Source organism: Hydrogenophaga aromaticivorans (genome assembly GCF_013387465.1).
Lineage (GTDB): Bacteria > Pseudomonadota > Gammaproteobacteria > Burkholderiales > Burkholderiaceae_C > Hydrogenophaga > Hydrogenophaga aromaticivorans.
Genome location: NZ_VYGV01000016.1, coordinates 540446 through 598116, shown reverse-complemented (window position 1 = coordinate 598116; position 57671 = coordinate 540446). Strand labels below are relative to the sequence as shown.

The window sequence follows — 57671 nt, the reverse complement described above, 5'->3', positions numbered from 1 at the left end:
TGACCGACTGGCGGCTGGCCACGGTGGGCAGCACGACAGGCGCCCTGCTCAGTTGGCTGGTCTTCAACGCACTGCGCGCACCCGTCGAAGCATCAGCCAGTTTCTCCATTGAGAACCTGGTGGTGATCGGCTTTGCCTGGGGCACCGCTTTTGTGCTGGGCTTCTCGAGCGCCAACCTGCGCCGCACCCGTCTGATCAACACCCTGAGCACCATGGCCGTGATGGCGCACGAGCTGCGCACGCCCTTGGCCACGGTGGACCTGCTGGGCGACGTGCTGCGCAACCAGGCCCAGCACGAGATGCCCGAACAAAAGCAGAAGAAGATCGAAGACCTCGCGACCCGTCTGCAAAACCTGGTGCGCAGCATGAACCGGCAGATCGACACCCAGATCTCCAACGCCCAGTTGCTGCGCCTGCCCAACGAGAAGTCCCCCGTCCATGCGGCGGAACTGGTGCGGGATGTGGTGGCCAACTACCCCTACCGTTCCTCGCATGAACGGGATTGTGTGGAGGTGTTTGTTCAGCAGGACTTCTGCTTCATGGGTTCGCGGGCCCTGTTTTCACAGCTGCTGAGCAACCTGATCAAGAACGCCCTGTATTCGCTGGCGGCGTCCAGCCACGCGTCACATCCCGGTGACCTGCGCATCACGGTGGGCGTGTACCACGGCAAGGGCCGGCTGGCGGTGGCCGACAAAGGCCTGGGCATTCCCCATGAACACCAGCAGCGCATCTTCGAACCTTTTTTCTCCACCCAGACGGGCGTGGGCAGTGGCCTGGGCCTGACCTTCTGCAAGAACGTGGTGGAGACCGCCAAGGGACACATCGGCGTTTTTTCCGAGCCCGGCGAGGGCGCGGTCTTCGTGATCGACCTGCCCCTGCACACCGCCACGGCGCCTGAGCGCGCCCCACCTTCCTGACAAACACCATGGCCCTCAAGCTTCCCCTCTACCACCGTTCGGGCAGCCTGCTGTTCCTGGACGACGACCTCGACTACCTGGAAATGCTGGGCATGGTGCTGCCCAGCCACCTGCAGGTCGAGCTCTACTGCCGCCCTTCGGGTTTTGGCGAGCGCATGCGCGACGAGCCCGCCCGCTGGGAGGCCGACGCCGGCATGCACCTGCAGATGATCGAACGCTGGCGACGCGGACAGGCCCTCATTCCCCAGGTGCTGCGCTACTGGGCCGCCAGCACCGCCCGCTACCAGCTCGCCCAGGTCTGCGTGGTGGACTACGCCATGCCCGGCACCGATGGTCTGAAAGTGCTCACCACGCTGCTGGACTGGCCCGGCGCACGCGTGCTGCTCACCGGGCAGGCCGACGAGCAGGTCGCCATTCAGGCGTTCAACAGCGGCCTCATCGACCAGTTCATCCCCAAGCAGACCGCCGACATCACCGGTCGACTGCTGACGGCCCTGGCGAAACTGATCCACGCCCCGCACCCCCGGCTCAACACGCTCTGGCGCGCCGTCCTCAATCCCTCACAGCAATCGCTGCTGCAGGTTCCGTCGATCGCCACCGCGCTCAAGGCCTACGCCGTGAAGCACTGGATCGAGTACGTGGTTCTGGGCGAGCCGTTCGGTCTGCTCGGCCTGGATGTGTCCGGCCGCTGCGAGTGGCTGCAACTGGAACCGACCAACGGACTGCCCGATCTGGCAGAACTGGCCACCTCCGCGGGTCTCGGTTTTGACGTGGCGCGCGCCGTTGGCGAGGGGCGTCTGCTGCCCGCGGTGGAGCTGCACCAGCAACTGGGTCTGCATGGCGCCATCCGCACCGCGCTCTCCTTAAATGTGGGCGACGATGGACTGCTCAAGGCGGCGAGTTTCAAGCTGGCAGAGGCCGACCTGCCGCAGTCCATCTACCCGTACCACAACTTCCTGGATGTCCAGGGTGCGCGCAAGATTCAGGACGCCTGAGTGGCCGCGCCCCGGGCTCGCCGCGCGACCGGCCAGTCCCAGGGCTTGACCAGCGGCGCGATCTCGCGCGCCGCCTCGGCGACGTGGTCCAGCTCGGCGTCGGTCAGTGCCGCGCTCAAGGTCAGTCGCACGATGGAACGGTTGCGCGCCGTGGCGGGGGCGCAGAAGACCGCACCAAAGATGCCCCGTTCTTCCAGCAGGTCCCGCAGCACCAGCGTGTCCGGCTCGGGCCCCGCTTCCAGGGCGATGATCTGCTCGGTGCCCTGGTGCACCGGAAACCCCTGGTCGATGAAGTCCTGGCGCATCCTGAGCGAGTGGCGATGCAGACGCTCACGCTCGGCATCGCAGCCCTTGATCACATCCAGGGTGGCATTGAGCGCGGCCACTTCGTGCGGCAACAGGCACGAACTGAAGATGTTGTGGTGGCTGGTGCTCAGGATGTAGTTGCGCAGGCCGGTCGGTATGTTGAAGTACCCCGCGCGCCCGGCAAACGCCTTGGCCAGGCTGGCCGTGATGAAGTGCACCCGGCTGGAGAGCCCCAGTTCGACACACAGACCGGCCCCGCCAGGCCCGTGCGTGCCGAGCGAGTGCGACTCGTCCACCAGGATCATGCAGCCGCCCGCTTCGGCCAGGTCCACCAGGTCCGTCAAGGGCGCCACGGACCCGGTGGTGCTGTAGACCGAATCCACCACCACGAGACCACCCCCATGTTTGCCGATCAGGCGGCGCAGGTGATCCACATCGTTGTGCCGGAACGGATGGGTCGGGGCATTCGCCCGGCGTGCGCCTTCCCAGAGCGAGGTGTGGGCCAGCATGTCGATGTAGACCGGCGTCTGTTCGTCCGCGATGCACTGGAGCAGGCCCACGTTGGCCGCATAACCGGATTGGCACAACACCCCGTCGTCCTTGCCGATCCATGCGGCCATCTTCTTTTCAAACGCGCGCACGGGGTGGCTCTCCAGCAGGAACGAGCCAGACTGGATGACGAACTCCCCATCCTGACGAATCGCCGCCACTTGCGCAGCGACGATGGCCGGATGTCCCGTCACGCTCAGGTAGTCGTTGCTGTTCAGGCGGACCGCATTCGATCCCGGGTCGCGTCCGTGGACCAGCGATCGGCCGCCCCATTGCTGGTTCCAGCGCTGAATGAAATCGCGCTCGATGCGATCGCAAAGGTGGGCCGAGAAGGCCGGGTTGATGGCCGTTGGGGTGCGGGTGAGCTCAAGCGTTTCCATGGGGATATCCTTTCGAGAAAGAAAATCCCATTGAAAAAAGAAATGTGTGACGAACGGCACGACACCTGTCAGGTCTGACAGGTCTTGTTACGCTTTTTTCTCAAGTTTGATGGAGATCTGCCGACCAGCGGTCGCATCCCACCCACCGCCGCACCCGGGCAGCTGCCGTGCAACGGTCGGGGTCAGTTCTGCCGCCAGGGCAGGCCGTGGTGACGCCAACCGCCCTTGAGCCCCCGGTGGGCGTGGGCATCCGGGTCGCCCTCGAAGCCCTCCAGGATGTTGTAGGCCTCGAAGCCCAGCTCGGTCGCGCGCTTGGCCGCCGCGATGGAGCGCACGCCGCTGCGGCACAGCAACACCAGTTTTTTTCCTGGGTCAATGCTGCCCAACTGCTGGTCAAACCCCGGGTTCATCGTCATGCCAGGCCACTGCTTCCAGGCCACCGGCACCGCGCCCGGCACGAACCCGACCCATTCGCGCTCGGCGTCGCTGCGCACGTCCACCAGCACCGCCTCGCCGGCCTGCACCCACTGCCACGCCAGCTGCGGCGAGACATCGCCCGCGTAGCTGCCCTGGTGCGCCGCCGCCACCGGGCGGGGCTGCAGCAGCAACGCGCCATCCACATCGTGGCGCAGGCCCGAACTGAGGTTGGCCGGCACGGCCTCGTCGATGCGCCGCGGCTTGGGCAACTGCAAGGCCTCCATGATCGCGACGAACTCCGCCTCGCTCTTGCCCGCCACGCGGGCGTTGCCTTTCTTTTCCTGACCGATCGTGGAATGCGTGCGGCCCTGGTAGTCGTGGCCGGGCCAGACGGTGGTGGCATCGGGCAAGGCAAACAGCACCTCGGTCAGGCTGCGGTACAGGTCGCTCGCGCTGCCGGACTGGAAGTCGGTGCGACCGCAGCCGTTGATGAGCAGGGTGTCGCCGGTGAAGACGTGGTCGCGCCACACGTAGCTCATGCTGCCGGCGGTGTGACCCGGGGTGTGCAGGGCCTGCAGGCGCTCCCCGCCAAACGGCAACGTGTCACCGTGTTGCAGCTGCATGCCCGCGGTGCCGATGCCGCAGCCTTGCGGCGCGGCCGTGCGGGCACCGGCCAGTTCGGCCAGTTGGCCGGCGCTGGTGATGTGGTCGGCGTGGGCGTGGGTCTCCACCGTCCAGACCAGCTTCAGGCCGTACTCGCGCAGAACGGCCAGGTCGCGCTCGATCTGCTCGTCCACCGGGTCGATGATGAGCGCATCGCGCGTGACCTGGTCAAACAGCACATAGGTGTAGGTGCTGGAAGCGGGGTCAAACAGCTGGATCGGTTTCATGGAAATCTCCTGGGGTTCTGAACCACAGTGGGGTCAGGAAAAGCGCGCCAGCATGTCGGCCACGTCGTCTGCCGGCAGGTCACCCTGTGCAATGACACAGCCGACCATGGTGAAAAAGGTCTTGTCCAGCGCCTTGCGCGCCGCCGCCAGCTGCTGGGCCACTTTCTCGCAGTCGGCGTCGGTTTCAAGCAGCTTCTGGATCCCGCGCAGCTGGCCCTCGACACGCTTGAGTCGGAGCACCAGGGCGCGTTTGCGTTCGGGATCGTGGACGGTTGTCATGTCGGTTCCTGTGGAAAACGGGGTTTTCGCCCCCCGGGGCCGCATCACCGCATGGCCCTGCACATACCCCAACAAGTATTGTAGTGAGCACCATCCCGCCCCTCGCCAAGGGGGGGCATTCTGGCGCGACCCCCTCAAGACCGACCTGCTCCGGCCCCAGAAATCCTTGTGAAATCAAGTCCTTTGCGTCACGCACACGACAACCGTTGGTGGAAACCCTGCAGCACGTCGCGGGTGCACGGCGCATGATGAAACGCCTTTTTACAACCACTGGAGACATTCGATGAGCGAGAAAAAGCCTGCCCCTTCACGCCGCAACATGATCAAAGGTGCGGCCGTTGCTGCGGGTGCCCTGTCGGTGCCCATGATCGCCACGGCGCAAACGACCAGCCTGCGCTTTCAGAGCACCTGGCCGTCGAAGGACATCTTTCACGAATACGCCACCGACTTCGCCAAGAAGGTCAATGACATGGCCGGTGGCAAGCTGAAGATCGAGGTGCTGCCCGCCGGTGCGGTGGTACCGGCCTTCCAGTTGCTGGAGGCGGTGGCCAAAGGCACGCTGGACGGCGGCCATGGCGTGGTGGCCTACCACTACGGCAAGAACTCGGCCCTGGCCCTGTGGGGCTCCGGCCCGGCCTTCGGCATGGACCCCAACATGCTGCTGGCCTGGCACAACTACGGCGGCGGCAAGGCCCTGCTGGAAGAGATCTACAAGAGCCTGAGCCTGGACGTGGTGTCCTACCTGTATGGCCCCATGCCAACCCAGCCCTTCGGCTGGTTCAAGAAGCCGATCGCCAAAGCCGACGACCTCAAGGGCGTGAAGTTCCGCACCGTGGGCCTGGCGGTGGACATGTACACCGACATGGGCGCAGCGGTAAACCCCCTGCCTGGCGGCGAGATCGTGCCCGCACTGGACCGCGGCCTGATCGATGGCGCCGAATTCAACAACGCGTCGTCCGACAAGCTGCTGGGGTTCCCCGATGTGAGCAAGAACTGCATGCTGCAGAGCTTCCACCAGAGCGGCGAGCAGTTCGAGATCCTGTTCAACAAGGGCAAGCTCGCGGCGTTGCCCACCGAACTCAAGGCCATCATCGACTATGCGGTGCAGGCGGCCAGCGCCGACATGAGCTGGAAAGCGATCCAGCGCAACTCGGAGGACTACATCGAGCTGAAGAAACAGGGCGTGAAGTTCTACAAGACCCCCGACGCCATCCTGCGCGCGCAGCTCGCGGCCTGGGACAAGATCATGGCCAAGAAGGGAGGCGAGAACCCGCTGTTCAAGAAGGTGCTCGACAGCCAGCGCGCCTTTGCCCAGCGTGCCGGCCAGTGGCAGAACGACTACACGGTCGACTTCAAGATGGCCTACAACCACTATTTCGGTAAGGGTGCAAAAAAGAGCTGATCCTTTGCGGGTGCACAGGGGCGCCATCGGCGCCCCTTTCTCTTTCTGTTGGAACACACGATGCAACAATTTCTGTGGACGGTGGACCGCCTTTCGACCGGATTCGGCAAGCTCTGTGCCTGGGCGGTGGTGGGGCTCACCCTGCTGATCAGCTGGGAAGTGTTTTCGCGCTACGTGCTCAACACACCGCACGCCTGGGTGCTGGACGCGCAGATCATGCTGTACGGCCTGCTCTTCATGACCGCTGGCGCCTACACCCTGGCCAAGAACGGCCATGTGCGCGGCGATGTGCTGTACGGTTTCTTCGAGCCACGCACCCAGGCGTCCATCGACCTGGCGCTGTACATCGTGTTCTTCCTGCCCGGCATCGTGGCGCTGACCTGGGCCGGCTGGACTTTCGCCAACGACTCGCTGGCGATCCGCGAACAGACCTTCAACGCCGACCCGTTGCCGATCTACCCCTTCAAGTTCGTGGTGCCCGTGGCCGGTGCCATGCTGCTGCTGCAGGGGCTGGTGGAGATCCTGCGCTGCGTGATCTGCCTGAAAACGGGCGTGTGGCCGACGCGCGAAGAGGACGTGGAAGAAGTCGATGTGGACAAGCTCAAGGAGATGGTCCATGTCAAAGACAGTGACATCGAAAGCCTGGACCGCCTGATCAGCCAGAAAGGTGGCCAGCCATGAAGGCTCGCAAGGAACTCTGGTTTGGCTTCGGGCTGATGGGCCTGATCCTGGCGGGCGTGCTGGCCATGGTGATCAGCGCACCGACCATGACCAACGGCCACTATGGCCTGCTCATGCTCTCGCTGGTGGTCGTGGCCATCATGCTCGGCTTTCCCACCGCGTTCACGCTCATGGGCATGGGCATGCTGTTCGCGTTTTTCGCCTACCACTCGGGCGACCAGACCTCGGCGGGAGCGATCCGGCAGACGCTGGACCTGATGGTGCAGCGCGCGTTTTCGGTGATGAGCAACGACGTGCTGATCTCGATCCCGCTGTTCGTCTTCATGGGCTACCTGGTCGAGCGCGCCAACCTGATCGAGAAGCTGTTCCACAGCCTGCACCTGTCGCTGGCACGGGTGCCCGGCTCGCTCGCAGTGGCCACGCTCGTGACCTGCGCGATCTTCGCCACCGCCACCGGCATCGTGGGCGCGGTGGTCACGCTCATGGGCCTGCTGGCCATGCCGCAGATGCTGCGCGCCGGCTACGACGTTCGGCTGACGGCGGGCTCCATCACCGCCGGCGGCTGCCTGGGCATCCTGATCCCGCCCTCGGTGCTGCTCATCGTCTACGGCGCCACCGCGGGCGTGTCGGTCGTCAAGCTCTACGCTGGCGCCTTTTTCCCCGGTCTCATGCTCGCGGGCCTGTACATCCTGTACGTGATCATCGTCGCCAAGGTCAAACCGACCTGGGCACCGCCCTTGAGCGCCGAACAGCGCATCGTGCCGCTGCCCGCCGCCCTCACGCGCATGGGTGCCACGGGCAATGGCTGGGCTCTGGGCGGTCTCGTCAAAGGCCTGAAGGGCGCCAACAACCACGGTGTGCCCACCGGCTACATGCTGCGCCAGCTGGGCATCGTGTTGCTGCCCGCCCTGTTGTTCGTCACCGTGGCCGTGCTCAGCTACCAGAGCGCCACGCGGGTGGCGGCGGTGGAAACCTACGAAGAACTGCAGCCCATGGGCGCAGGCGCAGCCCCAGAAGCCTCGGGCGACGATGCGGGCGGCCTGGCCGAACCCCCCGTCGAAGAGGAGGGCCTGAGTGAGCCCCCCTCCGCCGATGACGACTTGGCCGAGCCACCTGGCGCCGACAGCGATGCCGTGGCCCTGCCCCCAGGTGCCGAGGCAGACACCCCCGAACCACCTGCCGACAACCTGGCCCTGCCTCCGGGCGCCGAGCCGGCCGCACCGACGGCGTCGGGCACCGAGCCGGCGGCCACCACCCAGTCCGCCTCGCAAGGCTACTGGATCGGCCTGGGCGTGGGCGCGCTGGCGCTCGCGGTCTTCTACGGCATCCTGAGTTACGCGCGGCTCGAAATCTTCAAGATGCTGCTGTCCAGCTTCTTCCCGTTGCTGGTCCTCATCATGTCGGTGCTGGGCTCGATCGTGTTTGGCCTGGCCACGCCCACCGAGGCGGCGGCGGTGGGCGCGCTCGGCGGCTTCCTGCTGGCCGCCGCCTACCGGCAGCTCACCTTCAGCGTGGTGAAGGAAAGCGTGTTCCTCACCGCCAAGACCAGCGCCATGGTGTGCTGGCTGTTTGTCGGCTCGGCCATCTTCTCGGCCGCGTTTGCATTGCTCGGCGGGCAGGCGCTGGTGGAGCAGTGGGTGCTGGGCATGAACCTCAGCAAGACGGAGTTTCTGATCCTGAGCCAGGTGATCATCTTCGTCCTCGGCTGGCCGCTGGAGTGGACCGAGATTATCGTGATCTTCATGCCCATCTTCATCCCGCTGCTGGACAACTTCGGGGTGGACCCGCTGTTCTTCGGTCTGCTGGTGGCGCTGAACCTGCAGACCGCGTTCCTCAGCCCGCCTGTGGCCATGAGCGCGTTCTACCTGAAAGGCGTGGCCCCGAAGCACGTGACACTGAACCAGATCTTTGCCGGCATGCTGCCGTTCATGGGCATCCAGGTGCTGGCGATCGTGCTGCTCTACCTGTTCCCGGCCATCGGCATGTGGCTGCCCGAGGTGCTCTACAAATAGGACCATCGTCTGCGCACCCTGACGCCCAGCCTCGACAGGCTGGGCGTCAGGCGCACCGTTTCCGGGCAAATCGGGTTAACATTACGTTTACGTAAACGTCAACTCTAACGGGTTGACGCCGGGTCGTCACTGATGCACCCTGCCTGCCCAACTCCCGGAGACACCATGCCCAGCCCGAGCGACGTTTCACTGCCCTTCCCGGCCGCAGCGGTCCGAGCCGCCAAGGGCAGTCCCTGGCAAGCCTGGCAGATCGAGCCGGCGGGCAATGGCAAAAACGGGAAGAACGGCAAGGGCCCCTCGCTGGCCTCGTTCAACCCGGGCGCCAAACCTTTTTCCGTCGGCAACAAAAACGCCGACCAGGCCGTGCTGCTGTCTCTGGCCCAGGAAATCGACCGGTTGCAGAACCTGTTCTACGCCGACGGCCGCCACAAGCTGCTGGTGGTCCTGCAGGGCACGGACACCTCGGGCAAGGACGGCACCGTGCGCGGCGTGTTCAGCCAGACCAGCCCGTTGGGCGTGCACACCGTGGGCTGGAAAGCGCCCACCGAGCCCGAGCGAGCGCACGACTACCTCTGGCGCATCCACCAGCAGGTGCCGGCCGCCGGGCACATCACGGTCTTCAACCGCAGCCACTACGAAGACGTGCTGGTGCCGGTGGTCAACCAGTGGATCACGCCCGAGCAGACGCGCCAGCGTTATGCCCACATCAACGACTTCGAACGCCTGCTCGCCGAAACCGGCACCGTGATCCTCAAGTGCATGCTGCACATCGGTTTCGACGAGCAGCGCGAGCGCCTGCAGGAGCGCGTCGACGACCCGGACAAGCACTGGAAATTCAGCCTCGGGGACCTGGATGTGCGCAAGCAATGGCCCGACTACCAGCGCGCCTACGAAGACCTGCTCGGTGCCACCAGCACGCCCTGGGCGCCCTGGACCGTGGTGCCCGCCAATTCCAAGACCCACCGCAACCTGATGATCGCCACCCTGGTGCGCGACACGCTCAAGGCGCTGAACCTGCGCTTTCCGCCCGAAGACACGGCCCTCAAGGGCCTGCGCATCGAATAACGACCCACCAGGGCCTGTTCACACTATTTTTCCAAGATGCGTTGCGGATCAAAAAGGCCATGCGCAAGGCGCGAAATGCAGCCGGGGTCGCCCCCCGGCAAGGCTTCGCAACGCCGCGCATGGCCCTTTTGGCCGCAACCCGAAGGGAATGGGCTGGAAACAGCGCCACTCGTCGTTGCACTCCTAGGCCAGACATCCAGTCTGGCCGTCGTCCTGCGCCTAGATTGGCGCTGTTTCCAACCCATTCGCACTTGGAAAGATAGTGTGAACAGGCCCTAGACCCGCCCGAGAGACAAGACCATGACAGACCTTTCCGCCGACTTCAAGGCCCTGGCCAGCTACCGCCCCACCAACAAGGTGCGCTTCGTCACCGCCGCCAGCCTGTTTGACGGCCACGACGCCGCCATCAACATCATGCGCCGCATCCTGCAGGGCATGGGCACCGAGGTGATCCACCTCGGGCACAACCGCTCGGTCGACGAGGTGGTCACCGCCGCGCTGCAGGAAGACGCGCAGGGCATCGCCATCAGTTCCTACCAGGGCGGTCACGTCGAATATTTCAAGTACATGGTGGACCTGCTCAAGCAACGCGGCGGCGAGCACATCCAGGTGTTCGGTGGCGGCGGCGGCGTGATCGTGCCGGCCGAAATCCGCGAGCTGCACAGCTACGGCGTGGGCCGCATCTACAGCCCGGAAGACGGCCAGCGCATGGGCCTGCAGGGCATGATCGGCGAGATGGTCATGCGTTGCGACCAGGACATCAGCGGCTACGCACCCAAGGCCCTCGAAGCCATCCAGGGCCACCACGAAATGAACTGGCGCGCGCTGGCGCAGCTGATCACGGCGCTGGAGAACGACAAGGCGGACGCGCCCCTGGTCGAGGCCGTACGCAAGGACGCGGCAGGCCGTCAAGTGCCCGTGCTCGGCATCACCGGCACCGGCGGCGCGGGCAAGTCCAGCCTCACCGACGAGCTCATCCGCCGCTTTCGGCTCGACCAGGACGACGCGCTGCGCATCGCCGTGATCTCCATCGACCCCTCGCGCCGCAAGAGCGGCGGCGCGCTGCTGGGCGACCGCATCCGCATGAACGCCATCGGCCCGTGGCAGAAAGGCCAGCGCGTCTACATGCGCAGCCTGGCCACGCGCGACACCAGCAGCGAGATCAGCGCCGCCCTGCCCGACGTGGTGGCGGCCTGCAAGGTGGCGGGCTTCGACCTGATCGTGGTCGAGACCTCAGGGATCGGCCAGGGCGACGCCGCCATCGTGCCGCACGTGGACGTGCCCATGTACGTGATGACCCCCGAGTTCGGCGCCGCCAGCCAGCTGGAAAAAATCGACATGCTGGACTTCGCCGAGTTCGTGGCGATCAACAAGTTCGACCGCAAGGGCGCGGCCGACGCGCTGCGGGACGTCGCCAAGCAGGTGCAGCGCAACCGCGAGGCCTTCACCGTCATGCCCGACCAGATGCCAGTGTTCGGCACCATGGCCGCGCGCTTCAACGACGACGGCGTGACCGCGCTCTACCAGGCGCTCAAGGCGCGCCTGACCGAACTCGGTCTGCCGATGACGGAAGGCATCCTGCCCCGGGTCCACGTGCGCCACAGCACCAACCAGACGCCCATCGTGCCGCCCGCGCGCACGCGCTACCTGGCCGAGATCAGCGACACGGTGCGCGGCTACAAGAAAAAGGCCCGCGAGCAGGCCCGGATCGCACGCGAGATCCAGCAGCTGCGGGCCGCAGCGTCCATGCTGACCGTGGACAAGCCCAACCGCCCCAAAGCCGCCGAAGCCGCCATCGACCTCGCCCAGGCGCGCGAGCTGCAGCAGGAACCGGCTGCGCGCAAGCTGCTCACCCAGTGGCCCGACATGCAGAAGGCCTACGCCGGCGACGAATACGTGGTGAAGATCCGCGACAAGGAAATCCGCACCGCGCTCACCACCAAGAGCCTCTCGGGCACCACCATCCGCAAGGTGGCCCTGCCGCAATACGAAGACCACGGCGAGATCCTCAAGTGGCTGATGCTCGACAACGTGCCGGGCAGCTTCCCCTTCACCGCCGGCACCTTCGCCTTCAAGCGCGAAGGGGAAGACCCGACCCGCATGTTCGCGGGCGAGGGCGATGCCTTCCGCACCAACCGCCGCTTCAAGCTGCTGTCCGAAGGCATGCCCGCCAAGCGCCTGTCCACCGCCTTCGACTCGGTCACGCTGTACGGCAACGACCCCGATCCGCGCCCCGACATCTACGGCAAAGTCGGCAACTCGGGCGTGAGCATCGCCACGCTGGACGACATGAAGGTGCTCTACGGCGGCTTCGATCTCTGCCACCCGGCCACTTCGGTCTCCATGACCATCAACGGGCCGGCACCCAGCATCCTGGCGATGTTCATGAACACCGCCATCGACCAGAGCCTGCACAAGTTCCGCACCGACAACGGTCGCGATCCCACCGACGACGAAACCCAGAAGATCCGCGCCTGGACGCTGGCCAACGTGCGCGGCACGGTGCAGGCCGACATCCTGAAGGAAGACCAGGGCCAGAACACCTGCATCTTCAGCACCGAGTTCTCGCTCAAGGTCATGGGCGACATCGCCGAGTACTTCGTGCACCACGACGTGCGCAACTTCTACTCGGTGTCGATCAGCGGGTACCACATCGCTGAAGCCGGCGCCAACCCGCTCAGCCAGCTGGCGTTCACGCTGTCCAACGGCTTCACCTTCGTCGAAGCCTACCTGGCGCGTGGCATGCACATCGACGACTTCGCGCCCAACCTGAGCTTCTTCTTCAGCAACGGCATGGACCCGGAGTACACCGTGCTGGGCCGCGTCGCACGCCGCATTTGGGCGGTGGCGATGAAGGAACGTTACGGCGCCAACGAGCGCAGCCAGAAACTAAAGTACCACGTGCAGACCAGCGGCCGCAGCCTGCACGCGCAGGAAATCCAGTTCAACGACATCCGCACCACGCTGCAGGCACTGATCGCGATCTACGACAACTGCAACTCGCTGCACACCAACGCGTTCGACGAGGCCATCACCACACCCACTGAAGAATCGGTGCGCCGCGCGATGGCGATCCAGCTCATCATCAACCGCGAGTGGGGTCTGGCGAAGAACGAGAACCCCAACCAGGGTGCCTTCATCATCGACGAGCTGACCGAGCTGGTCGAGGAGGCCGTGCTGAGCGAATTCGAGAAGATCGCCGAACGCGGCGGCGTGCTCGGTGCCATGGAGACCGGCTACCAGCGCAGCAAGATCCAGGAAGAGAGCATGCACTACGAGATGCTCAAGCACACCGGCGAGTACCCCATCATCGGCGTCAACACCTTCCGCAACCCGCAGGGCGACCAGACGCCCGAGAGCATCGAACTGGCGCGATCGACCGACGAAGAAAAACAGTCGCAGCTGCAGCGTCTGCTCGACTTCCACGACCGCCACGCGGCCGAAGCGCCGGCCCAGCTCGCGCGGCTGAAGCAGGCGGTGATCGAGAACAAGAATGTGTTCGAGGTGCTGATGGACGCGGTGCGCGTGTGCTCGCTGGGCCAGATCACCCACGCGCTGTTCGAGGTCGGTGGCCAGTACCGGCGCAACATGTAGATCCCAGGGGTCTGTGGGGCTGTGGCCGGGATGCGTGCGCCACGGTGAAGGGGGTCGGCGTGCCGGTCGGTCCTGCTAGACTGAATCCAGCGCCACGCGACCCCACCACATGCCAACCTTCACGGGTTCCCAGCCGCCCTCCGCACCGCCGTCCCCTGCCGGGCGCACACCTGCTCCACCGGCGGAAACCGGGCCAGCTTCCGAGCGGCAGCTCCTGCACTGGCTGACCGCGTCGACCATCGTTCTGCTGCTGGTGGGCACCATCGCCTTTGCCTGGAAGGAACGCCAGCGCACGCTGGACGAAGCGGGTGACGTGGCGACCCGCCGGGTCACCCGGCTGGTCAAAGATGTCGAGCAGTCCCTGGCCGTGGCCCGCAAGGCCATCGAACAGGCCGAGACCCGGCTGCGGTTGCGTGCACCGGACGGCCCCCCGGACGCCTGGCTGGGCGAGGCGGCAGCCGACCGCGCCGCCCTGCTCTCCACCCTGCCGCTGCCGTTTGAGCTGCATGCGCTGGACCGGGACGGTCACGCCAACGACCTGGTGGCCTTCGGCTCGAACCCGTCACCCAGGGCCATGCCGCCGATACAGCACGACGTCACGTCGCTCCCCCCGGACCGGTGGCATGTGGGCCTCACCCAGGGCCCCCCGCACAACCGCGTGATCCCGCTGATCTGGAAAGCGGCGCCCAACGGCCACGGCATCACCGCCTACGGCGCCGACATCGCCTTCACCCCCCTGCTCAGCCGGCTGGAGGCCGAACGCGCGCCCAACGGCGGCGGCGTGGCCCTGTTCCGCCTGGAGCCCGATGGCGGCGCCACCGTGCTGGCGCGCGCGCCGTATGTCGAAGACCACCTGGGACAAGCCGTCGACCCGGCCCTGGCGCAATTGCTCGCGCGCAACAGACACGGCGTTTTCGACACCGTCGGACAGCTCGATGGCGTTGCACGCCGGGTCGCGTTCCAGCAGCTGAACAACGGCGCCGAACAGCTGGTCATCGTCTACGGCATCCCGACCACCACCGTGCTGGCCAGCTGGTATGGCCAGCTGCCATACCTGCTGGGCGCCTGTGCGCTGCTGACGCTGGCCATGGGCTATGGCAGCACCCGGCTGAGCCGTTCGCTGCGCGCCCTGTCCGACAGCGAGCAGCGCTTCCGGCTCGCGGCCGCTTCCGGCCACGTGTGGGACTGGAACGCGCTGACCCGGGTGCTGGATGTGCCGATAGCGATCTGGAATCGCCTGGGATTGAAGCCCCCGCCGCCGGATCGCGCCCTGCAGGTTTTCACCGACCGGCTGCACCCGGACGACAAGGGTCCCATGCGCGAGGCGCTGATCCGGCACCTGCGCGAGCACCAACCCTTTGCCGAAACCTTCCGGTTGCTCGATGCCTGCGGCGCCTACCGCTGGTTTGAAACACAGGGGCAGGCGTCCTGGAACGAAAGCGGCGAGGCCACCTACATGGCGGGCACCGCGTTCGAAGTCACCGAGCGCCGCTCGCTGGAGGAAGCCCAGCGCCAGACCCTGCACCGGCTGGACACTGTGGCCAACGCGTCACCGGCACTCTTCTGGACCAGTGACCAGAACATGCGCTGCGACTGGGTCAACCAGCGCTGGCTGGAGTTCACGGGTCACCGCCTGGAAGAGGAACTGGATGACAACTGGACCGGCAGCCTGCACCCCGACGACCAGGCGCGTTGCCAGGACACCTACGACCGCGCCTTCGAATCGCGCCAACCCTTTTCCACCGAATTCCGCCTGCTCCGCCACGACGGCAGCTACCGCTGGATGCTCGACCAGGGCATTCCCCGGCACGATGCCGATGGCCACTTCCTCGGCTACATCGGCAGCTGCGTGGACCTGACCGATCTCAAGGCGGCCGAGCAGACCGCCCTGCACCAGCGGCAGCTGCTGGAAAAAATCTTCGATGTGTTGCCCGACCTGTTCTTCCTCCTGGACGACGAAGGCACCATCATCGAGCACCTGGCCAGCGCGGAAAGCCTGCTCTACGCCCCACCCGATCAGTTCGTCGGCAAGCGCGTGCACGAAGTCATGCCGCCCGAATTCGTGACCCCGTTCATGAAGAAGGCGATGGAGACCCGGTCCGGCCAGCTCGTGCGCCACGAATACATGCTGCCTCTGCCCGATGGTCCGCACCATTTCGAGGCCCGGCTGGCGCGCCTGCCCGGCAGCGAACAGTTGATGGCGATCGTGCGCGACATCTCCGATCAGAAGCGGCTCGAAAACGAGCGCGAGCGCCTGAACCATTTCGTGGTGCTGCTGTTCGGCCTGGCCAGCCGGTTCATCAACCTGCCGGTGCCGCAGATGGACGCCGCCATCCACGAGGCACTGGGCGACATGGGCCGATTCGTTTCGGCCGACCGGGCCTACCTGTTCGACTACGACTGGGCCGCCCGAACCCGTTCGAACTCCCACGAGTGGTGTGCCGAAGGCATCGCGTCCGGGCGAGCCCACCTGCAGAACCTGCCGCTGGACGGGGACCCGGACTGGGTGGCCACGCACCAGCGCGGCGACGTGATCCACGTGCCCGACGTCGACACCATGCCCGAGGGCGCCTTGAAGGCGGTGCTGCAAGCCCAGGGCATCCGCAGCCTCATCACCCTGCCCTTGATGGGTCCGGATGCCTGCCTGGGCTATGTGGGTCTGGATTCGGTGCGCCTCCAGCACCGCTACGACGACGAAGAAATCGCCCTGCTCAAACTGTTCGCGCAAATGCTGGTCAACCTCAAGCTTCGCGCCGGCGCCGAGGCCCGGATACGCGAGCTGACCGGGCAACTGGAGCAGAAAGTGACCGAGCGCACCGGCCAGCTGGAGGCCAGTGTCAAGCGCCTGCAGGCGGTCAACCGCGAGCTCGAATCCTTCACCTACTCCGCCTCGCACGACCTGCGCACCCCGCTGCGCGGCATCGAGGGTTTCAGCACCCTGCTGCTGGAAGAACACGGCACCCAGCTCGACAACCAGGGCCGCGAGTACCTGCAGCGCATCCAGCGGGCCACCCTGCACATGTCGCAACTCATCAGCGACCTGCTGGCCTACGCCCGTCTGGAACAGATGACCGAACAGGTCGAACCCGTGGTGCTGGCGGAGCTGGTGCAAGAGGTGGTCCTGCCCTTCCAGGACAGTCTGAACGAGCGGCACGGCCAGCTGCAGGTCGCGGTGCCCGATCACCTGCAAGTGCTGGCCGATCCCAATGGGCTGGCCATGGTCCTGCGCAACCTGGTGGACAACGCCCTGAAGTTCACGCCCGCCGACAGGGCGCCGGAGATCCGCATCGAAGCCCACGAGCAGGATGGTGCCGTCCACCTGCAGGTGACCGACCGCGGCATGGGCTTTGACATGAAGCACCACGATCGTGTCTTCGGCATGTTCCAGCGGCTGCACCGGCAGGACCAGATTCCGGGCACGGGGATCGGTCTGGCCATGGCCCACAAGGCCGTCGAACGCATGGGCGGGCGCATCTGGGCCCACAGCACACCGGGCCAGGGCACCACGTTCCACCTCGAACTGCCGCAGGGTTGATGCCGGTGCCCGTGGGGGTATTGAACGCATCTGTAACGGTTACCCATGGATACGTGTTCCGGTTTTGCTCCCGGTGCATGGTGTGGGCGCTTGAACCACCGGGGGTATCGGCCTGCAATTGCTTACAGATACCCACAACCATAAAAGGGGCATCGGCCTATCTTCTGCAACCAGCAGGCCCACCGTCTGCGCTCAAAGAAAGCCCGACATGTCCCGACATCCCCGACCGCACGGCCTGCTGCTTGCGCTGGCGCTCAGCGCACCCCTGTCCACCCTGGCGCAAACCGCCGTCAGCCCGCCGGGCCGACTGCTGGCCTCGAACTGCTTCCAGTGCCACGGCACCAACGGCCGGGGGCCGGGGTTCGAACGGCTCGCCGGTGAAAGCGCCGACGAGATCTACGACGAACTGCGCGAGATGCGCGCCGAGGGCGCCCGCGAGCGGGGCCGCGACATCATGGTGCGCCACGCACTGGGTTACACCGATGCCCAGTTGCGCCAGCTCGCGCAATGGCTCTCCCAACAACCCCGCTGAGGAGCCGACCATGAACCGACGCGAACTCCTGCAAGCCCTGGCCGCAGCCGGCCTGGGCCATCTGGCCCTCCCGGTGCGTGCCCAGGCCCAGACCACCGATGCCGGCGGCAACCCGCTGGCCATCCCGCCCGCCAGCCCCAAGGCCCGGGTGATCGTGGTTGGTGGTGGCATGGCTGGAACCACCTTTTGCAAGTACATGCGCATGTGGGGCGACGCGGTGGATGTCACGCTGGTCGAACGCTTCGCCAGCTTCCGCTCCCCCATTCTGAGCAACGAACTGCTGGTCGGACGCCGCACGTCGGCCGACCTGACCTTTGGATACACCGCCTTGCGCGACCGCTATGGCGTTCGCGTGATCACCTCTGCGGTGACCGAAGTCGACCCGGTGGCCGCCATCGTGCGCCTCGCCGATGGCCGCACGCTCAGCGGCGACCGCGTGGTGCTGGCCACTGGCATCGAGTTTGACCCGATGCCCGGCCTGACCGACGCCAACGCCATGCCGCACGCCTGGCAAGGTGGGGCACAGGCTGTTCTGCTGAAAAACCAGATGGCCGCCATGCCCGCCAACGGCACCATGGTGCTGACCATTCCCAAGACACCGTACCGCTGCCCCCCCGGGCCGTACGAACGCGCCTGCACCATCGCCGACTGGATGAAGGTCCGCAAACCCCGCGCCAAACTGATCGTGCTCGACGCCAACCCGGACTTCGTCGCGCACAGGGACAACTTCTCCAACGCCTTCTTCGGCCTGCACAGCCAGGTGATCGAATACCACACGGGTGTGGACGTCACCTTTGCCGACGTGGCGCAGAGGACCCTGCACACCAGCACCGGGCAGATCCAGGGTGACGTGATCAACCTCATCCGTCGACAACGGGCTCCCGCCATCGTTCGCCGCGCCGGGCTGGCCACGGCGACAGAACGCCGCTTCGCACCGGTGGACGTGCTCAGCTACGCCAGCACGGTGGCGCCCCGCGTGCACGTGATCGGCGACTCCAGCGCCACCACACAGCCCAAGGCCGGCCACATCGCCAACCAAGAGGCCAAGGTCTGCGCCGATGCGCTGGCGCGCATCTTCGGCGGCGGCCAGCCCGACCCGCAGCCGGTCACCAACTCGGCCTGCTACTCCACCATCACCGCCACCCAGGCGGCCTGGCTCACCGCGGTGTTCCAGTACGACCCGGTGAGCCGGACCATGGTGCCGGCACCCGATTCGTCCGCCGCCTCGGTCGGCTGGGACCGCGAGCACTTCGAAGAAATGGAAGAGTGGTTCGACGCCCTGATGGCCGACAGCTTCGCCTGACCCACGGCGCGCGCCAGGGTGTGACAGGCTCCATGGGTGCACCCTGGCGCGGGGTGCACATCCGTGGCGCTTGCCGCACAATCGCGCCATGCAACTCGACATCAGCCTCATTGGCGTTCCCACCGACATCGGCGCGGGCGCGCGCGGCGCCTCCATGGGCCCCGAAGCCCTGCGCGTGGCCGGCCTTGCGGCCGTGCTGGAAAGCCACGGCCTGCGGGTCACCGACCGCGGCAACCTGAACGGCCCGGCCAACCCCTGGCTGCCCCCGATTGAGGGCTACCGGCACCTGGCGGAAGTGGCGGCGTGGAACCAGGCCCTGCACACGGCCATGCACGCCGAACTCCGCCAGGGCCGACTGCCCATCGTGCTCGGCGGCGATCATTGCCTGGGCATCGGCTCCATCAGCGCCGTCGCCCGGCACTGCCGCGAAACCGGGAAAAAACTGCGCGTGCTCTGGCTCGACGCCCACGCCGACTTCAACACCGCCAGCCTCACGCCCAGCGGCAACATCCACGGCATGCCGGTGGCGGTGCTGTGTGGCCACGGCCCGGAGCCACTCACCGGCATCGGCGGGCAGACACCGGCGATCACTGCCGATGTGGTGCGCCAGATCGGCATCCGCAGCGTGGACGCGGGTGAAAAGCGGCTGGTGCACGAAGCCGGCCTGGAGGTGTTCGACATGCGCTACATCGACGAGATGGGCATGCGCCACACCATGGAGCAGGCGCTCTTGGGCGTGGATGAGAACACCCACCTGCACGTGAGCTTCGACGTCGACTTCCTCGACCCCGAGATCGCGCCCGGCGTGGGCACCACGATCCCCGGTGGCCCGACCTACCGCGAAGCGCAGCTGTGCATGGAAATGATCGCCGACACCGGGCGCCTGGCTTCGCTCGACGTGATGGAACTCAACCCCGCGCTCGATGTGCGCAACCGCACCGCCGAGCTGGCCGTGGACCTGATCGAGAGCCTGTTCGGCAAGTCCACCCTCATGAGGAAGAAGTAGCCTCCCGGACTTTGTCCAGGATGCCGCGGAACTGGCCCTGCCAGGCCGCAGGCATTGCCCCTTGAGGGGCGGAGCCAGCTACACGCAGTGCGCCGGCGATGGGGGTGGGCTCAGCTCTTCCCGACGAGTTCGAGGTGTTCGACAACCGGTGGCTGCAGGAAGAACGGGCCAACGATGCTGCGCCACTCAGCGAATGCGGGTGACTGGCGGAAACCCACGGTGTGGTCTTCCAGCGTGTCCCAGTAAATCATCAGGATGTAGCGGCCGGCGCTCTCGATGCTGCGGTTGACCTTGAAGCCTTTGAAACCCTTGGCCTGGGCGATCACGGTGCTGGCGCCGCGCAGGATGGCGGCTTCGAATTCGGTGGCCTTGGCAGGGTCGATGCGGATGTCGGCGTGTTCAAGAATCATGATGTGGCGCTTTCATAAGAATGGTCTTCCCGGATCATATCGACGGCCTTCTCCGCCATCATGATCACCGGGGCATTGGTGTTGCCGCCCACCACGCTGGGCATGACCGACGCATCCACCACCCGCAAGCCCGCCACGCCGTGCACGCGCAGGCGTGCGTCCACCACCGCCCCCGCATCCGGCCCCATGCGGCAGGTCCCAACCGGGTGGTAGATCGTGTCGGCGTGGAACCGCACGAACTGCTCGATCTGCGCATCGCTCTGCGCCAGCGCCGACGCGCGGGATTCGCGGCCGCCGTGGCGCGCGAGCGCGGGCTGCTGCATCAGCTCGCGCATGCGCTTGAAACCCCGCACCAGACGGGACACGTCGTCCGGGTCCTTCAGAAAGGCCGGATCGATCAGCGGCATCACCTGCGGATCGGCGCTGGCCAGGCGCAGCGTGCCCCGGCTCTTCGGTCGCAACAGGCACACATGGCAGGAATAGCCGTGGCCCAGCACCGTCTTGCGGCCATGGTCCACCAGCTTGCCGACCACGAAGTGCAGTTGCAGATCGGGTATCGCTTCGTCCGGCGCGCTCTTGATGAAGCCGCCCGCCTCGGCGAAGTTGGTGGTCAGCAAGCCGCTGCGGTGGCGCCGCCATTCGAACAGGCCCCGAACCATGCGCGCCACACCGGCCAGGGACAGGCCGAACAGATCGGTCAGCTTCGGCGCGTTCACCACCATCACCACGTCCGGGTGGTCGTGCAGGTTCTCGCCCACGCCGGGCAGCTCGTGCACCACCTGGATACCGTGTTCGGCCAGGTGTGCCGCCGGACCGATGCCCGAGAGCATCAGCAACTGCGGCGAACCGAAGGCGCCTGCGCTCAGCAGCACCTCACCACCGGGGTTGAGCAACAGCGTCTGCAGCGGGCCGCGCCCGCCGTCCGGGCGGTATTCCACACCCTGCGCGCGCGGCTGGCCATCCACGGTTTCCGCGAGCACGCGGGTGGTCAGCGCGTTCGTGATCACTTTCAGGTTGGAGCGCCCCAGGTGCGGCGTGAGGTAGGCCTTGGCGGCGCTGAAGCGCTCACCGTCCTTGTGCGTGACCTGGTAAGCGCCGATGCCCTCTTGCTCCGGACCGTTGAAATCGGCATTGAGCGGGTGGCCCGCCTGCTGGCCGGCTTCGATGAACGAGGGCAGAAACGGGTTCGGCGAACGCAGATCCATCACGTTCAGCGGCCCGCCCTGACCGTGCCACGCGTCGGCGCCACGCTGGTTGTGCTCGGCGCGTTTGAAGTACGGCAGCACATCGGCAAACGACCAGCCCGGGTTGCCCTGGGCGGCCCAGCCGTCGTAGTCGCTGGCGTGGCCGCGGGCGTAGATCATGGCGTTGATGGAGCTGGACCCCCCGAGCACCTTGCCGCGCGGCTGGTAACCGCGCCGGCCGTTCAGGCCGGGTTGCGGCACGGTGGCATAGCCCCAGCCGTTGAGTTCGTATTTCGCCATCACGGCCAGGCCCGCCGGGCAATGGATCAGCACGCTGCTGTCGGGTGGACCGGCTTCCAGCAGGGCCACGCGCACGGCCGGGTCTTCGCTCAGGCGTCCGGCGAGCACACAGCCCGCCGAACCACCGCCCACGACGATGTAGTCGAACATAAGGTCTCCGTTGTCTGGCACGGGGATCGCTGGTGATGCCCCGACCGCTCACGTTGGTGTGGTTGTCTTCGCCGCGCATCCCGGTGCGCGACAATCCGCAGGCAAGTTAGCACAGCGCTGGCCGCACCGGTAGGCGCGCCAGCCTAGTCCCGACGCCTGCGCGACGCAGCCGGGATCGTGGGCGGTGCACGGCCCCGACAAGGGTTCTTCGTCTTTTTTTCAGGAGCATTTCCCTATGAGCAGCATTCAAACCGTGGGCATCATCGGCTCGGGCACCATGGGCAACGGCATCGCCCAGGCCTGCGCCGTCAGTGGCATCCGCGTGGTCATGGTCGACATCGCCCAAGCCGCGGTCGACAAGGGCCTGGCCACCATCGCCGGCAGCCTGGACCGCCTGATCAAGAAAGAGAAGATGACGGCCGACGACAAGGAAGCGGCGCTCGCGCTGATCCAGGGCTCGACGAACTACGACGACCTCAAGGGCGCGCAGCTCGTGATCGAAGCCGCGACCGAAAACGAAGGCCTGAAGGTCAAGATCCTGCAGCAGCTCGACAGCATCCTCGCGCCCGAGGTGATCGTGGCCACCAACACCAGCTCGATCAGCATCACCAAGCTGGCCGCCGCCACGCAGCGGCCTGACCGCTTCATCGGCATGCACTTCTTCAACCCCGTGCCGATGATGGCGCTGGTGGAGATCATCCGCGGCCTGCAGACCAGCGACGCCACGCACGACGCCGTGAAGGCCATGGCCGAAGCGCTGGGCAAGACGCCGATCACGGTGAAGAACGCGCCCGGCTTTGTGGTCAACCGCATCCTCGTGCCCATGATCAACGAAGCCTTCTTCGTGCTCGCCGAAGGGCTGGCGACGCCGGAAGACATCGACGCCGGCATGAAGCTGGGCACCAACCAGCCCATCGGCCCACTGGCGCTGGCCGACATGATCGGCCTGGACGTGTGCCTGGCCGTGATGAACGTCTACATGGCCGAGTACAACGACAGCAAGTACCGCCCGGCGCCGCTGCTCAAAGAAATGGTGGCCGCCGGCTGGCTGGGCCGCAAGACCGGACGCGGGGTGTACACGTACTGACCCCGGGGGCGATGCCATCGGCCCGGCAAGGTCCGTTCCGCGGCATCCAGGACCGGCCATGTGCTTCGAAAATGCCCAGGTGGTGACAGCCCATCGGATGCCCGCTTCGGCGGGCTTTTTGTTTGAGCAAGATCAAGTGGTCCCGGCACGGCACATTTTCATAATGAATCCCATCCAATGATCAGGAGTTCGTCATGTGTGCCGCGCCCGCTTCCATCGCTGTCTTCGAATTCCTCGACTCCACCCACCGCGAGATCCAGGCGCAGATACGTCAGCTGCACGCGCTGGTCGACGCCATCGAATCCCGTGGGCTGAACACGGCCACACGCGAGCAGGCGCGCCGCGTGCTCGACTATTTCAATGGTGAAGCGCGCCAGCACCATCTGGACGAAGAAAAACACATCTTCCCGGCGCTGCTGGGCAGCCAGGACGCCGAGATCGTGCAAGCCACCGAACACCTGATTCAGGACCACGGCTGGCTGGAAGAAAACTGGATCCAGATCGCACCTTCGCTGGAAGCGGCCACCAGTGGCAACCTCTGGTTCGACACGGTGGAATTGCGCCACGCACTGGATGTTTTTGAAGCGCTCTACACGGACCACCTCCTGCTGGAAGAGTCCGTCGCCTACCCGGAGGCGAAGAAGCGGCTCGCCGGCCTCAACACCATTGGCATGGGCCGTGAAATGGCGAAGCGGCGTGCACTCAAGAGCGACGAAGCGCGCGCCAGGCGCTGAGCCACCGGGGGCCCGGCGCAACAGCCCCGGCGCCCACAGGGCGGCCGGGCTGCGCGTAAACTGCCCGGCTCCACAGCAAAGGCCACGATCCCGTTGGCCGAACGGACGAGCATGAGCACTCACGATTTCGATCTCTTTGTCATTGGCGGCGGCAGTGGTGGCGTGCGCGCCGCCCGCATGGCGGCCCAGCGTGGCGCGCGCGTGGCCCTGGCCGAAACCCTCGGCACCGACGGCCTGGGTGGCACCTGCGTCAACGTGGGCTGCATCCCGAAAAAGCTCTACAGCTACGCCGCTCACTACGCCGATGCGGCCCACGAATCCCACGGCTTTGGTTGGGAAGGTCCGGAACCCACCCTCAACTGGGCCACGCTGAAGGCCAACCGCGCCACCGAGATCAGCCGCCTCAACGGCGTCTACGGCAACCTGCTGCGCGGCTCGGGCGTCACGGTCTTCGATGGCTTTGCCCGCCTGCAGGGCGAGCACAGCATCGGCCTGGCCACGATCAACGCCGACGGCAGCCCCGGCCACCAGAATTTCACCGCGAAGCACATCCTGATCGCCACCGGCGGCACGCCCCACGTGCCGCACTTCGTGGGTCGCGAACACGTCATCACCTCCAACGAGATCTTCGATCTGGAACCCTTCCCGCAACGCCTGCTGGTGGTGGGCGGTGGCTACATCGCCTGCGAGTTCGCCTCCATCTTCAACGGCCTGGGCTCGAAGGTCACGCAGCTGTACCGCGGCGAACAGGTGCTGCGCGGTTTTGACGACGAGGTGCGCCACTTCGTCGCCGCCGAGATGGCCAAGTCCGGCGTGGACCTGCGGCTGAACGCCGACGTGGTGGACATCCGCAAGACCGAAGAAGGCCTGCGTGTCGAACTGGAAGGCGGCGCCGTGGTGCTGGCCGACGCCGTGCTGTACGCCACCGGGCGCAAACCCAACGTGCAGGGTCTCGGGCTGGACACCGTCGGCGTGGCCCAGGGCGCGCAGGGTGAGGTGGTCGTCAACGCGCACTACCAGACCAATGTGCCCGGCATCTACGCCGTGGGTGACGTGACCAACCGCGTGCAGCTCACCCCGGTGGCGCTGGGCGAGGCGATGGTGGTGGTGGACCAGCTCTTCGGCGCGGCAGCGGGCAAGACCGCGCGCGAAATGAGTTACGACTTCATCCCCACCGCCGTCTTCACGCACCCCAACATCGGCACCGTGGGCTACAGCGAGGCCGCGGCCCGCGAGAAGTTCGGCCAGGTGACGATCTTCCGCAGCGAGTTCAAGGCCTTGAAGCACACGCTCTCGGGCAGCAGCGAGCGCACGCTGATGAAGATGGTGGTGGACACCGCGAGCGACCGCGTGGTGGGCCTGCACATGGTGGGCGCCGAAGCCGGCGAGATCGTGCAGGGTTTTGCCGTGGCCATGAAGGCCGGCGCGACCAAGGCGGTGTTCGACAGCACCATCGGCATCCACCCGACGGCGGCGGAAGAGTTCGTGACGATGCGCGAACCGACCCGTAACTGAGAACCCCAGGCGATCTCTCCGAGGTCGCCAGCCCGTTCTAGGCGCGCGCCATCCAGTAGATGCCCGCAGCACCGAGCGCCATGTGCAGCCACAGGCCCGGCGCCAGCCAGGCCAGGTAGCGCCAGCCCCCCACGATGCCGGCGGTGGCGCTCTTGCTGCCGGCGTGCACCAGCATGGCCAGCATCACCGCCCACACCGCGGCGCCGCCCGCCGCCGGCCCCCCCGAAGCAAACACCGCGGCCAGCGAGGCGTGCAGGTCGGCCAGCGCCGCCAGCGCCGAGCCCAGCAGCAGGCCCGAAGAACCCAGCCACAGCGTCAGCGCGTGCACCAGCACCTGGATGGCACTGAGCAAAGCGGCCACACCCGCAGCGCCCCAGAGGCTGAACATCCGGTCTTCGTCCGGCACCGTCGGGGCATCGGTGTCGCCGGGCGCTCCGCGCACCATCCACCAGCCCCAGACCAGCGCCAGCAAACCGGCGGCCAGCGACGGCAGCCACAAGACCGGCAGCCAGGCCGGTTGCACGGCGGCGGCGACCAGCAGCACCTGCAACTGGGTGGACACGCAGGACAGCAGGCCACCACCCGCCATCAGCCGCGCGGGCGAACGGCCCTCGCGCGCGGCCAGCCCCAGCGTGGCGATGGTGGCGGTGCTCGACACAAAGCCCGAGGCCAGCGCCGAGAACGCCACCGCGTGGCGCGCCTGCAGCAGGCGGCGGCACAGGTGCGCCAGCGACTGCACCGCCAGCAGCAAGGCCAGCAGCTGCACGATGACGTAGGGGTTGAGCGCCGGTCCCCAGAGCGGCCGGTTGGGCACCAGCGGCAGCGCCATCAGCACCAGCGCGGCCAGCACGATGCCGTCGCGCACTTCGCCCTCGGTCAGCCACTGGCGGGCAAACTGGTGCAGCCGCTCCCGCGCGGCCAGCACCCCGGTCAGGCCCACCGCGAGCGCGGCGGCCAGCGGCAGGCTCTGCGCGCAGAGCACGCCGATCAGGTAGGTCAGCAGCAGGGCAATTTCGGTGGTGGCCCCCGGGTCGTCGGAGCGGTCGCGCCAGTAAGCGACCAGGGCCAGTGCAGCCACCATCGCAGCGCCGGTCACCACCAGCCCCGTCAGCTGCGTGAGCGCCGCGGCGGCACCCACCAGGCTGGTCAGCGCAAAAGTGCGCAGGCCGGCGAACGCCCGCCCCGGACCGGTGCCCTTGCGCCGCTCGCGCTCAATGCCCACCAGCAGGCCGCAACCCAGCGCCGCCGCCAGCACGGCGGCGGCGCCGGCCATGTCGACCGCCGGGTTCAGCGCCGGTGCAGCGGCATCCAGCATGGGTATTCCGGGTGGGGGCAAGGTGTCACGGGGCGGCGCCACAATAGCGGCATGTACAAGACACCCGACTTTACCGCCCCCGTTTTCTACCGCAACCCGGCCGCCGCCCTGGCCCAGGTGCAGCGCATTTACCAGCAGAACATCCACTTCCTGCGCGCGGCCATGCGCGACTTCGTGGCCGGCGCCGATTTCAAGGACGCCCGCGTGCGCGCCTGCTACCCCTTCGTGCGGCTGCACACCCACAGCGTGTCGCACCAGGGCACGGGCCGCCTGAGCTACGGCTTCGTGGCCGGCCCCGGCCGGTTCGAAACCACGATCACGCGACCTGACCTCTACGCCGACTACTTCCTGGAGCAGTTCAGCCTGCTGCTGATCAACCACGGCGGCGAGCTGGAGGTGGGCACCAGCACCCACCCGATTCCCATCCACTTCTCGTTCGCCGAGCACGACCACGTCGAAGGCAGCCTGAGCAGCGAGCGCCGCGCCCTCATGCGCGACGTGTTCGACCTGCCCGACCTGGCCGCCATGGACGACGGCATCGCCAACGGCACGCACGAGCCGCGCCCGGGCGAAGCGCAGCCGCTCTCGCTGTTCACCGCGCCGCGCATCGACTACTCGCTCCAGCGCCTGCGCCACTACACCGGCACCGCGCCCGAGTGGTTCCAGAACTTCGTGCTGTTCACCAACTACCAGTTCTACATCGACGAATTCATCCGGCTCGGCCACGCCGAAATGGCCCGCCCCGACAGCGAATACATCGCCTTCGTCGAACCCGGCAACGTGGTGACACGCCGGGTGGGCCTGGGCGCAGAAGCGGGCGACGAACTCGGCGCCCCGCCCCCCCGGTTGCCGCAAATGCCGGGCTACCACCTCATGCGCGCCGACCGCAGCGGCATCACCATGGTGAACATCGGCGTCGGCCCGGCCAACGCCAAGACCATCACCGACCACATCGCCGTGCTGCGCCCGCACGCCTGGCTCATGATCGGCCACTGCGCCGGACTGCGCAGCAGCCAGCAGCTCGGCGACTACGTGCTCGCCCACGCCTACGTGCGCGAAGACCATGTGCTCGACGAAGAGCTGCCGCTGTGGGTGCCGATTCCCGCGCTGGCCGAAATCCAGCTCGCGCTCGAAGGCGCCGTGGCCGACGTGACCGGCGTGCCGCCGCAGGAGGTGAAACGCATCATGCGCACCGGCACCGTCGCCAGCACCGACAACCGCAACTGGGAACTGCTGCCCGACAACAAGCCCCAGCGGCGTTTCTCGCAATCGCGCGCGGTGGCGCTCGACATGGAGAGCGCCACCATCGCCGCCAACGGCTTCCGTTTCCGCGTGCCCTACGGCACCCTGCTCTGCGTGAGCGACAAGCCGCTGCACGGCGAGATCAAGCTGCCCGGCATGGCCAACCACTTCTACCGCGAGCGCGTCGATCAACACCTGCGCATCGGCATCCGCGCGGTGGAGCGGCTGCGCGAAGGCGGCGCCGCCCAGTTGCACAGCCGCAAGCTGCGCAGCTTCGCCGAGGTGGCGTTCCAGTGAGCGCGGCCCATGAACCGCCTCACCGAGACCCTTCAACAATCCATTGGCGTTGAACTCTGGCTGGCCTCCGTGCTGGCCATCAGCCTGCTCACCCTGCTGGTCGGGCAGGCCGTGCGCACGGCGTTCCTGCAGGCCAACCGCTGGGCGCAGCGCTCGGCCAACCCCTGGGACGAGGCCGTGCTGGGCGCCGCGCGCAAGCCCACGCAGCTGCTGATCTGGCTCATCGGCCTGGGCTGGGTGGCGCGTGCGCTGAATGCGCACTGGAACGAACCCGCGCTGCTGACGGACACCCTGCGATGGCGCGATGTCGGCTTCATCGTCTGCGTGGCCTGGTTCCTGTGGCGGCTCATCGGGCTCGTTTCCCAGACCAGCATCCGGCGCCGCACCGACAGCGGCGAACCCTTCGACCTCACCACCGCGCTCGCCCTGAGCAAGCTGCTGCGCCTGCTGGTGATCGTGGTCACCGCCATCACCGTGGCCCACACCCTGGGTTTCCAGATCGGCGGCCTGCTCGCGCTCGGTGGCGTCGGCGGCATCGCGGTCGGCCTGGCCGCGAAGGACCTGCTGGCCAATTTCTTCGGCGGCCTCACCATCTACCTCGACCGCCCGTTCAGCGTCGGTGACTGGATCCGTTCGCCCGACAAGAGCATCGAAGGCACGGTGGAATACATCAGCTGGCGACACACCCGCATCCGCGCCTTCAACAAGAACCCGATCTACGTGCCCAACGCGGTGTTCACCAGCATCGTGGTCGAGAATCCCTCGCGCATGAGCCACCGGCGCCTGAAAGAAACCCTGGGCCTGCGCTACGACGACTTCGACCAGGTGCAAGCCGTGGTCGACGACATGAGGACCCTGCTGCAGAACCACCCCGGCATCGACAACAGCCAGACCCTGATCGTGAACTTCACCCGCTTCGGCGCCAGTTCGCTCGACATCATGGTCTACGCTTTCACGCTCACCCGCGCCTGGGTGGACTACCAGGCGCTGAAGCAGGAACTGCTGCTCGAATTCGGTCGCATCGTGGCCCGCCACGGGGCCGCCATCGCCTTCCCCACGCAGACGCTGCATGTGGCGACCACCCCCGATCCGGCGCCACCTGACGCACCGGAACCCGGCGCGGCTTGACCCGCCCGCGCCGATGCGACCCACCCGATACCCCACCTGACTTCGGCTTCTTTACCGGAACTTCACCATCCAGTCACGGTCGCTTAAGTTCGTTTGCGCACAATGGCGCACCGGCGTACCCAGTATGCTGAATGAACACCATGAAACTGCTGTCACCGCCCAACGCCCGACCGGTCCGCGGACCAGTCACCCTGATCGCCCTGGCCAGCATCGCCCTGCTGTCCGCCTGCGCCAGCCTGGCACCGGCGGGCGGCGAGCTGCCTGAAACCCCGCTGCCAGCGGCCTGGTCCAGCACCCCGGTCAACGCGGCCGCCGTCCCCTCGCCCACGGCGCTCGCCGGCTGGTGGCAACGCTTCAACGACCCCACCCTCACCACGCTGGTCACGCAGGCGCTGCAGGCCAACACCAGCGTCAAGAGCGCCCAGGCCGCGCTGCTGCAGGCACGCGCGCAGCGCGACGTGCAACAAGCCGGCATGGGCCCCACGCTCAGCGCGTCGACCTCGGCGCAGCGCAGCAAGTCGGGCGACAACGACACCAGCAACCGTTTCCAGGCCGGCTTTGACGCCAGCTGGGAACCCGATATTTTTGGTGGCAACCGCAGCGCGCTGAACGCCAGCGAAGCCGACGCCCGCGCGTCCGAAACCAGCCTGGCCGATGTGCAGGTGTCGCTGGCGGCCGAAGTCGCGGTCACCTACATCGAACTGCGTGGCCTGCAGACGCGGCTGGCGATTGCGCGCAGCAACCTCGCCGCGCAGACCGAAACGCTGCAGATCACGCGCTGGCGCACACAGGCGGGCCTGGCCTCGTCGCTCGATCTGGAGCAGGCCATTGCCTCCAGCGAGCAGACCGCGGCCCAGATCCCGGCGCTGCAGACCAGCATCGCCCAGGCCCTGAGCGGCCTCGCGGTGCTGACCGGACAGGCGCCCGGCACACTGCCCGCCGCGCTGCAGGGCGCGCTGACCACCGCCGCAGCGGTACCCCAGGGCGCGGGCGATCTGGCGCTGGCCTTTCCGGCCGACACGCTGCGCCAGCGCCCCGACGTGCGCACCGCCGAACACCGCATCAGCGCCGCGCTGTCCCGCGTGGCCGCGGCCGATGCCGCGCGCTACCCGAGCTTCCGCCTCAGCGGCTCGCTGGGCCTCTCCGCGCTGACGCTGGGCTCGCTGACCAACGGCGCATCGGTGGTCAACTCGCTGCTGGCCAGCGTGTCGGCGCCGCTGTTCGACGGTGGCGCGGCCCGGGCCCAGGTGCGCTCGCAGGAAGCGGCGCTGGAACAGGCGCGCGTGGCCTACCAGGGCACCGTGATCAGCGCCGTGAAAGACGTGGAAGACGCGCTGGTGGCGCTGCAGGGCGACCGCGAGCGCCTGGTGCGCCTGCAGGCGGCCAGCACCGCCGCGGCCAACGCCGAGCTGCTGGCGCGCCAGCGCTACGAGAGCGGCCTGATCGACTTCCGCTCGGTGCTCGACACCCAGCGCACCCTGCTCTCCACCCAGGACAGCGTGGCCAGCACCCAGGCCACGCTGAGCGCCGACCACGTGCGCCTGTACAAGGCCCTCGGCGGCGGCTGGACGCCCGACGCGCCGTCGGTGGAAGCCACCACCAGCTGAACCCCGAACACCGACACCGAATCGCCATGAGCTCCAAAAAAGACGCCCCCTCCGCCGACCTGCAAAACCTGCTGGGCAGCGACCACCCGCCGCGCTGGTGGCAGCGCAGCTCGCTGTGGATCGGCATTGCCGCGCTCGTCGTCGGGGCTGGCGGCATCGCCTACTGGCAGGCGCAGCAGCAAAGCAAGGCCGCGCCGGTCTACGTGACCGAGCCCCTGAAGACGGGCGACATCACGCTCACGGTGGCCGCCAACGGCACGCTGCAGCCCACGCGCTCGGTCAACATCGGCAGCGAGCTCTCGGGCACCGTCAAACGCGTGCTGGTGGATGTGAACGACCGCATCAAGACCGGCCAGGTGCTGGTGGAGCTGGACACCGCCAAGCTGGTGGACCAGGTGACGCAGTCGCGCGCCGGTCTGGCCTCGGCCCAGGCGCAGCTGGCGCAGGCCAGCGCCACGGTGAAGGAATCGCGCGCCACGCTGGCGCGCTTTGAAGAGGTGGCACGCCTCTCGGGCGGCAAGGTGCCCTCGGCCACCGAGCTCGACAGCGCGAAAGCGGCCGTCGAGCGCGCCGTGGCCATTGAGGCCGCCGCACGCGCCGCCGTCACCGAATCGCGCGCCGCCCTCGCCACCACCGAAACCAACCTGTCCAAGGCCTCGATCCGCTCGCCCATCAACGGCGTGGTGCTCAGCCGCACGGTGGACCCGGGCAACGCCGTGGCCGCCTCGCTGCAGGCCGTGACGCTGTTCTCCGTGGCCGAGGACCTCGCGCAGCTCAAGCTCGACGTGGCGGTGGACGAGGCCGATGTGGGTGCCGTCAAGGTGGACCAGAAAGCCACCTTCACCGTGAGCGCCTTCCCGGCGCGCCGCTACCCGGCCACCATCAACCGCGTGGCCTTTGGTTCCACCAAGACCGACAACGTGGTCACCTACACCACCACGCTCAACGTGGACAACAGCGACCTCAGCCTGCGCCCGGGCATGACGGCGGCTGCCACCATCGTGGCCAAGGAGGCGAAGGGCGTGCTGCTGGTGCCCAACACCGCCTTGCGCTTCTCGCCGGTCAGTGGCAACGGCGCGGCGGCGGCCAACACCAGCATCCTGTCCAAGCTGATGCCACGCCCGCCGCGCTCGAGCACCAAAACCGCCGGCACCGACCCCCGCAGCGGCGGCAAGCGCCAGATCTGGGTGCTGCAGGAGAACCAGCCCGTGGCCATGCAGGTCAAGACCGGCATCAGCGACGGCCGCAACACCGAAGTCAGCGGTGAGGGCCTCTCCGAAGGCATGGCCGTGATCACCGAACAGAGAGCGGCAGGAACCGGCTCATGAGCCCCCACACGCCAGCGCTGCGCGGGTCGTTGCCCCCCGGGGGGGCTGATCCGGCTTGGGGCGGCCCGGCGCCGGACCGATCCACGACAAATATGGACAACCCTCTCATCCGCCTGCGCGGCATCACCAAGACCTACGGCGAAGGCAACACCGCCTTCCAGGCCTTGAAGGGCGTGGACCTGGACATCCACCAGGGCGAGTTCGTCGCCATCATGGGCCCCAGCGGCTCGGGCAAGTCCACCGCCATGAACACGCTGGGCTGTCTCGATGTGCCCACCACGGGCGACTACCTGTTCCGCGGTGTGCACGTGGAAGCGCTCTCGCGCGACGAGCGCGCGCGCCTGCGGCGGCGCTATTTCGGTTTCGTGTTCCAGGGCTTCCACCTGCTGGCGCGCACCTCGGCGCAGGAGAACGTGGAGCTGCCGCTGATCTACCGCGGCGAACCCGCCGCTTCGCGGCACAGCCTGGCCCAGCGCGCGCTGGAAAGGGTGGGCCTCAAGGGCTGGGAGCACCACACGCCGGGCGAACTCTCGGGCGGGCAACAACAGCGTGTGGCGATCGCGCGCGCCATCGTCACCGAGCCGCAGGTGCTGCTGGCCGACGAACCCACCGGCAACCTCGACACCCACCGCAGCCAGGAAATCATGGAACTGCTCTGGCGCCTGAACGCCGAACAGGGCATCACCGTGCTGATGGTCACGCACGAACCCGACATGGCGGCGTATGCCAAACGCATGGTGCGCTTCGTGGACGGGGTGGTCGAGAGCGACGAGCCCAACCCGCATCCTGTGGCGCTGCAAACGGGCGCGGCGCACCAGACCGTGAGCGACGCGGAAGTCTCGGGCATCGCCGGCAAGGAGGCCCCGCATGTGGCTTAACACCCTGTTGCTCGCGCTGCGCTCGATCCGGCGCAACCTGCTGCGATCCTTCCTCACCATCCTCGGCATCGTGATCGGCGTGAGCGCGGTGATCACCATGGTCACCGTCGGCAACGGCGCCACGGCCGCGGTGCAGAACCAGATTTCGGGCCTGGGCACCAACCTGCTGCAGGTGCGCCCCGGCCAGCGCATGGGACCGGGCGGTGGCGGCGGCGGTGCGCCCGCCTTCAAGGAAAGCGACGGCGAAGCCATCGCCGCGCAGATCGGTGGCATCGCCGCCGTCGCGTCCGAAGCGCGCACCGGCTCCGTGCTCGTGGCCAACGGCCGCAACTGGAGCAGCAGCGTGATCGGCAGCACCAACGACTGGCTCACCACCGGCAACTGGAAGCTGGCCGACGGCCGCGCGTTCAGCAACGACGAATTGCGCGCAGGCGGCGCGGTCTGCCTGATCGGTCAGACGGTGCAGCGCGAGCTCTTCGGCAGCACCAGCGCAGTGGGCGCGCAACTGCGCGTCAAGGCGATGAGCTGCGAGGTCATCGGCACGCTGGCCGCCAAGGGCCAGGGTGCTTTCGGCAACGACCAGGACGACATGGTGCTGATGCCGATCAAGACCCTGCAACGCCGCATCGTCGGCCACACGCGGGTCAACACCCTGCTGGTGTCCATGAGCGACGGCGCCGACGCCGCCCGCATCACGGCGACCATCACCCAGCTGCTGCGCGAGCGGCGCAAGCTGGCCGAGAGCGACGAAGACAACTTCAACGTGCTCGACACCAAACAACTCGCCGAAACGCTGTCGGGCACCACCAAGATCATGACCATGCTGCTCGGCGCGGTGGCCGCGGTGAGCCTGCTGGTGGGCGGCATCGGCATCATGAACATCATGCTGGTGAGCGTGACCGAGCGCACGCGCGAAATCGGCCTGCGCCTGGCCATCGGCGCGCTGGAGCGCGAGGTGCTGCTGCAGTTCCTGATCGAGGCCGTGGTGCTGGCCGCGCTCGGCGGACTCATCGGCATCGTGCTGGCCACCATCGCCTCGCTCGGCCTGTCGGCGCTGATGAACGTGCCCTACCAGTTCAACCTGAGCGTGAACGTGCTGAGCTTCGTGTTTTCAGCGGCGATCGGTGTGCTGTTCGGCTACTTCCCGGCGCGGCGCGCGGCGCGGCTGAATCCGATCGATGCGCTGCGCCACGAGTAGATTGGCCCACCCCCGCGCCGCCTGCGGCGTCACCCCCAAGGGGGCGGCACTGGCGGCCCGGCAAAGCCGGTTCCGCGGTGCCCTGGGTGTCAACTCCCCATCCAGCGAGCTGTGCCCCCTAATATGATCGGGCGATGTACGAATCAAGCCTGGGCCCGCGCGGCCTGCTGATCTATTCGCTGGTCCTGCTGGCGCTGCTCGCCCTGTCGGGTTTCCATCCGCTGGAGCTCGACACCTGGGCCCTGGAAGTGGCGCCCGTGATCATCTCCCTGCCCCTGCTCTGGTTCAGCTGGCAGCGTTTTCCGCTCACGCGGCTGGTCTATGCGCTGATCTTCGTGCACGCACTGGTCCTGATGCTGGGCGGCCACTACACCTACGCCAAGGTGCCGCTGGGTTTCTGGATACAGGACTTCATGGGCCTGGCGCGAAACCCCTACGACGGCATCGGCCACCTGGCCCAGGGCTTCGTGCCCGCCCTGGTGGCGCGTGAGCTGCTGCTGCGTCGGACGCCGCTGCGGACGGGACGCTGGCTGTTCGTGATCGTGGTGTGCGTGTGCGGTGCGATCAGCGCGCTCTACGAACTGATCGAATGGGGCGTTGCGGTGGCGATTGGTGCGGGTGCTGACGCCTTCCTGGGCACCCAGGGCGATCCGTGGGACACGCAGAAAGACATGGCACTGGCCTTCATCGGGGCCATCGCTGCGCAGGGGCTGCTGGCGCGCTGGCACGACGCGCAGCTCGCGCGCCTGCCCACTCCCACGAAAGTCAGGCCCGCCGGGGTTTGACTTTCGAGGCCGCGAGCTTGGCCTGCGTGCGCGCGACCTCCACGTCGGCGTCGTGCACCAGCGCCACGCCCATGCGGCGCTTCACAAAGCTCTCGGGTTTGCCGAACAGGCGGATTTCGCTGTTGGGCACGCGCATGGCTTCGTCCACGCCGTCGAACACAATGCCCTGGGCTTCCACCCCGCCGTAGATCACGGCACTGGCGCCCGGGCTCTTGAGGACGGTACTCACCGGCAGGCCGAGGATGGCGCGGGCGTGCAGCTCGAACTCGTTCTGCCATTGCGTGATCATGGTCACCATGCCGGTGTCGTGCGGGCGCGGGCTCACTTCGCTGAACCAGACCTGGTCGCCCTTCACGAACAGCTCCACCCCAAACAGGCCCAGGCCCGAAGGCTGGCCGTCGTGGCCCACGCCCAGGTCGTCCGTCACCGCCTTGGCGATGCGGCGCGACTCGGCCAGCGCGGTCGCCGTCATCGGGTGCGGCTGCCAGCTTTCCACGTAGTCGCCGCTCACCTGCACGTGGCCGATCGGGTCGCAGAAGTGGGTCTCGATCTGGCCGTCGGCACCGAGGGCGCGCACGGTGAGCTGCGTGATCTCGTAGTCGAAATCGATGAAGCCTTCGACGATGATGCGGCCCGGGCCGACGCGGCCGCCCGACATGGCGTAGTCCCACGCAGTCTTCACATCGGCCGGGCCGTCGATCTTGCTCTGGCCCTTGCCCGAGCTGCTCATCACCGGCTTGACGATGCAGGGGTAGCTGATGCCACCGTCGATCGCTGCCTGCAGCTCTTCGAGCGAATCGCAGAACTTGTAGGGGCTGGTCGGCAGGCCCAGCGTTTCGGCAGCCAGGCGGCGGATGCCTTCGCGGTCCATGGTCAGGCGTGCGGCGCGGGCGGTGGGGATCACACGCACCACACCGGCCGCTTCGAGCTCCTGCAGCATGGGCGTGGCAATGGCCTCGATCTCGGGCACCACCAGGTGCGGGCGCTCGGCCTGAATCAGCGCTTTCAACTGCGCCGGGTCGCTCATGGTGATGGTGCGGGCAAAGTGCGCCACCTGCTGGCCCGGCGCGTTGTCGTACCGGTCCACCGCAATGGTTTCAACGCCCAGGCGCTGCAAGGCGATCAGCACCTCTTTGCCCAGCTCGCCGGAGCCGAGCAGCATCACCTTGGTGGCGGAAGGGGACAGGGGGGTGCCGAGGGTGGTCATGGGGTGTCCTGGGAGGTGGTCAAGGCCTGCGGGCAGGTGTCGGGCTCGGCCACCACGGCGCTGCCCATGGCTTCGCCCATGCGCACGCCCTGCCCGGCCAGCCACTGCTGGTTGAAGTGAATGGTGTCTTTCGGCCAGAGCAGCACCACGGTGGAGCCGAGCAGGAAACAGCCCATCTCTTCACCCCGGTCCAGCAGAAAGGCCTTGTCGTCGTAGCGCCACTCGCGCACCTCGCCCGGGCGCGGCGGGTTCACCACGCCGTGCCACACGGTGGCCATGCTGCCGACGATGGTGGCGCCCACCAGCACCTGCACGAAGGGGCGCATCTCGCCGCTCTCGCCGTGCGGCACGTCGAACACGCAGACCACGCGCTCGTTGCGCGCGAACAGGCCGGGCACGCCGCACGCCGTGGTCGGGTTGACGGAAAACAGGTCGCCCGGCACATGGATCATGCGGCGCAGGCGCGCGGCGCTGGGCATGTGGATGCGGTGGTAGTCCCTGGGGCTGAGGTAGAGGGTGGCGAAGGCGCCGTCTTCGAACTGTGCGGCCAGTTCGGCGTCACCGCCCACCAGGGCCTGTGTGCTGTAACTGTGGCCCTTGGCCTGGAAGATCTGGTCTTTTTCGATGGCGCCGAACTGGCTGATCGCGCCGTCCACCGGGCAGACAAAGGCCGCGCGCGCGAGTGGCCGCGCGCCGGGCTTGAGCGCCCGGGTGAAAAATTCGTTGAAGGTGGCGTAACCGCGTGGGTTCGGGTTCGCGGCCTCGGCCATGTTGACGCCGTAACGGCGGATGAACCAGGGGATCACCCTGCGCGTCCACCAGGTCGCCTTCGATCCGGCGCACCAGCCGGCGAACACGGTCAGTGCCCGTTTGGGCAGCAGGTATTGCAGAACAACAGCAGGGGATAAGGACACGGCAAAACGCGTGAAAAGACCGATCGGCCCGGTGCCGGTATTGTAGGCGGCGCCCCTGGAGTCCAAGGCGCGCGGCGGGCGGGCGCGCGGGCACAATGCATTGCATGAGTGCCAACCTCTTCGAATGCCAGCACCTGGCCAAGCGCTATGGCGGCAACACCGTGGTGGACGACCTGTCGTTCAGCATCGCGCCGGGCGAATGCCTGGGCGTGATCGGGCCCAATGGGGCCGGCAAGACCACCACCATCCGCATGTGCCTGGGACTGACCGCGCCGGACGCGGGCCGCATCACCGCCTTTGGCATGGACATGCCGCGCGACGCCCTGGCCATCAAGGCGCTGCTGGGCGTGGTGAGCCAGATCGACACGCTGGACCCGGATTTTTCCTGCGCCGAAAACCTGCTGGTCTACGGCCGCTACTTCGGCATGAGCGCCGCGCAGATCCGCCCGCGCATTCCGCAGTTGCTGGAGTTCGCCGCGCTCTCGCACAAGGCCGACGCCAAACCGGGCGAACTCTCGGGCGGCATGAAGCGGCGCCTGTCGCTGGCGCGCGCGCTGGTGAACGACCCGCGCCTGCTGATGCTCGACGAGCCCACCACCGGGCTGGACCCGCAGGCGCGCCACCTGATGTGGGAGCGCCTGCAACTGCTGCTGCAGCAGGGCAAGAGCATCCTGCTCACCACGCACTTCATGGACGAGGCCGAACGCCTGTGCTCGCGCCTGCTGGTGCTGGACCACGGCCGCAAGATCGCCGAAGGCCGCCCGCGCGAGCTGATCGCGCAGCACCTGGAGCCCGACGTGGTGGAGGTCTACGGCAACGGCGCACTGGCGCTGGCGCAGGCCGAAGAGCACGCCGCGCTGCGGGCACTGGCTGCGCGCGTGGAGGTGAGCGGCGAGACCGTGTTTTTCTACACCGCACAGGCCCTGCCCCTGCTGGCCGCGCTGGGCCAACACCACCAGCTGCGCACGTTGCACCGGCCGGCGAACCTGGAAGACCTGTTTCTGAAACTCACCGGTCGGCAGATCCGCGAGGATGGATGACATGAATACAACAACGTCGCTCCCCGCACCCTCCCACTGGGCGCCCCCTCGCCTGTCCACCCGCTGGTGGCCGGTGTTCCTGCGCAACCTGCTGGTCTGGAAAAAGCTCGCGATTCCCAGCCTGGTGGGCAACATCGCCGAGCCGCTGATGTGGCTGGTGGCGTTCGGCTACGGCATGGGGGCGCTGGTGGGCCAGGTGAGCGTCGCCACGCCACAAGGCAACACGACGGTGCCCTACATCCTTTTCCTGGCCAGCGGCAGCATCTGCATGAGCGCGATGAACGCGGCCAGCTTCGAGGCGCTGTACTCGGCGTTTTCGCGCATGCACGTGCAGAAAACCTGGGACGGCATCATGAACGCACCGGTGAGCCTGGACGACGTGGTGCTGGCCGAAATGTTGTGGGCCGGCTTCAAGGCGCTGTTTTCGGTCACCGCCATCATGGCCGTGATGCTGGGCCTGGGCATCAGCCATTCGCCCAAACTCCTGCTGGCCTGGCCGGTGCTGCTGGGGGTGGGCATCACGTTCTCGTGCATCGCCCTGGTGTTCAACGCCCTGGCCCAGGGCTACGACTTCTTCACCTACTACTTCACGCTGTTCCTGACCCCGATGATGTTCCTCTCCGGGGTCTTCTTCCCGCGGGAGCAGTTGCCCGGGGTGGTGCGTGCGATCTCGGACTGGCTGCCGCTGACCAATGCGGTGGAGCTGGTGCGCCCCCTGTTCATGAATCAGTGGCCCGATCAGGCCTGGCTTCATGCCGCGGTGCTGGTCTTCTATACGGTGGTGGCCTTCTGGCTGGCCCTGGCGCTGACCCGCAAGCGGTTTGCTCGCTGATCAGTGCACCGCCGCCTGGAGCGCCGGCTGGGCTTCGGCGTAGAAGTGGACACCCGAATCCATGAACTCTTCGGCGTCGATCACGGCGTCGTAGTCGCGCAGGGCGATGCGGTCGATGGTGTGGGTCTTGGGGATCAGGGGCTTGTCCAGCGGACGGCAGATGCGCTGGCGCAGGCTGCGCAGCATCTTGCTGTCTTCCATGGCGCTGATCACGGCTTCCGGATCGAGCATGAGGACGAAGGGGTTGAGGCGGCTGTGGATCGAGTTCATGGCGGTGTCCTGCGGAAAAAGGGGTGAATAACAATTCGTTTGTCGATGTGACAAACTGTATTCATCCTGTTTCAAAACGTTAAGTCAGCGCACCCCCAATCACGCTGTAGGTGTTTGCCTGACAAGCCCGGAGATGGGCCGGAATCACCCCGCTTATTCCAGCCCTGTGTCCGTGGCGCAGTGCCAGCCTCAGCCGGGGCCGCTGCGCAAAGCGTCCACGCTCGCACGCACCACACTCTGCACGCTGCCGCTGGCGGCGTATTGCTTGCGCAGGAAACTGGCGTGGTTGCCATCGCGCGCGGCGGTGCGTTCGATCTCGTCCAACGCCACCTGTGAGTTCAGCGCTTCGGCGTGCGACCCCAGGTGGCGCAAGGTGGCCAGGACGTCCTCGCGGATGCTGATCTGCTCGCGCGTCTTGGGGTTGACCATCATGCCGTCGAGCCCGAAGCGGCAGGCCTGGAAGCGGTTGTAGGTGTAGACGAGGTAGTCGTCTTCTTCGGGTGGCGCCTCGGTGCGTTCCAGCAGGTGGCGGCACAGCGCCTGCAGGTAACACGCCAGGCCGGCGGCGCGTTCCACGGTCAGCGGCGTGTCGCACACACGCAGCTCGATCGTGCCGTACTCGGGCTTGGGCCGGATATCCCAGTAGAAGTCTTTCATGGACTTGACCACGCCGGTGCTCTCCATCTTGGTGAAGTACACGTTGGCGAACTCGTCCCAGCTCAGGGTGAAGGGCGCGCGGCCGCTGAGCGGGAAGGCGAACACCGAATTCAGCCGCGCCGAGTCGAACAGCGTGTCCACACCCTGGAAGAACGGCGACGAGGCCGAGAGCGCGATGAAGTGCGGCACGTAGCGGTTGAGCGAGTGCAGCAGGAACAGCGCTTCGTCGGGCGACGCGCAGCCGATGTGCACGTGCTGGCCGAACACGGTGAACTGTTTGGCGAGGTAGCCGTACAGGCCCGAGAGCTGCTCGAAACGCGGCTTGGAGAAGATGCGCTGCTCGAACCAGCGCTGGAACGGGTGCGTGCCACCGCCCGCGATCTCGATGTTGAGCCGGTCGCCCGCTCGCACCAGCGTGTCGCGGATCTCGCGCAGCTGCGCCAGCAGCGGGCCGTGTTCGGTCTGGATGTCGGTCGCGATCTCGATCATGCTCTGCGTCATCTCGGGCGTGACCACGCCCGGGAAGGGCTTGCGCCGCAGCAGCTCCAGCAGGTCGTTGGCACTGCTGGAGAGGTCCATGTCGTAGGTGTTGACGAGCTGCAGTTCCAGCTCCACGCCCATGGTCAGCGACTGCGAGGATTTGAAGGTCTCCAATGGCATCGTTCAGCCCTCTTTCGTGACGTGGGTTTCGTGCGCGGCCATCAGGCTGCGCTGGGTCACCAGCGGCCCGAACAGCTCCTGCACCAGCATCATGCCGGCCATGACCGCCAGCACCTGCCGGGCCGGGTCGAAGCCGTACAGCCGGCTCTGTTCCAGCAGCAGGATGGCAAAGGCCGACATGGGCGTGAGCGCGAGCCCGGTGAGCAGCCCCTTGCGCTCGGTGATGCCCGACAGCCGCGCCGCCGCCAGACTGCAGGCCACCTTGGACGCGGTGCGCACGATGATCAGCGCCAGGCCGAGCAGCATGCCGCCCCAGACATCGGTCCAGTCCAGCAGCGCGGCGATGTAAACGAAGAGAAACACCGTGAGCAGGTCGCCCGCTGTCCCGAAGCCGCGCTGCGCATTGGTCAGGTGCACGCGGCGCTCGCGCGCAACGATGCCGAACGTGAGCGCCGCCAGCAGCGGCGACAGCTTGAGCCCGTAGGCCATGGTGGTGAGCAACACCACCGCCAGCGCAAACACCAGCGTCACGTCGCGCTCCTGGATGCGCTGCGAGCGCAGCAGCCAGGGACCGGCCACGCCCAGCAGCGCGCCCACCGCCACCGATGTGCCCAGCACGTGGATGCTGCCGAACGCCGCCATCACCAGGTCGCCCGAGGTGCTCAGGTGCCAGTAGCCCACCACCAGATTGAGCACGAGCACCGAGACCAGGCAGTTGATCGCGCACAGGTGCATGACGCGCTCGGTCACCTGGCCGGCGCTGCGCAGTTCGTTGGCCACGCGCACGATGCCCGCGGGCGAGGCAGAAACCGACAAGGCCGCGATGATGAGGCGGGTCTCGGTCGGCAGGTCGAACCAACCCGTGGCCAGGTAGACGGCCATGAAGGTGACCACCGATTCCACCAGGCCCAGCGCCAGCACCCAGGGGTTGTGGCGGAACCAGCGCAGGTTGATGCGGTAGCCGAGCTCGAACAGGATCAGCGAAAGCGCCACGTTGGCCAGAAACGGCAGCCCCGGCACGGCGTTGGTGAGACCGGGCAGATCAAACAGGCTTGCCACCAGGCCCACCGCCACATAACTGCTCACGCGCGGCACACTGGCGGCCTCGTGCAGGCGCTCGCCCACAAACCAGGCCAGCAGCAGCACCAGTGGCCAGGCCATGGACTGGAGCAGGAAATTGACATCGGAAAACATGGGCACTCACTCCAGAAAGGGAGCCCGGATGGTAAAGCCCTCGTAAACGCTTGAACACCTGGGTCGGTTACATCCTGCGCATCCCACGGTCTTACCGGAGCGAGGCGTCAATGCTGGGTTCGAGACCGGGCCCCACGGTCACAAATGCCTCATTCTGGTTACATGCGTCTCCAGAGCGCCGCCGCTTTGTGGGTAACATGCCGCATGATCCAAAAATCGCTGAACACCGCCGCCCTGTCCCTTGCACTGCTGCTCACCGCGACCGCTGCAAGCGCACAGGCCCCCACCCCCTCCACCCCGGCCAAAAAGGAGCTGGTCACCCGCCTGCTCAAACTGCAGCAGCCGGGCATCGAATCGCTGGCCCGCACACTGGCTGAGCAGCCCGCGGCCGAGATGCTGGACGGCGCGGCCGTGGCCCTGCGCTCGCGTGTCGCCGCCGACAAGCAGGAGGCCGTGGCCAAAGACATCCAGGCCGATACGAAAAAGTACCTGGATGAAGCCGTGCCGCTGGTGCGCAATCGCGCCATTCAGCTCGCCCCCAGCACCGTGGGCACCGTGCTCGATCAGAAGTTCTCCGAAGACGAGCTGCGCAAGATCGTCACCCTGCTCGAATCGCCGGAATACGCCAAATACCAGCAGCACCTGGGTGAGATGCAGCAGTCGCTGCAGGTCAAGCTCGTGGCCGACACGCGCGGCAACATCGAGACCAAGCTGCGCACGCTCGAACAGTCGATCGGCACACGCCTGGGTGTGAGCACACCAGCGAACGGCAACAAGCCGGCGGTGCCCAAGCCCGCCGGCAAATAAGCGGGCCTCTCCCGCCAGGGAAACAGCCGCTCAGGCGGCGGCTTGCTCGGCGACGCCGAAGCGCGACCGGAGCACCTGCAACCCCAGTTCGTCGAGCACCTGCTGCAGCCGTTCGCCCGCCCGCTCACGCTGGGCGCGGTGACCGGGGCCGGTCTTGCTCGCCAGGATCAGCTCGTTCTTCATCGAGTGTTCCCAACCCACCAGCTCGGTCACGGTCACGCTGTAGCCGTGGGCTTCGAGCTGCAGGCAGCGCAGCACGTTGGTGATCTGGCTGCCGAACTCGCGCGTGTGCAGCGGGTGGCGCCAGAGTTCGGCCAGCGGTGTGCGCGACAGGTTCAGTGCCTTGCTGCTGCGCATCACACTCGCCACCTCGGCCTGGCAACACGGCACCAGCACCATGTGGCGCGCCTGCTTGGCCAGGCCGAAGGCAATCGCGTCATCGGTCGCCGTGTCGCAGGCGTGCAGCGCGGTCACCACGTCGAAGGTCGGCGGCAGGTCCGGGTCGGTCAGCGCCTGCTGCACGGTGGTGGCCAGGAAGCGCATGCGCTCAAAGCCCAGGTGGGCCGCCAGCGCGGCCGACTTCTCCACCAGCTCCGTGCGCGACTCGACGCCGTACACCCAGCCCACCGGCTTGGCCTTGAAAAACAGGTCGTAGAGGATGAAGCCCAGGTACGACTTGCCGGCCCCGTGGTCGGCCAGTGTCACGTCGCCGCGCTCCTTCAGCACCGAGGCCAGCAGCGGCTCGATGAACTGCACCAGGTGGTAGACCTGCTTGAGCTTGCGCCGCGTGTCCTGGTTGAGCTTGCCCTCGCGCGTGAGGATGTGCAGCTCCTTCAGCAGCTCGACCGACTGGCCTTCGCGCAGTTCGGGCAGCTGTTCCTGCAGGGTTTTCTGCGGCGGCTTGTGTGTCTTGGATGGTTTCACGGACGGACCTGCTGGTTCTGGGGTTTGTCTGGGGTGGGCGACGAAGGCCCCATGCGGTCCTGCAAGCTCTGCACCTGGGCACGCAACGCGCGGATTTCTCGCATCAGCTCATGTTCGATCTGCATCTCTTCAGCCACCACTTCGTCTTGCACTTCCTGCTCAACAAAGATCGCCGCCAGCGAAGCCGTCACCAGCGACAGCACCGCCAGCCCCAGCAGCACCACCAACACGGCAAAGGCGCGCCCCGCGGGCGTGCGCGGCACCATGTCGCCATAGCCCACGGTGGCGGCGGTGGTGAATGCCAGCCAAAGGCCGTCCTGCAGCGTGTCGATGCCCGGCTCCAGCAACCAGAAACCGACGCCCCCGATCAGCAGGATCCACAGACACAGCGCGAGCGAATACCAGAGGCCGCGGCGCATGATGTGCAGGCGGCGTTGACGCGATCGTTTCATCGCCCGATTCTGGCACGGGCCACGGGCGACAATGCAGCCATGACCCAGCCCCCCGCCCCTGCAGCCCAGCGCACCACGCACCCTTACACCGCACTCACGCCCGACGTTGTGCAGGACGCCCTGGGCGCCATCGGCCTGTGGAGCGACGGCCGCCTGAGTGCGCTCAACAGCTTTGAGAACCGGGTCTACCAGCTGCACCTGGAAAGCCCGTTCGAGGGCCACGAGCAGGTGGTGGCCAAGTTCTACCGGCCGGAGCGCTGGAGCGATGCGCAGATCGCCGAAGAACACGCCTTCGCCGCCGAGCTGGTGGCGGCCGAAATTCCGGCCGTGCCGCCGCTGGTGGTCAACGGTCAGACGCTGCACCACTTCGGCGGTTTCGCCTTTGCGGTGAGCCCGCGCCGTGGCGGGCGGCGCCCCGAACTGGACGACTTCGAAGTGCTGGAGTGGATCGGCCGTTTTCTGGCGCGCATCCACAGCGTGGGCGCGGCGCGCTCCTTTGCGGCCCGCCCGCCACTGGATGTGGCCGGCTTCGGTCACGAGCCTCGCGACTGGCTGCTGCAGCACCACGCCATTGCGCCCGAGGTGCAGACCGCCTGGACCGCCGCGCTGGAAGAAGCGCTGACGCTGATCGAAACCCACCCGGTGCTGCGCGCGAACCAACCGGCCGATGAAGACGGCATCCGGTGCATCCGCCTGCACGGCGACTGCCACCCCGGCAACATCCTCTGGACGCCCGAGGGCCAGCCCGGCGCCGGCCCGCATTTCGTGGACCTGGACGACGCGCGCACCGGCCCGGCCGTGCAGGACCTCTGGATGCTGCTGAGTGGCGACCGGCGCCAGCAGACCCAGCAGCTCGGCGCGCTGATCGACGGCTACGAACAGTTCCGCCTGTTCGACCGCCGCGAGCTCGCGCTGATCGAGCCCCTGCGCACGCTGCGCCTGATTCACTACAGCGCCTGGATCGCGCGGCGCTGGGAAGACCCGGCCTTCCCGATCAACTTCCCCTGGTTCGGCAGCCGCGACTACTGGCAGGGCCAGGTGGACATGCTGGTGGAGCAGATCGAAGAGATGCAGAACCCGCCTCTCATGGCTTGAGGAAGGCCCACCCCTGCGCCGCGCTTCGCGCGTCACCCCCTCAAGGGGGCGGCACTGGCGGCCCGGCAAAGCCGGTTCCGCGGTGCCCTGGGTAGGGCCATCTCACTCCGGCTTGGCCATTTGTTCAGTATGGTTTTTAGCAATTAAATTGCACACAATTTAATTGACAACTACAGTTCATCCCATGGCCACACGCAACACCCCCCGCAACACCCTGTCCGAGCAGGCCCTGCTGCTGGACAACCAGCTCTGCTTCGCGCTGTATTCGGCCTCGCTGGCCATGACCAAGCTCTACAAACCCCTGCTCGACGAGCTGGGCCTGACCTACCCGCAGTACCTGGCCCTGCTGGTGCTGTGGGAGCAGGACGGCGTGGCCGTGTCGGAACTCGGCGAACGCCTCTACCTCGACTCCGGCACGCTCACACCGCTGCTCAAACGCATGGAGACGGCCGGGCTGGTCACACGGCTGCGCGATGCGACCGACGAGCGCCGCGTGCTGATCCGCCTGACCGCCGACGGCCGAAAACTCAAGACCCGTGCCCAGCGCATTCCGGGCTGCGTGCTGCAGGCCTCGCAATGCGACGTGGCCGAAGCCCTGGCGCTGACCCACCAGGTGCAGACGCTGCGCAACCGCCTCACCGCCTGATCCTGTTTTTTTCACCCCGCTTCGCTGAAGCAACCACCCTCAAAGGAACCCCCATGGCCACCTCCCTCGACAAAGTGCTCTACACCGCCCGTGCCCACACCACCGGCGGCCGTGAAGGCGCTTCGCGCACCGACGACGGTCTGCTCGACATCAAGCTCACCCCGCCCAAAGCCATGGGTGGCGCCGGCACCGCCACCAACCCCGAGCAGCTGTTTGCTGCCGGCTACTCGGCCTGCTTCATGGGCGCGCTCAAGCACGTGGCCAGCATGAAGAAGATCGCCGTGCCAGCCGATGCGTCGATCGACGCCGAAGTGGACATCGGCCCGATCCCGGCCGGCTTCGGCATCGCGGCCCGCCTGGCGGTGAGCCTGCCCGGCCTGGACCGCGCCGTGGCCGAAGACCTGGTGAACACCGCGCACCAGGTTTGCCCCTACTCCAACGCCACCCGCGGCAACATCGACGTGACGCTCACGGTGGTCTGATCCACCGTCCGGATCGGTCGTACCGGCCCCGGGAGCCCCGGGGTCGGTGAACTCAGCCGGGCGAATGGCCGCCCAGGCGCTCCATGGCATCGGCCAGCCAGTCGGCCGGCATGGTGGGCGCTTCCGCCAGCGTCACGCGCCAGCCATCCGCCTGCGCATCGACCTGCGCACGCCCACCCACCCAGAGCAGCCACGCCAGTCCGGCGCATTGCGCGCCCGTGGCGGTTTCGCCCACCGCCGCACCCAGCAGCGCGGTGAAGGCCTCGGCTCCGGGCAACCGGACCGCGTCGCCCAGGCGTTCACCGCCCACCGCCTGCGCCAGCGCGTTCAGGGCCTGTGTGTCATCGTGGCGGGCGCCAAAGTTTTGCAGCCAGTCGCGCACATGCCCGGCCACGCTCGCGCCCCGCCGCGCCTCCGCCTGCTGCAGGTCGGCATGGTCCCACCGGTTCCAGTCCACCGCGGGCGCCACCGGGCCACCGGCCATGGCGGCCTGGGCAAAGCGGTACAACGCGGCTTCGTGGTCCTGCGGCTGCACCGCCGCGCTCACCATCAGCAGCGCGGCCATCCGTTGGGCCAGCAGCTGGCCCTGTTGCGCCAGCAGCTTGTCGTGCAGCAGCTCGTTGCGTTCGGCCCGCAGGTCGGACAGCTCCAGCGCGTTCTTCAGGTCGGCGCGCAGGCTCTCGAGCTCCCAGGGTTTGCTGATGTAGCGGTAGATCTCACCGGTGTTGATCGCATCGATGGCCTCGCCCAGCTCGGAGTAGGCCGTGGTCATCATGCGCACGATGTTGGGGTGGTACTGGCGCGCGTGCCGCAGCAGCTCGGTGCCGCGTTCGCCGGGCATGCGCTGGTCGCAGACCAGCACGGCGATCTCGCCCCCGTGTTCGCGCAACACGGCCCGGCCTTCTTCGACCGAGAGGGCGGTGATCACCGGGGCCAGCGGACCGACCAGCCGCTCGAAATACTTCAGCGCAATGGCTTCGTCGTCAACGTACAGAATTTTTTCGGGTTTCATAGAGGCTCCAAAGCCCGGGTCTGTTCCGGGCACGGGAAAAACAGTGTCACCGTGGCACCCTGCCCCGGCTGGGATTGAACGTGGACCGCTCCGCCGAGTGAGTTCATCACCCGCCGACAGAACACCAGTCCCATGCCGGAACCCCCGGCTTCGGCACGGGTGGTCACGGGCTCATGGGTCAAACGCTGCAGCACGTGCGGGGCAATGCCGGGCCCGGTGTCGCTCACACGAATCACGGCCTGCTCCGGCAAGCCGGGCGCCAGCGCGGCGCGGCCCAGCCCGATGTGCACACGGGGATCATCGGGCAATGCCGAGCGCAAGGCCAGCAGCGCGTTCTTGACCAGGGTGCACAGCACCAGGTACAGCAGATCGCGCCGCCCCGGCAGGTTGAAGTCGGCCGAGAGATCGCAGCACAGCCACCCTGCCTCACCCGCTTCAAACGGGTACTCGTCCCGCACCGCCCCCACCAGATCACTGGCCCGCAGGCTCACCGGCGCATCGCTGCGGTACGCGTCGCGTGCCGTCTGCACAAAGGTGGACACCAGGGACTGCGCGTAGTCGGCGCGCCGCTGGGCGGCCTCCAGCATGAACAGAACGTCGCCCGGCTTGTTCTGCTCGATGAAGGCCATGCCGCCGTCGCCCTCGGGGGCATCGCGGTGCCGTTCGCGCATGGCGGTCAGGTAACCGCGCACCGTGGCCAGCGGCGTGGTGACTTCGTGGGCCAGAAAGCCCAGGGTTTCGCGCAGGGTCGCAGCGCGCTGGTCGATGAGCGCCCGATCGAGCGCGCGCCGCTGGGCGCCGGCCAGGGCATCGCGCAAAGCCTGGCGCGTCGCCGCCTCATCCAGTGGCTTCTCCAGAATCTTCTCCACCTGCCCCTGGTTGACAGCCGCCATGGCAACGTCCTTGTCGGCGCAGGCTGAAACCAGCAGGCGGGCGATGTGTCCGTACAGCCGGCGCACCTCGCCCAGCAGCTCAACCCCGTTGCGCCCCGGCATGCTGTAGTCCGTCAGCAGCACCGCCACCTGTCCGCCGCGCGCAGCGAGCAGGGCCAGTGCCTCATCGACACCTCCGGCCGTCCAGACCACGAACTCGTCGCCATACAGGCGGGCGAACCACTTGCAGGCCTGCGGCTCGTCGTCCACCATGAGCACGGCGTGGGCCGAACCCGCATCCGTGGACGAAACGGCTTGGACAGTGTTCATTCAGGCCTCGGCAGATCAAAAGTGAACGCGGTCCAGGCGCCGGCCTCGCTCTCCACCGCCAGCAAGCCGCCATGGCGCTGCACGATGCCGTAGCTCACGCTCAGACCAAGACCCAGACCGGCCCCGACGTCGCGCGTGGTGAAGAAAGGTTCGAACACGCGCCCGATGTTCTCGGGCAGGATGCCCTGGCCGTTGTCGTGGACCGTCACGCGCAAGCGCCCGCCTTCCGTCTGCACCCGCACGTCGATGCGAGGCTGTTCGCGCTGCGCCTTGGCCAATGCATGGGCCGCATTGCTGAACAGGTTGATCAGCACGCCGATGATGGCCGGCTCGTCGCCCAGCACATGGGTGTCCTGCGGCACCTCGATCGACACCGCCACCCCCTTGAGCTCGTGGCCGGCGAGCCGCTGGGCCGAGCGGATGGCCTGCTCCAGCAGAAAGGGCCGCTGGCTGTTGTCGCCGGGATTCTGGTAAGCGAAGGTCTTCAGGTCGGTGACGATGTTCTGGATGCGCGTCATGCCCTCCTTGGCGTCCACCAGGCTCTCCTTGAGCAGCTCGTCGCTTCTGGCGGCGGGCAGGGTCTGGGCCATGTTGATGGCCATGAGGCTGTAGTTGACCGGGTTGTTCAACTCGTGCAGCAGGCCCGCCGAGAGCGTGCCGATGGCGGCCATTTTTTCGCGCTGCAGCAGTTGGCCCTTGATCTCGACGAGGGCCTTGTTCTGCGCCAGCAGTTCGTCTTTCTGACGCTGCACCTCGGTCTGCAAGGCGTAGGTCTGCCGCCGCTGCCGCTCGCCATACACCGACACCGTGATGGCAATGAGTGAAAAGAAGAGCACAAACATCAGCTGACCAGCGAGAACCGGCCAGTGCTGCACGCCACCGACGCGCAGCACACAGGCCAGGGTATAGGCCAGCATGGTGAAGACGCTGAAAACCAGCGCCTCCAGCAAGGTCAAGGGCAGAAAGATGCTGATGCCCGATACCGCGAGGGTCAGACCGACAAAGTAGATCGAGGCCTCTCCATCGGTGCTGAAGATCATCCAGGCAATCATCAATTGCGGCAGGGCAATCCAGAAGTAGGTGAGCCCCCTGACGTGGCGCAAGCCCCACGAACTGCTGTAGCTCCAAAGCGCGGCCCCGATCAACGCCACCACCACGAGACGCGCCAACCCGAAGTCATGCGAGTGCTCCGGGTAGAAAGCCGCATCCAGCCCGACCCCGCCGGCAACGAGCACCATGGCCAGCACGCAGGTGATCCGGCTGTAATAAACCAGATGCTGGTGTGTGGCCTCTTCGTAGGAAGCAGGCAGTTGGCCAGGGCTCAGGTTACCGGTCATGCCTGGGCGTCACAGCGGTTTGACGGCCTCGGCGAACAGGTTGACGCCCGTCGCATCGGTGTAGGTCTTGACATCGGGCAGCGTGGACGGGAACAGCTTGGTGAGGCCGCCTTCATCCCGGTAGATCAGGTACCACTCCATGAAGTGCTCCATCCAGAAGCGCTCCGGGTTGCTGGAGTGCACGTTGGTCACCAGCAGCGTGCCACCCGGACGCAAATGCCGGTCGAAGTAGGCGATCAGCCGCGCGCAGGCCTTGTCGGCCAGGTAGTCGAACAGACCGGCGCAGTAGATGTAGTCGTACTGCTCGTCCAGCGCAATGCCCTGGTCGCGCGACGAACGCTTGAGCAACTGGTGCACCGACTCGTGGCGCAACGTCACCTTCAGCGGCTCGCGCCCGGCGGCCTGCGCCGTCTCGATCAGCTTCTGGCTCGTGTAGAGCAGGGTTTCGTCGCTGAAGTCCATCAGCACCACGTCCAGGTGGTCCAGTGGCTGGTCGGTGGCGGCCAGGCGTTGCAGCTCGCCCGCCGGCCCGCAGCCCACGTTCAGGATGCGCAGCGGTCGGCCCTGCTCGCGGGCCTGGGCAGCCAGGGCCCGCAGCCGCTCCAGCAGGATGTCCACCCGGTTGCGGTGCGCCTGCGCCACGCTGGACTGGAGGAACACGAAGTTCACCAGTTCGAAGTACGTGCTGGGTCCCTCGCGCGGGTCGCCCAGAATCTGGTTGACCATCTGGTAGTCGCCCGCGTAGCCCAAGGGTTTGGCAAAGGTCCGGTAGACGAAGGGCGCGCGCAACACCAGCGGGTGAATCGCGGACTGTGCGAAGACGCGGTGAGCCGACTCCAGCTCGGGAGGCACCTTGGCGGCTTCTCGCTCGAATCGCACGAGGTATTCGCGCACCGTGCTCATGAGCGGCCGGGCGATCTCGTAAAAAACCTCATCGCGCACGCGACCATGCACGTCCCGCGGCAATCCGGCCGTGATGTCGGCCTGGTCCAGCCAGCGCGTGACTTCGGAAAAGTAGGCGCGCAAATCGTTGACCACCACCTGGTAGGCCTCGCTGATGCGGGAGCGCGACTCCCACTCTTCGACAAACCGGCTCACCGCCTCGGAAACACTGCGTGCGCTGTGACCGATGCCCCCCAGATCGTTCCACTCGTCGATCAGGGCGACCGACACCACCGCCATCAGCCCCGTGTTGAGCAGGCTCACCACCACCGCTTTGCCTTTGTAAATGCTGCGGTCGCCCGAGCGAATGCTCAGATCGCTGAGCACTTCGCTGACCTGCACGATGGAGTACGGGTTGTACACCTCCATCACCAGCGAGCGGCGCTGCAGGCTGGTCAGCGTTCCTCGGGCGGCCTCGCCCTGGCTGTTGCGGAAGGTGACGACAGGATCGAATGGACGCTGGAATTGCACGGTGTGGCCGTTATCAACAAGGAGGGGGCCATGGATGAGGCGCCCCGGAATGAAGTCCCTGTGCGCGAGTGTAGTCATCTCGCGTGGCAGCCGTTGCCGCTGGGCTCCGTGCGCAGATGCCGGGAGCCAGAAAAGAAGAAGCCCATGCCCCCTTTGCAGGGTGCATGGGCCATGCCAATGGGCGGGCCGTGTCAGCCGCGTTTCTGGATCGTGTTGGCCAGATGGCGTTCCCGGAAACGGCGCATCGCCCGGAACAGCACCGGGGGCATGTAGTCCTGCGAGACACGCCAGCGCATGCCACCGATGCTCTCGTGCGGCCGCTCAGCGAAAATCGTGGTGTGGGACTGGTTGGTCTCGTTGGCGGGCCGGCCGTTCGTGTAATAAAAAAGCGCGAGCGACTTGCGCGAGTCGCCATCGGGGCAGGTCAGCGGGTCGGGGTGGCCGTGAAACGTCTTGCTGGTCGGCGAAAAGATCGCCAGGCGGTTGAAGACGGGCAGGATCTTGACCTCGCATTTCGTCACCTCCTGGTCCCACAGCTCCAGACTACCGCCGTACTCTTCCTTCCAGTTCTTGTTCATGTAGAAGATGACGTTGATGCGGCGGTCGAGGAAGTTGGCGTCGTGCTTGTTGAAGTCGGCATGCAGCTTGAGCAGGCCGCCCTTGGGGGTCTGGTGCAAGCCGCCACCGCGCATCGAAGGGTCGGCGATCATGTTGTCGATACCCGTGACCTTTTCCAGGAAACGCAGGAAAGGCGCGGAGTTGAACTGGTACAACATGCTGCGTGTGACCGGCCCGAACTTGGTCTCGTCGACGCAGACCAGCTTCTGCTCGGCCGGGCGGTTGTAGTTGTGCCACTCGATGTCCTGCGCCTTGGGGAACTCGGCGAGCATGGCTTCGGCCACATCCAGTGGCAGGAAGTTGTCGAAAGCCATGTGGTTGAACGGTGTGCCCAACCGGTACTTGGCGGCGCCTTCGGCGGCCATGGCTTCGTACCTGGGGTCGTCAAAAATGAACCGATCACCAAAATCCCACTGCTGCATGCTCAGAACTCCTGAAAAGAACAAACACAACGCACTTCGTTCACAACAGGCGCTCCGCACGGACGATGGGGTTGGATGCTGCTGAACAGCTGGGTGACACCGATGCCGCCCAACCCGGAAGGAATGAAGAAGTACTCAGCCTGAGATTTGAGCATCCAGCCCAGCAGCATGCCGTTGACCAAGATCAAGAGGGGCACAAGTAGCGGCGACTTGCGCCTTGAAGGCCCGCCCGAAATGCCCGCACGAACCGAGCACCGCCGCGTACCTGAGGGCCTTGAACGGGGCGTCCGACAGCACCAGACGCCCACCCACCAGCGGGGAGCTGTGCTGGTGGGTTTTTCTTCTTTTGTGGGCTGGTGTCAGGCCAGCAGTGCGTTCACCCGCTTCACGTAGGCGGCCGGGTCTTCCGGCAGACCGCCTTCGGCCAGCAAGGCCTGGTCAAACAGGATGTGGGCCAGGTCGTCGAAGTGCGCGCTGGTTTCCAGCTTCTTCACCAGCGGGTGCTCGGCGTTCACTTCCAGGATCGGCTGGCTGGTCGGCGCTTGCTGACCGGCGGCCTTGAGCATGCGGGCGAGCTGGTTGGAGAGGTCGCCCTCGCCCACCACCAGACAGGCCGCGGAATCGACCAGGCGCGTGGTCACACGCACGTCCTGCGCCTTGCCTTTCAGCGCTTCCTTGAGCCTGTCCAGCACGGGCTTGAAGGTTTCGGCCGCGGCTTCGGCGGCTTTCTTTTCTGCTTCGTCCTGCAGCGAGCCCAGATCGACCGCGCCCTTGGCCACGCTCTGCAGCGGCGTGCCTTCGAACTCGTGCAGGTGCGAAACGGCCCACTCGTCCACGCGGTCGGCCATCAGCAGAACCTCGATGCCCTTCTTCTTGAACACTTCGAGCTGCGGGCTGTTTTTCGCGGCGGCGATGCTGTCGGCCGTGATGTAGTAGATCGCGGCCTGGCCTTCTTTCATGCGCGCCTTGTAGTCCGCCAGGCTCACGCTCACCGCGTCGCTGGTGGTGCTGGCAAAACGCAGCAGCTTGGCGATCTTCTCGCGGTTGGCGAAGTCTTCGCCCAGGCCTTCTTTCAGCACGGCGCCGAACTCGGCGTAGAAGGCCGAGTACTTGCCGGCCTCCTTCTCGGCCGCGGCCTTGTCTTCTGCTGTCACCACATCGGTCACACCGTCCGCGCCCTCTTCGGCCTTCGGCGCCACGTCCTTCTTCGCCAGGTCTTCCAGCATGGCCAGCACGCGGCGGGTGTTGCCTTCGCGGATCGCCTTCACGTCGCGGCTTTCCTGCAGCAGCTCGCGGCTCACGTTGAGCGGCAGGTCGGCCGAATCGACCACGCCCTTGACCCAGCGCAGGTACGAAGGCATCAGCGCCTCGGCCTCGTCCATGATGAAGACGCGGCGCACGTAGAGCTTGATGCCGGCCTTGCGGTCGCGGTTCCACAGGTCCATCGGCGCCTTGGCCGGGATGTAGAGCAGCTGCGTGTATTCGGTGGCGCCTTCGACGCGGTTGTGGCTCCAGGCCAGCGGGGCGGCCTGGTCGTAGCTGATGTTCTTGTAGAACTCGGCGTACTGCTCGTCGGAGATCTCTTTCTTGCTGCGCGCCCACAGCGCGTTGGCCGAGTTCACCGCCTCCCACTCGGCCTGCTGCACGTATTCGCTCTTTTCGGCGTCCCACTCTTCCTTCTGCATCAGGATCGGCAGGCTGATGTGGTCGGAGTACTTGGTGATCAGCGACTTGAGCTTCCAGTGGCTCAGGTACTCGTGCGCATCGTCGCGCAGGTGCAGGGTGATGGTGGTGCCGCGCGCGGCGCGCTCGATGGCCTCCACCTCGAACTCGCCCGTGCCGCCGCTGGTCCAGCGCACGCCTTCGGCCGCGGGCAGACCGGCACGGCGGCTTTCGACGGTGATCTTGTCGGCCACGATGAAGCCCGAGTAGAAGCCCACGCCGAACTGGCCGATCAGCTGCGCATCCTTCTTCTGGTCACCACTCAGGTGGCTCATGAAATCCTTGGTGCCGCTCTTGGCAATCGTCCCCAGGTGCTCCACCGCTTCGGCCTGGCTCATGCCGATACCGTTGTCGGTGATGGTGATGGTCTTCGCTTCTTTGTCGAAGGCCACGCGCACGTCGAGGTTGGGCGCGTCTTCGAACAGCGCGGCGTTGTTCAGGCCTTCAAAACGCAGCTTGTCGCAGGCGTCCGACGCGTTGGACACCAGCTCGCGCAGGAAGATCTCGGGGTTGGAATACAGCGAATGGGTGACGAGGTGCAGCAGCTGCGCCACCTCGGCCTGGAAAGACAGGGTTTGTTTGCTCATGGGTCTTGAGGGAGATAAAAAACACAGACGCGCCCCGCTGGAGCGCTCACGCAGAGCGTGAATTATGGGCCGCGCGGGATTTTTCAAGCCCCGGGGCTCGGGCAGCGTACCCACCCAACCCGTTCGGGCTGAGTTGGTCGAAGCCCTTTGACGGGCACAGGGCAGAATGTTTCGCGAGGGCAACGCCAGCGATCAGCGCAACCAAGTCACCAGCTGCGCCGCCACCTTGTCGCTGGATAGCAGGTCCAGGTGTCCGGTGCGGTAAACGATGTGCTGGCTGTCCTTTGCAAACACCAGCCGGCGCGCGGGGTCGTCGTGCTGGCCGAGCGCGCTGTTCAGCGGCACCAGGCCGTCGCCCGTCAGCCGGGCGGCCAGCAGGCCGCGCTGGCCCGCCAGCGTCGCGGCCACGGTGAAGCAGGCCACGCCCTCGGGCAGCGGCAGCGGCAGGCGGTGGTCTTCGGATGACCCGAACCGGTCGCGGCCCTGCCAGTCCGCGTCCAGCACATGGCCATGGCGCAGGTCGGTGATACCCGCGCTGCGGATCTTGCCCAGCCGGGCGAACGGCGCCGTGTGTGGCGATGAGGCCAGCAGCAAGTCCACCCCGTGGCCCGCGCGCTCCAGCGGTGCGCCGTGGTGCGGCGTGCCCAGAAACACCAGTTCACGCAGCAGCCCCGGCCAGCGCTGGCCCGCCTCGCGCGCCACCTGCACGGCCGACCGCGCCACCAGCCCACCCATGCTGTGGCCCACGATGGTGATGCGCGCCAGCGGCACCGGCCACGCCGCCGCCAGCCGCTCCAGCAGCAAGGCCAGCTCGCGCCCGTTGGTGGACGTGTGCAGGCCGGAGTTGTAGCGCAGGTAGACCGGCGTGCAGCCCAGCGCCTGCGCCAGAAATTCACCGTGGTCGTGGCCGCTGCGGCGCCACTGCGTGTCGTTCATGCACAGGCCGTGCGCCAGCAGCAACAGGTGCGGGCTGGCCTGTTCGCCCAGCTGCGCCTTCAAGGCCTCCGGTGCCAGCGGCAAGGCCTGCCCGCCTTGCCGAAGCTCCATGGTCTGGGCCAGCGGGTTGCCAAAGCTCTGCAGCCGGTCGCCCAGCACGCCGTTCAGCGCCGCCAGCACCGCCTCGCGCGCGGGCGAAGCCTCGGGGTACGTGGCCGGGTCGTCCACCAGCGGCAGCAGCGCGGCCAGCGCCCCGTCCAGTCCATGGCCCACGATGTGCGCCACGCCACGGATGCCCTGGTAGATCTGTCCCGTGAGGCCACTGGCCTGCTCAGCCGACGCCCCGCTGGACAGCCCCAGCCGCCGACGCACCGACTGGTGCACCCCCTCGGTGATGTTGATCACGCCCTGCGTGGCCTGCGAGGCCAGTTGGGCCGCAGCCCGCAGGTCCGACGGGCGCAGGTGACGCAGCACGGCGCGTTTGGGTTTGTTGGGTGGGGCGGGGGCGGTCATGGGGCATTGTGGACGGTGTGAAATGCTGGCAATGGGGTTGGCTCTCTATACACAGCCAGAGGCCCATCCCGTCGCTTGCAGGCCTATGGCGCGGAAGCCCCGCTTCGCACCACCTCGCCAATAGAACGCGCGCCCGGCGCGTAAGCTGCCATGCCCGCTCCCGCAGCCGCCAGGAAGATCGCGGTCGCGATGAAAGGAAGCACCGTGCGCCGCACAGCCGTGGCCAACCAGTGCTCGGAATCGTCCCCACGAACGTAGCGGTACAAGGCATACGACAGCGCACCGTCCACCAACACCTCGGCCAGCAGCGCTGGCGCGATGTAGATCACGTACAGCGAGGCGAAGGCCAGCCCCACCGCCATCACAACCGCCAGCAGCGGAATCGCCAGCTCGTCGGCTTCCGCGAACGCCCCAGCCGCATCGCTCATATCCGACCCCAGACCTGGGCCGTCGTCCACCGGGGAGCCGACTCCATCAAAGCTGGTACTCGCACCGCCACCGCCAAAATCGCCACCGCCGCCACTTCGGATCGGTGCGACGGCCTCCACGCTGCTGCCGCATCCCGGGCCCGCCCCCCCACTTGACGGAGACGAAAAGTCCGGGACATCAACGTAGTCCTCACGATTGGTCCTGAGCCACAACCAGATCAGGAACAGAAACATGAGGTAGGCCAACAGCACCGCCGTCGGATATCGAACAACCATGCTCTCCACGCCTTGACGCAACAGCAGGAAAGACGAGAGCAACCCGAAAGCCCCTGTCAGTGCCGCGATCAAGGTCATCTGCAAACGAGGGTAGGACTCGGCCTCCAGTTTGCGCCTTGCTTGCAGGATGGCGTGGGAGCGGACAAAGATGTGGTGACGGGGTGGCACTCTTGTCAAAAACCCTCCCCCGCCCCCAGATACCGCCACTGCCCCACCGGCAGATTGCCCAGCACCACATTCCCGATGCGGATGCGCTTCAGGCCCACCACGTGCAGGCCGACCTGTTCGCACATGCGGCGGATCTGGCGCTTCTTGCCTTCCTTCAAAATGAAGCGCAACTGCTCGGGGTTCATCCAGTCCACCTGCGCCGGCTTGAGCGGCTGATCGTCCAGGCTCAGGCCGTGGCGCAGCAAAGCGAGTTTGTCCGCCGGGAAGACGGCCTGCACATCCTGCGTGACCACGCCCGCGCCGTGCGGGCCGTTGGGCGCGTACTGCACGCGCACCAGGTATTCCTTTTCGATGCCGCTGTTTTCGCCGATGAGTTGGCGCGCAATGCGGCCGTCTTGCGTGAGCACGAGCAAGCCGACGGAGTCGATGTCGAGCCGGCCGCAGGGCGCGAGGCCGCGCGTGTGTTCGGGGGCGAAGCGGCGGCCGTCGGCCGGGTGGCGGGCGTCGCCGCGCCACTGGCTGGGCGCGCCGATCAGTGTGGCGGCGGCTTCGTGGCCGTCTTCGGGCTGGCCGCTCACGTAGCCCATGGGCTTGTGCAGCAGGATCGTCACCTGCCCGGCCTGCTGGTGGCGCGCCTGGGGCAACACCTCCACCTTCGCGCCGGGCGCCACGGGCATGCCCATGACGGCCGGCTCTCCGTTGACCAGCACCCAGCCGCGCGCGATCCATTCGTCGGCCTCGCGGCGCGAGCACAGGCCGAGGTCGGCCATGCGTTTGTTGAGCCGCACTTCGCCGCGCACGTTGCCGACGCGGGCGAGGTCGGGCCGGTGCGGCTG

At 66.9% G+C, this 57671-nt stretch carries 50 protein-coding genes (1 of these 50 cut by a window edge); 27 read left to right on the top strand and 23 right to left on the bottom strand.

The window, feature by feature from the left end; translation table 11 throughout:
- Nucleotides 1-917: the 3' portion of a sensor histidine kinase gene (locus tag F3K02_RS19985; RefSeq protein WP_343067120.1), read on the top strand. Its footprint begins 232 nt before the window's first position; only the last 917 of its 1149 coding nucleotides appear in the window; its start codon lies beyond the left edge, outside the window; its stop codon occupies nt 915-917.
- Between the two features lie 8 nt (nt 918-925).
- On the top strand, nt 926-1912 hold the full coding sequence (locus tag F3K02_RS19980) for a response regulator (protein ID WP_177137363.1): 987 nt from the start codon (nt 926-928) through the stop codon (nt 1910-1912).
- Here F3K02_RS19980 and cqsA read toward each other — a convergent pair.
- From cqsA to F3K02_RS19965, 3 genes are all read right to left on the bottom strand, one after another.
- Nucleotides 1900-3147, bottom strand: coding sequence for an alpha-hydroxyketone-type quorum-sensing autoinducer synthase (gene cqsA, locus F3K02_RS19975; protein WP_177137362.1), 1248 nt, complete (start codon nt 3145-3147; stop codon nt 1900-1902). The genes F3K02_RS19980 and cqsA overlap by 13 nt on opposite strands.
- Nucleotides 3148-3329: 182 nt before the next feature.
- Complete coding sequence (locus tag F3K02_RS19970; RefSeq protein WP_177137361.1) at nt 3330-4454, bottom strand: MBL fold metallo-hydrolase; 1125 nt, start codon at nt 4452-4454, stop codon at nt 3330-3332.
- A gap of 33 nt (nt 4455-4487) precedes the next feature.
- Entirely contained in the window at nt 4488-4733 is a 246-nt protein-coding gene (locus F3K02_RS19965) for a metal-sensitive transcriptional regulator (RefSeq protein WP_177137360.1), read from the bottom strand.
- 283 nt (nt 4734-5016) lie between these two features.
- On the opposite strand from F3K02_RS19965, the gene F3K02_RS19960 reads away from it, so the two are divergent.
- The 9 genes from F3K02_RS19960 to rocF all read left to right on the top strand — a co-directional run bounded on the left by F3K02_RS19960 (nt 5017) and on the right by rocF (nt 19863).
- Nucleotides 5017-6135, top strand: a complete 1119-nt coding sequence (locus F3K02_RS19960) for a TRAP transporter substrate-binding protein (RefSeq protein WP_177137359.1) — start codon at nt 5017-5019, stop codon at nt 6133-6135.
- Nucleotides 6136-6195: 60 nt separating this feature from the next.
- Nucleotides 6196-6816: a TRAP transporter small permease subunit gene (locus tag F3K02_RS19955; protein ID WP_177137358.1), complete on the top strand. Its 621-nt coding sequence runs from the start codon at nt 6196-6198 to the stop codon at nt 6814-6816.
- Nucleotides 6813-8828, top strand: coding sequence for a TRAP transporter large permease (locus F3K02_RS19950; protein WP_177137357.1), 2016 nt, complete (start codon nt 6813-6815; stop codon nt 8826-8828). Before F3K02_RS19955 ends, F3K02_RS19950 begins: the two co-directional genes overlap by 4 nt.
- A gap of 165 nt (nt 8829-8993) precedes the next feature.
- A complete protein-coding gene (locus F3K02_RS19945) occupies nt 8994-9893 on the top strand; it encodes a PPK2 family polyphosphate kinase (RefSeq protein ID WP_177137356.1) in 900 nt (299 codons plus the stop codon).
- A 300-nt stretch (nt 9894-10193) separates the two neighbouring features.
- Complete coding sequence (gene icmF, locus F3K02_RS19940; protein ID WP_177137355.1) at nt 10194-13487, top strand: fused isobutyryl-CoA mutase/GTPase IcmF; 3294 nt, start codon at nt 10194-10196, stop codon at nt 13485-13487.
- Between the two features lie 109 nt (nt 13488-13596).
- Nucleotides 13597-17022 (top strand): PAS domain-containing protein, encoded by a 3426-nt coding sequence (locus tag F3K02_RS19935; protein WP_177137354.1) that lies wholly within the window; start codon nt 13597-13599, stop codon nt 17020-17022.
- A gap of 208 nt (nt 17023-17230) precedes the next feature.
- Nucleotides 17231-17554: a c-type cytochrome gene (locus F3K02_RS19930; RefSeq protein ID WP_177137353.1), complete on the top strand. Its 324-nt coding sequence runs from the start codon at nt 17231-17233 to the stop codon at nt 17552-17554.
- 10 nt (nt 17555-17564) lie between these two features.
- On the top strand, nt 17565-18857 hold the full coding sequence (locus F3K02_RS19925; RefSeq protein ID WP_177137352.1) for an FAD-dependent oxidoreductase: 1293 nt from the start codon (nt 17565-17567) through the stop codon (nt 18855-18857).
- Between the two features lie 88 nt (nt 18858-18945).
- A complete protein-coding gene (gene rocF, locus F3K02_RS19920) occupies nt 18946-19863 on the top strand; it encodes an arginase (protein WP_177137351.1) in 918 nt (305 codons plus the stop codon).
- Between the two features lie 110 nt (nt 19864-19973).
- On the opposite strand, the gene F3K02_RS19915 is transcribed toward rocF, so the two are convergent.
- Together F3K02_RS19915 and F3K02_RS19910 are read right to left on the bottom strand one after the other, a co-directional pair.
- The gene (locus F3K02_RS19915) at nt 19974-20273 is read right to left on the bottom strand and encodes an antibiotic biosynthesis monooxygenase family protein (RefSeq protein ID WP_177137350.1); all 300 of its coding nucleotides are present in this window, start codon (nt 20271-20273) and stop codon (nt 19974-19976) included.
- The gene (locus tag F3K02_RS19910; protein WP_177137349.1) at nt 20270-21907 is read right to left on the bottom strand and encodes a GMC family oxidoreductase; all 1638 of its coding nucleotides are present in this window, start codon (nt 21905-21907) and stop codon (nt 20270-20272) included. Before F3K02_RS19910 ends, F3K02_RS19915 begins: the two co-directional genes overlap by 4 nt.
- Before the next feature lie 235 nt (nt 21908-22142).
- Between F3K02_RS19910 and F3K02_RS19905 the strand changes: the two genes are divergently transcribed.
- The 3 genes from F3K02_RS19905 to gorA all read left to right on the top strand — a co-directional run bounded on the left by F3K02_RS19905 (nt 22143) and on the right by gorA (nt 25243).
- Entirely contained in the window at nt 22143-22994 is an 852-nt protein-coding gene (locus F3K02_RS19905) for a 3-hydroxybutyryl-CoA dehydrogenase (protein WP_177137348.1), read from the top strand.
- Between the two features lie 194 nt (nt 22995-23188).
- Nucleotides 23189-23728 carry a hemerythrin domain-containing protein gene (locus F3K02_RS19900; protein WP_177137347.1) on the top strand — a complete coding sequence of 180 codons (540 nt, stop codon included), beginning with the start codon at nt 23189-23191 and terminating at the stop codon, nt 23726-23728.
- 111 nt (nt 23729-23839) lie between these two features.
- Entirely contained in the window at nt 23840-25243 is a 1404-nt protein-coding gene (gorA, locus tag F3K02_RS19895) for a glutathione-disulfide reductase (protein ID WP_177137346.1), read from the top strand.
- A gap of 37 nt (nt 25244-25280) precedes the next feature.
- Here the strand turns inward: gorA and F3K02_RS19890 are convergent, their stop codons facing one another.
- Nucleotides 25281-26558, bottom strand: a complete 1278-nt coding sequence (locus tag F3K02_RS19890) for an MgtC/SapB family protein (protein WP_177137345.1) — start codon at nt 26556-26558, stop codon at nt 25281-25283.
- Nucleotides 26559-26609: 51 nt separating this feature from the next.
- Between F3K02_RS19890 and F3K02_RS19885 the strand changes: the two genes are divergently transcribed.
- From F3K02_RS19885 to F3K02_RS19855, 7 genes are all read left to right on the top strand, one after another.
- Entirely contained in the window at nt 26610-28097 is a 1488-nt protein-coding gene (locus F3K02_RS19885; protein WP_177137344.1) for an AMP nucleosidase, read from the top strand.
- 9 nt (nt 28098-28106) lie between these two features.
- Entirely contained in the window at nt 28107-29225 is a 1119-nt protein-coding gene (locus F3K02_RS19880; protein WP_177137343.1) for a mechanosensitive ion channel family protein, read from the top strand.
- Nucleotides 29226-29365: 140 nt separating this feature from the next.
- Complete coding sequence (locus F3K02_RS19875) at nt 29366-30832, top strand: efflux transporter outer membrane subunit (protein ID WP_177137557.1); 1467 nt, start codon at nt 29366-29368, stop codon at nt 30830-30832.
- A 26-nt stretch (nt 30833-30858) separates the two neighbouring features.
- Nucleotides 30859-32160: an efflux RND transporter periplasmic adaptor subunit gene (locus F3K02_RS19870; protein WP_177137342.1), complete on the top strand. Its 1302-nt coding sequence runs from the start codon at nt 30859-30861 to the stop codon at nt 32158-32160.
- Nucleotides 32161-32252: 92 nt separating this feature from the next.
- Nucleotides 32253-33038 carry an ABC transporter ATP-binding protein gene (locus tag F3K02_RS19865; protein ID WP_177137341.1) on the top strand — a complete coding sequence of 262 codons (786 nt, stop codon included), beginning with the start codon at nt 32253-32255 and terminating at the stop codon, nt 33036-33038.
- Entirely contained in the window at nt 33028-34236 is a 1209-nt protein-coding gene (locus tag F3K02_RS19860; protein WP_177137340.1) for an ABC transporter permease, read from the top strand. Before F3K02_RS19865 ends, F3K02_RS19860 begins: the two co-directional genes overlap by 11 nt.
- A 134-nt stretch (nt 34237-34370) precedes the next feature.
- Complete coding sequence (locus F3K02_RS19855; RefSeq protein ID WP_177137339.1) at nt 34371-35021, top strand: DUF2238 domain-containing protein; 651 nt, start codon at nt 34371-34373, stop codon at nt 35019-35021.
- Here F3K02_RS19855 and purT read toward each other — a convergent pair.
- A complete protein-coding gene (purT, locus tag F3K02_RS19850) occupies nt 35002-36228 on the bottom strand; it encodes a formate-dependent phosphoribosylglycinamide formyltransferase (protein ID WP_177137338.1) in 1227 nt (408 codons plus the stop codon). The two genes, F3K02_RS19855 and purT, sit on opposite strands and share 20 nt — an antisense overlap.
- Nucleotides 36225-37142: an archaetidylserine decarboxylase gene (gene asd, locus F3K02_RS19845; RefSeq protein WP_177137337.1), complete on the bottom strand. Its 918-nt coding sequence runs from the start codon at nt 37140-37142 to the stop codon at nt 36225-36227. Before asd ends, purT begins: the two co-directional genes overlap by 4 nt.
- A gap of 104 nt (nt 37143-37246) precedes the next feature.
- On the opposite strand from asd, the gene F3K02_RS19840 reads away from it, so the two are divergent.
- Nucleotides 37247-38182, top strand: a complete 936-nt coding sequence (locus tag F3K02_RS19840) for an ATP-binding cassette domain-containing protein (RefSeq protein WP_177137336.1) — start codon at nt 37247-37249, stop codon at nt 38180-38182.
- A gap of 1 nt (nt 38183) precedes the next feature.
- Entirely contained in the window at nt 38184-39014 is an 831-nt protein-coding gene (locus tag F3K02_RS19835; protein ID WP_425485627.1) for an ABC transporter permease, read from the top strand.
- Here the strand turns inward: F3K02_RS19835 and F3K02_RS19830 are convergent, their stop codons facing one another.
- From F3K02_RS19830 to F3K02_RS19820, 3 genes are all read right to left on the bottom strand, one after another.
- Entirely contained in the window at nt 39015-39284 is a 270-nt protein-coding gene (locus tag F3K02_RS19830; protein WP_177137334.1) for a hypothetical protein, read from the bottom strand.
- Between the two features lie 189 nt (nt 39285-39473).
- Nucleotides 39474-40601: a YbdK family carboxylate-amine ligase gene (locus tag F3K02_RS19825; protein ID WP_177137333.1), complete on the bottom strand. Its 1128-nt coding sequence runs from the start codon at nt 40599-40601 to the stop codon at nt 39474-39476.
- A 3-nt stretch (nt 40602-40604) separates the two neighbouring features.
- Nucleotides 40605-41795 (bottom strand): cation:proton antiporter, encoded by a 1191-nt coding sequence (locus F3K02_RS19820; RefSeq protein WP_177137332.1) that lies wholly within the window; start codon nt 41793-41795, stop codon nt 40605-40607.
- Nucleotides 41796-41999: 204 nt separating this feature from the next.
- On the opposite strand from F3K02_RS19820, the gene F3K02_RS19815 reads away from it, so the two are divergent.
- Nucleotides 42000-42602 carry a hypothetical protein gene (locus F3K02_RS19815; RefSeq protein ID WP_177137331.1) on the top strand — a complete coding sequence of 201 codons (603 nt, stop codon included), beginning with the start codon at nt 42000-42002 and terminating at the stop codon, nt 42600-42602.
- A gap of 30 nt (nt 42603-42632) precedes the next feature.
- On the opposite strand, the gene F3K02_RS19810 is transcribed toward F3K02_RS19815, so the two are convergent.
- Both F3K02_RS19810 and F3K02_RS19805 read right to left on the bottom strand, forming a co-directional pair.
- Entirely contained in the window at nt 42633-43526 is an 894-nt protein-coding gene (locus tag F3K02_RS19810) for a methyltransferase (RefSeq protein WP_177137330.1), read from the bottom strand.
- Nucleotides 43523-43978: a potassium channel family protein gene (locus tag F3K02_RS19805; RefSeq protein WP_177137329.1), complete on the bottom strand. Its 456-nt coding sequence runs from the start codon at nt 43976-43978 to the stop codon at nt 43523-43525. The genes F3K02_RS19810 and F3K02_RS19805 overlap by 4 nt, the downstream gene beginning before the upstream one ends.
- Nucleotides 43979-44017: 39 nt before the next feature.
- On the opposite strand from F3K02_RS19805, the gene F3K02_RS19800 reads away from it, so the two are divergent.
- The 3 genes from F3K02_RS19800 to F3K02_RS19790 all read left to right on the top strand — a co-directional run bounded on the left by F3K02_RS19800 (nt 44018) and on the right by F3K02_RS19790 (nt 46201).
- A complete protein-coding gene (locus F3K02_RS19800) occupies nt 44018-45073 on the top strand; it encodes a serine/threonine protein kinase (RefSeq protein WP_177137328.1) in 1056 nt (351 codons plus the stop codon).
- Nucleotides 45074-45257: 184 nt separating this feature from the next.
- On the top strand, nt 45258-45719 hold the full coding sequence (locus tag F3K02_RS19795) for a MarR family winged helix-turn-helix transcriptional regulator (RefSeq protein ID WP_177137327.1): 462 nt from the start codon (nt 45258-45260) through the stop codon (nt 45717-45719).
- Between the two features lie 53 nt (nt 45720-45772).
- The gene (locus F3K02_RS19790) at nt 45773-46201 is read left to right on the top strand and encodes an organic hydroperoxide resistance protein (RefSeq protein WP_177137326.1); all 429 of its coding nucleotides are present in this window, start codon (nt 45773-45775) and stop codon (nt 46199-46201) included.
- 52 nt (nt 46202-46253) lie between these two features.
- On the opposite strand, the gene F3K02_RS19785 is transcribed toward F3K02_RS19790, so the two are convergent.
- From F3K02_RS19785 to F3K02_RS19740, 10 genes are all read right to left on the bottom strand, one after another.
- Nucleotides 46254-47213, bottom strand: a complete 960-nt coding sequence (locus F3K02_RS19785; protein ID WP_177137325.1) for a response regulator — start codon at nt 47211-47213, stop codon at nt 46254-46256.
- On the bottom strand, nt 47210-48415 hold the full coding sequence (locus F3K02_RS19780; protein WP_177137324.1) for a hybrid sensor histidine kinase/response regulator: 1206 nt from the start codon (nt 48413-48415) through the stop codon (nt 47210-47212). Before F3K02_RS19780 ends, F3K02_RS19785 begins: the two co-directional genes overlap by 4 nt.
- Complete coding sequence (locus tag F3K02_RS19775; protein WP_177137323.1) at nt 48412-49752, bottom strand: sensor histidine kinase; 1341 nt, start codon at nt 49750-49752, stop codon at nt 48412-48414. The genes F3K02_RS19780 and F3K02_RS19775 overlap by 4 nt, the downstream gene beginning before the upstream one ends.
- A 9-nt stretch (nt 49753-49761) precedes the next feature.
- A complete protein-coding gene (locus F3K02_RS19770; RefSeq protein WP_343067118.1) occupies nt 49762-51165 on the bottom strand; it encodes an SAM-dependent methyltransferase in 1404 nt (467 codons plus the stop codon).
- Between the two features lie 191 nt (nt 51166-51356).
- Nucleotides 51357-52205, bottom strand: coding sequence for a 2OG-Fe(II) oxygenase (locus F3K02_RS19765; protein WP_177137321.1), 849 nt, complete (start codon nt 52203-52205; stop codon nt 51357-51359).
- A 2-nt stretch (nt 52206-52207) separates the two neighbouring features.
- Nucleotides 52208-52393 (bottom strand): hypothetical protein, encoded by a 186-nt coding sequence (locus F3K02_RS19760; RefSeq protein WP_177137320.1) that lies wholly within the window; start codon nt 52391-52393, stop codon nt 52208-52210.
- A gap of 171 nt (nt 52394-52564) precedes the next feature.
- The gene (gene htpG / locus F3K02_RS19755; RefSeq protein WP_177137319.1) at nt 52565-54514 is read right to left on the bottom strand and encodes a molecular chaperone HtpG; all 1950 of its coding nucleotides are present in this window, start codon (nt 54512-54514) and stop codon (nt 52565-52567) included.
- Nucleotides 54515-54706: 192 nt separating this feature from the next.
- Nucleotides 54707-55963, bottom strand: a complete 1257-nt coding sequence (locus tag F3K02_RS19750) for a lipase family alpha/beta hydrolase (protein WP_177137318.1) — start codon at nt 55961-55963, stop codon at nt 54707-54709.
- Nucleotides 55964-56046: 83 nt separating this feature from the next.
- Nucleotides 56047-56745, bottom strand: a complete 699-nt coding sequence (locus F3K02_RS19745) for a hypothetical protein (protein WP_177137317.1) — start codon at nt 56743-56745, stop codon at nt 56047-56049.
- A gap of 95 nt (nt 56746-56840) precedes the next feature.
- Nucleotides 56841-57671, bottom strand: an 831-nt coding sequence (locus F3K02_RS19740) for a pseudouridine synthase (protein ID WP_281362840.1), incomplete at its 5' end; no start/stop codon positions are given.

Coding starts and splice junctions, on each gene's coding strand:
- F3K02_RS19980 (WP_177137363.1), top strand. CDS start 926: ATGGCCCTCAAGCTTCCCCTCTACCACCGTTCGGGCAGCCTGCTGTTC.
- cqsA (WP_177137362.1), bottom strand. CDS start 3,147: ATGGAAACGCTTGAGCTCACCCGCACCCCAACGGCCATCAACCCGGCC.
- F3K02_RS19970 (WP_177137361.1), bottom strand. CDS start 4,454: ATGAAACCGATCCAGCTGTTTGACCCCGCTTCCAGCACCTACACCTAT.
- F3K02_RS19965 (WP_177137360.1), bottom strand. CDS start 4,733: ATGACAACCGTCCACGATCCCGAACGCAAACGCGCCCTGGTGCTCCGA.
- F3K02_RS19960 (WP_177137359.1), top strand. CDS start 5,017: ATGAGCGAGAAAAAGCCTGCCCCTTCACGCCGCAACATGATCAAAGGT.
- F3K02_RS19955 (WP_177137358.1), top strand. CDS start 6,196: ATGCAACAATTTCTGTGGACGGTGGACCGCCTTTCGACCGGATTCGGC.
- F3K02_RS19950 (WP_177137357.1), top strand. CDS start 6,813: ATGAAGGCTCGCAAGGAACTCTGGTTTGGCTTCGGGCTGATGGGCCTG.
- F3K02_RS19945 (WP_177137356.1), top strand. CDS start 8,994: ATGCCCAGCCCGAGCGACGTTTCACTGCCCTTCCCGGCCGCAGCGGTC.
- icmF (WP_177137355.1), top strand. CDS start 10,194: ATGACAGACCTTTCCGCCGACTTCAAGGCCCTGGCCAGCTACCGCCCC.
- F3K02_RS19935 (WP_177137354.1), top strand. CDS start 13,597: ATGCCAACCTTCACGGGTTCCCAGCCGCCCTCCGCACCGCCGTCCCCT.
- F3K02_RS19930 (WP_177137353.1), top strand. CDS start 17,231: ATGTCCCGACATCCCCGACCGCACGGCCTGCTGCTTGCGCTGGCGCTC.
- F3K02_RS19925 (WP_177137352.1), top strand. CDS start 17,565: ATGAACCGACGCGAACTCCTGCAAGCCCTGGCCGCAGCCGGCCTGGGC.
- rocF (WP_177137351.1), top strand. CDS start 18,946: ATGCAACTCGACATCAGCCTCATTGGCGTTCCCACCGACATCGGCGCG.
- F3K02_RS19915 (WP_177137350.1), bottom strand. CDS start 20,273: ATGATTCTTGAACACGCCGACATCCGCATCGACCCTGCCAAGGCCACC.
- F3K02_RS19910 (WP_177137349.1), bottom strand. CDS start 21,907: ATGTTCGACTACATCGTCGTGGGCGGTGGTTCGGCGGGCTGTGTGCTC.
- F3K02_RS19905 (WP_177137348.1), top strand. CDS start 22,143: ATGAGCAGCATTCAAACCGTGGGCATCATCGGCTCGGGCACCATGGGC.
- F3K02_RS19900 (WP_177137347.1), top strand. CDS start 23,189: ATGTGTGCCGCGCCCGCTTCCATCGCTGTCTTCGAATTCCTCGACTCC.
- gorA (WP_177137346.1), top strand. CDS start 23,840: ATGAGCACTCACGATTTCGATCTCTTTGTCATTGGCGGCGGCAGTGGT.
- F3K02_RS19890 (WP_177137345.1), bottom strand. CDS start 26,558: ATGCTGGATGCCGCTGCACCGGCGCTGAACCCGGCGGTCGACATGGCC.
- F3K02_RS19885 (WP_177137344.1), top strand. CDS start 26,610: ATGTACAAGACACCCGACTTTACCGCCCCCGTTTTCTACCGCAACCCG.
- F3K02_RS19880 (WP_177137343.1), top strand. CDS start 28,107: ATGAACCGCCTCACCGAGACCCTTCAACAATCCATTGGCGTTGAACTC.
- F3K02_RS19875 (WP_177137557.1), top strand. CDS start 29,366: ATGAAACTGCTGTCACCGCCCAACGCCCGACCGGTCCGCGGACCAGTC.
- F3K02_RS19870 (WP_177137342.1), top strand. CDS start 30,859: ATGAGCTCCAAAAAAGACGCCCCCTCCGCCGACCTGCAAAACCTGCTG.
- F3K02_RS19865 (WP_177137341.1), top strand. CDS start 32,253: ATGGACAACCCTCTCATCCGCCTGCGCGGCATCACCAAGACCTACGGC.
- F3K02_RS19860 (WP_177137340.1), top strand. CDS start 33,028: ATGTGGCTTAACACCCTGTTGCTCGCGCTGCGCTCGATCCGGCGCAAC.
- F3K02_RS19855 (WP_177137339.1), top strand. CDS start 34,371: ATGTACGAATCAAGCCTGGGCCCGCGCGGCCTGCTGATCTATTCGCTG.
- purT (WP_177137338.1), bottom strand. CDS start 36,228: ATGACCACCCTCGGCACCCCCCTGTCCCCTTCCGCCACCAAGGTGATG.
- F3K02_RS19840 (WP_177137336.1), top strand. CDS start 37,247: ATGAGTGCCAACCTCTTCGAATGCCAGCACCTGGCCAAGCGCTATGGC.
- F3K02_RS19835 (WP_425485627.1), top strand. CDS start 38,184: ATGAATACAACAACGTCGCTCCCCGCACCCTCCCACTGGGCGCCCCCT.
- F3K02_RS19830 (WP_177137334.1), bottom strand. CDS start 39,284: ATGAACTCGATCCACAGCCGCCTCAACCCCTTCGTCCTCATGCTCGAT.
- F3K02_RS19825 (WP_177137333.1), bottom strand. CDS start 40,601: ATGCCATTGGAGACCTTCAAATCCTCGCAGTCGCTGACCATGGGCGTG.
- F3K02_RS19820 (WP_177137332.1), bottom strand. CDS start 41,795: ATGTTTTCCGATGTCAATTTCCTGCTCCAGTCCATGGCCTGGCCACTG.
- F3K02_RS19815 (WP_177137331.1), top strand. CDS start 42,000: ATGATCCAAAAATCGCTGAACACCGCCGCCCTGTCCCTTGCACTGCTG.
- F3K02_RS19805 (WP_177137329.1), bottom strand. CDS start 43,978: ATGAAACGATCGCGTCAACGCCGCCTGCACATCATGCGCCGCGGCCTC.
- F3K02_RS19800 (WP_177137328.1), top strand. CDS start 44,018: ATGACCCAGCCCCCCGCCCCTGCAGCCCAGCGCACCACGCACCCTTAC.
- F3K02_RS19795 (WP_177137327.1), top strand. CDS start 45,258: ATGGCCACACGCAACACCCCCCGCAACACCCTGTCCGAGCAGGCCCTG.
- F3K02_RS19790 (WP_177137326.1), top strand. CDS start 45,773: ATGGCCACCTCCCTCGACAAAGTGCTCTACACCGCCCGTGCCCACACC.
- F3K02_RS19785 (WP_177137325.1), bottom strand. CDS start 47,213: ATGAAACCCGAAAAAATTCTGTACGTTGACGACGAAGCCATTGCGCTG.
- F3K02_RS19780 (WP_177137324.1), bottom strand. CDS start 48,415: ATGAACACTGTCCAAGCCGTTTCGTCCACGGATGCGGGTTCGGCCCAC.
- F3K02_RS19775 (WP_177137323.1), bottom strand. CDS start 49,752: ATGACCGGTAACCTGAGCCCTGGCCAACTGCCTGCTTCCTACGAAGAG.
- F3K02_RS19765 (WP_177137321.1), bottom strand. CDS start 52,205: ATGCAGCAGTGGGATTTTGGTGATCGGTTCATTTTTGACGACCCCAGG.
- htpG (WP_177137319.1), bottom strand. CDS start 54,514: ATGAGCAAACAAACCCTGTCTTTCCAGGCCGAGGTGGCGCAGCTGCTG.
- F3K02_RS19750 (WP_177137318.1), bottom strand. CDS start 55,963: ATGACCGCCCCCGCCCCACCCAACAAACCCAAACGCGCCGTGCTGCGT.
- F3K02_RS19745 (WP_177137317.1), bottom strand. CDS start 56,745: ATGACCTTGATCGCGGCACTGACAGGGGCTTTCGGGTTGCTCTCGTCT.